The sequence below is a fragment of the Pseudomonas sp. Bc-h genome (assembly GCF_002080045.1).
Lineage (GTDB): Bacteria > Pseudomonadota > Gammaproteobacteria > Pseudomonadales > Pseudomonadaceae > Aquipseudomonas.
Window position 1 is genome coordinate 1 of record NZ_MUIN01000019.1, and the last position, 57671, is coordinate 57671.

42 protein-coding genes (1 of these 42 running past the window's edge) are annotated in these 57671 nt (G+C 60.5%); 20 read left to right on the forward strand and 22 right to left on the reverse strand.

The window, feature by feature from the left end:
* Nucleotides 1-686 precede the first annotated feature (686 nt).
* Nucleotides 687-1976 carry an MFS transporter gene (locus BWR59_RS30865; RefSeq protein ID WP_081569459.1) on the reverse strand — a complete coding sequence of 430 codons (1290 nt, stop codon included), beginning with the start codon at nucleotides 1974-1976 and terminating at the stop codon, nucleotides 687-689.
* Between the two features lie 293 nt (nucleotides 1977-2269).
* On the opposite strand from BWR59_RS30865, the gene BWR59_RS30870 reads away from it, so the two are divergent.
* Nucleotides 2270-6508, forward strand: coding sequence for a DUF6543 domain-containing protein (locus BWR59_RS30870; protein WP_143490994.1), 4239 nt, complete (start codon nucleotides 2270-2272; stop codon nucleotides 6506-6508).
* 30 nt (nucleotides 6509-6538) lie between these two features.
* On the opposite strand, the gene BWR59_RS30875 is transcribed toward BWR59_RS30870, so the two are convergent.
* Entirely contained in the window at nucleotides 6539-7105 is a 567-nt protein-coding gene (locus tag BWR59_RS30875) for a chalcone isomerase family protein (protein ID WP_081569498.1), read from the reverse strand.
* A 377-nt stretch (nucleotides 7106-7482) separates the two neighbouring features.
* Between BWR59_RS30875 and sthA the strand changes: the two genes are divergently transcribed.
* A complete protein-coding gene (gene sthA / locus BWR59_RS30880; protein ID WP_081569461.1) occupies nucleotides 7483-8877 on the forward strand; it encodes a Si-specific NAD(P)(+) transhydrogenase in 1395 nt (464 codons plus the stop codon).
* A gap of 42 nt (nucleotides 8878-8919) precedes the next feature.
* Here the strand turns inward: sthA and BWR59_RS30885 are convergent, their stop codons facing one another.
* Both BWR59_RS30885 and BWR59_RS30890 read right to left on the reverse strand, forming a co-directional pair.
* Nucleotides 8920-9642: a glycerophosphodiester phosphodiesterase gene (locus BWR59_RS30885; RefSeq protein WP_081569462.1), complete on the reverse strand. Its 723-nt coding sequence runs from the start codon at nucleotides 9640-9642 to the stop codon at nucleotides 8920-8922.
* Between the two features lie 39 nt (nucleotides 9643-9681).
* Entirely contained in the window at nucleotides 9682-10269 is a 588-nt protein-coding gene (locus tag BWR59_RS30890; protein WP_081569499.1) for a PilZ domain-containing protein, read from the reverse strand.
* Nucleotides 10270-10395: 126 nt separating this feature from the next.
* On the opposite strand from BWR59_RS30890, the gene BWR59_RS30895 reads away from it, so the two are divergent.
* From BWR59_RS30895 to BWR59_RS30905, 3 genes are all read left to right on the forward strand, one after another.
* Nucleotides 10396-11646, forward strand: coding sequence for a lipoprotein-releasing ABC transporter permease subunit (locus BWR59_RS30895; protein WP_081569463.1), 1251 nt, complete (start codon nucleotides 10396-10398; stop codon nucleotides 11644-11646).
* A gap of 7 nt (nucleotides 11647-11653) precedes the next feature.
* Nucleotides 11654-12337, forward strand: coding sequence for a lipoprotein-releasing ABC transporter ATP-binding protein LolD (gene lolD, locus BWR59_RS30900; RefSeq protein ID WP_167362020.1), 684 nt, complete (start codon nucleotides 11654-11656; stop codon nucleotides 12335-12337).
* A gap of 78 nt (nucleotides 12338-12415) precedes the next feature.
* Nucleotides 12416-13660 (forward strand): lipoprotein-releasing ABC transporter permease subunit, encoded by a 1245-nt coding sequence (locus tag BWR59_RS30905; protein WP_081569464.1) that lies wholly within the window; start codon nucleotides 12416-12418, stop codon nucleotides 13658-13660.
* A 110-nt stretch (nucleotides 13661-13770) separates the two neighbouring features.
* Here BWR59_RS30905 and BWR59_RS30910 read toward each other — a convergent pair whose 3' ends face one another.
* Nucleotides 13771-15129 (reverse strand): heavy metal sensor histidine kinase, encoded by a 1359-nt coding sequence (locus BWR59_RS30910; protein WP_081569465.1) that lies wholly within the window; start codon nucleotides 15127-15129, stop codon nucleotides 13771-13773.
* A complete protein-coding gene (locus BWR59_RS30915; protein WP_081569466.1) occupies nucleotides 15129-15809 on the reverse strand; it encodes a heavy metal response regulator transcription factor in 681 nt (226 codons plus the stop codon). Before BWR59_RS30915 ends, BWR59_RS30910 begins: the two co-directional genes overlap by 1 nt.
* A 159-nt stretch (nucleotides 15810-15968) precedes the next feature.
* Here BWR59_RS30915 and BWR59_RS30920 point away from each other — a divergent pair, with 159 nt between their 5' ends.
* Both BWR59_RS30920 and queF read left to right on the forward strand, forming a co-directional pair.
* Nucleotides 15969-16475, forward strand: a complete 507-nt coding sequence (locus BWR59_RS30920; RefSeq protein WP_081569467.1) for a cupredoxin family protein — start codon at nucleotides 15969-15971, stop codon at nucleotides 16473-16475.
* Nucleotides 16476-16566: 91 nt separating this feature from the next.
* Nucleotides 16567-17397, forward strand: coding sequence for an NADPH-dependent 7-cyano-7-deazaguanine reductase QueF (gene queF / locus BWR59_RS30925; protein WP_081569468.1), 831 nt, complete (start codon nucleotides 16567-16569; stop codon nucleotides 17395-17397).
* 119 nt (nucleotides 17398-17516) lie between these two features.
* Here queF and BWR59_RS30930 read toward each other — a convergent pair whose 3' ends face one another.
* A complete protein-coding gene (locus BWR59_RS30930; protein ID WP_081569469.1) occupies nucleotides 17517-17780 on the reverse strand; it encodes a DUF4404 family protein in 264 nt (87 codons plus the stop codon).
* Between the two features lie 107 nt (nucleotides 17781-17887).
* Nucleotides 17888-18523, reverse strand: a complete 636-nt coding sequence (locus BWR59_RS30935) for a phosphatase (RefSeq protein ID WP_081569470.1) — start codon at nucleotides 18521-18523, stop codon at nucleotides 17888-17890.
* A 204-nt stretch (nucleotides 18524-18727) separates the two neighbouring features.
* Here BWR59_RS30935 and BWR59_RS30940 point away from each other — a divergent pair, with 204 nt between their 5' ends.
* A complete protein-coding gene (locus BWR59_RS30940) occupies nucleotides 18728-19429 on the forward strand; it encodes a VacJ family lipoprotein (RefSeq protein ID WP_081569471.1) in 702 nt (233 codons plus the stop codon).
* Nucleotides 19430-19525: 96 nt separating this feature from the next.
* Here BWR59_RS30940 and BWR59_RS30945 read toward each other — a convergent pair whose 3' ends face one another.
* Nucleotides 19526-19825 carry a PilZ domain-containing protein gene (locus tag BWR59_RS30945; RefSeq protein ID WP_081569472.1) on the reverse strand — a complete coding sequence of 100 codons (300 nt, stop codon included), beginning with the start codon at nucleotides 19823-19825 and terminating at the stop codon, nucleotides 19526-19528.
* A gap of 267 nt (nucleotides 19826-20092) precedes the next feature.
* Here BWR59_RS30945 and rssB point away from each other — a divergent pair, with 267 nt between their 5' ends.
* Together rssB and rssC are read left to right on the forward strand one after the other, a co-directional pair.
* A complete protein-coding gene (gene rssB, locus BWR59_RS30950) occupies nucleotides 20093-21274 on the forward strand; it encodes a two-component system response regulator RssB (RefSeq protein ID WP_081569473.1) in 1182 nt (393 codons plus the stop codon).
* Entirely contained in the window at nucleotides 21274-21756 is a 483-nt protein-coding gene (gene rssC / locus BWR59_RS30955; RefSeq protein WP_081569474.1) for an anti-sigma factor antagonist RssC, read from the forward strand. Before rssB ends, rssC begins: the two co-directional genes overlap by 1 nt.
* A 1843-nt stretch (nucleotides 21757-23599) precedes the next feature.
* On the opposite strand, the gene tal is transcribed toward rssC, so the two are convergent.
* Nucleotides 23600-24526, reverse strand: a complete 927-nt coding sequence (gene tal / locus BWR59_RS30965) for a transaldolase (RefSeq protein ID WP_081569476.1) — start codon at nucleotides 24524-24526, stop codon at nucleotides 23600-23602.
* Nucleotides 24527-24828: 302 nt separating this feature from the next.
* Here tal and dhaL point away from each other — a divergent pair, with 302 nt between their 5' ends.
* Nucleotides 24829-26541, forward strand: coding sequence for a dihydroxyacetone kinase subunit DhaL (dhaL, locus tag BWR59_RS30970; RefSeq protein ID WP_081569477.1), 1713 nt, complete (start codon nucleotides 24829-24831; stop codon nucleotides 26539-26541).
* Between the two features lie 222 nt (nucleotides 26542-26763).
* On the opposite strand, the gene csgH is transcribed toward dhaL, so the two are convergent.
* The 6 genes from csgH to BWR59_RS31000 form a co-directional block, all read right to left on the reverse strand.
* Complete coding sequence (gene csgH / locus BWR59_RS30975; RefSeq protein WP_081569478.1) at nucleotides 26764-27072, reverse strand: curli-like amyloid fiber formation chaperone CsgH; 309 nt, start codon at nucleotides 27070-27072, stop codon at nucleotides 26764-26766.
* A gap of 5 nt (nucleotides 27073-27077) precedes the next feature.
* Entirely contained in the window at nucleotides 27078-27587 is a 510-nt protein-coding gene (locus tag BWR59_RS30980; protein ID WP_081569479.1) for a curlin-associated protein, read from the reverse strand.
* Entirely contained in the window at nucleotides 27571-28473 is a 903-nt protein-coding gene (locus BWR59_RS30985) for a CsgG/HfaB family protein (protein ID WP_081569480.1), read from the reverse strand. Before BWR59_RS30985 ends, BWR59_RS30980 begins: the two co-directional genes overlap by 17 nt.
* Nucleotides 28474-28527: 54 nt before the next feature.
* On the reverse strand, nucleotides 28528-29553 hold the full coding sequence (locus tag BWR59_RS30990; protein WP_081569481.1) for a hypothetical protein: 1026 nt from the start codon (nucleotides 29551-29553) through the stop codon (nucleotides 28528-28530).
* Between the two features lie 64 nt (nucleotides 29554-29617).
* The gene (locus BWR59_RS30995) at nucleotides 29618-30034 is read right to left on the reverse strand and encodes a curli assembly protein CsgF (RefSeq protein ID WP_230982125.1); all 417 of its coding nucleotides are present in this window, start codon (nucleotides 30032-30034) and stop codon (nucleotides 29618-29620) included.
* A gap of 20 nt (nucleotides 30035-30054) precedes the next feature.
* Nucleotides 30055-30423, reverse strand: a complete 369-nt coding sequence (locus BWR59_RS31000) for a CsgE family curli-type amyloid fiber assembly protein (protein ID WP_168184561.1) — start codon at nucleotides 30421-30423, stop codon at nucleotides 30055-30057.
* Nucleotides 30424-31294: 871 nt separating this feature from the next.
* Between BWR59_RS31000 and dusA the strand changes: the two genes are divergently transcribed.
* Nucleotides 31295-32296, forward strand: a complete 1002-nt coding sequence (gene dusA, locus BWR59_RS31005; protein WP_168184562.1) for a tRNA dihydrouridine(20/20a) synthase DusA — start codon at nucleotides 31295-31297, stop codon at nucleotides 32294-32296.
* Nucleotides 32297-32344: 48 nt separating this feature from the next.
* Here the strand turns inward: dusA and BWR59_RS31010 are convergent, their stop codons facing one another.
* The 5 genes from BWR59_RS31010 to xylA all read right to left on the reverse strand — a co-directional run bounded on the left by BWR59_RS31010 (nucleotide 32345) and on the right by xylA (nucleotide 38367).
* Nucleotides 32345-32935, reverse strand: a complete 591-nt coding sequence (locus tag BWR59_RS31010; RefSeq protein ID WP_081569485.1) for a DUF4157 domain-containing protein — start codon at nucleotides 32933-32935, stop codon at nucleotides 32345-32347.
* Between the two features lie 25 nt (nucleotides 32936-32960).
* Nucleotides 32961-34097, reverse strand: coding sequence for a sugar ABC transporter permease (locus tag BWR59_RS31015; protein ID WP_081569486.1), 1137 nt, complete (start codon nucleotides 34095-34097; stop codon nucleotides 32961-32963).
* The gene (gene xylG / locus BWR59_RS31020) at nucleotides 34098-35669 is read right to left on the reverse strand and encodes a D-xylose ABC transporter ATP-binding protein (protein ID WP_081569487.1); all 1572 of its coding nucleotides are present in this window, start codon (nucleotides 35667-35669) and stop codon (nucleotides 34098-34100) included.
* A 227-nt stretch (nucleotides 35670-35896) separates the two neighbouring features.
* Nucleotides 35897-36898 (reverse strand): D-xylose ABC transporter substrate-binding protein, encoded by a 1002-nt coding sequence (xylF, locus tag BWR59_RS31025; RefSeq protein ID WP_081569488.1) that lies wholly within the window; start codon nucleotides 36896-36898, stop codon nucleotides 35897-35899.
* 152 nt (nucleotides 36899-37050) lie between these two features.
* On the reverse strand, nucleotides 37051-38367 hold the full coding sequence (xylA, locus tag BWR59_RS31030; protein ID WP_081569489.1) for a xylose isomerase: 1317 nt from the start codon (nucleotides 38365-38367) through the stop codon (nucleotides 37051-37053).
* A gap of 171 nt (nucleotides 38368-38538) precedes the next feature.
* Between xylA and BWR59_RS31035 the strand changes: the two genes are divergently transcribed.
* Both BWR59_RS31035 and BWR59_RS31040 read left to right on the forward strand, forming a co-directional pair.
* Nucleotides 38539-39726, forward strand: a complete 1188-nt coding sequence (locus tag BWR59_RS31035; RefSeq protein WP_081569490.1) for a XylR family transcriptional regulator — start codon at nucleotides 38539-38541, stop codon at nucleotides 39724-39726.
* A gap of 70 nt (nucleotides 39727-39796) precedes the next feature.
* Nucleotides 39797-40723 (forward strand): Gfo/Idh/MocA family oxidoreductase, encoded by a 927-nt coding sequence (locus tag BWR59_RS31040; protein WP_081569491.1) that lies wholly within the window; start codon nucleotides 39797-39799, stop codon nucleotides 40721-40723.
* A gap of 390 nt (nucleotides 40724-41113) precedes the next feature.
* Here the strand turns inward: BWR59_RS31040 and BWR59_RS31045 are convergent, their stop codons facing one another.
* Nucleotides 41114-42859, reverse strand: coding sequence for an OPT family oligopeptide transporter (locus tag BWR59_RS31045; RefSeq protein ID WP_081569492.1), 1746 nt, complete (start codon nucleotides 42857-42859; stop codon nucleotides 41114-41116).
* 162 nt (nucleotides 42860-43021) lie between these two features.
* Between BWR59_RS31045 and BWR59_RS31050 the strand changes: the two genes are divergently transcribed.
* The 6 genes from BWR59_RS31050 to BWR59_RS33075 all read left to right on the forward strand — a co-directional run.
* Complete coding sequence (locus BWR59_RS31050; protein ID WP_081569493.1) at nucleotides 43022-43600, forward strand: NUDIX domain-containing protein; 579 nt, start codon at nucleotides 43022-43024, stop codon at nucleotides 43598-43600.
* Between the two features lie 365 nt (nucleotides 43601-43965).
* Nucleotides 43966-44517 (forward strand): sigma-70 family RNA polymerase sigma factor, encoded by a 552-nt coding sequence (locus BWR59_RS31055; protein WP_168184563.1) that lies wholly within the window; start codon nucleotides 43966-43968, stop codon nucleotides 44515-44517.
* 50 nt (nucleotides 44518-44567) lie between these two features.
* Entirely contained in the window at nucleotides 44568-46262 is a 1695-nt protein-coding gene (locus BWR59_RS31060; RefSeq protein ID WP_081569495.1) for a multidrug ABC transporter permease/ATP-binding protein, read from the forward strand.
* Nucleotides 46263-46425: 163 nt separating this feature from the next.
* Nucleotides 46426-47754: a lysine N(6)-hydroxylase/L-ornithine N(5)-oxygenase family protein gene (locus tag BWR59_RS31065; RefSeq protein WP_081569496.1), complete on the forward strand. Its 1329-nt coding sequence runs from the start codon at nucleotides 46426-46428 to the stop codon at nucleotides 47752-47754.
* 122 nt (nucleotides 47755-47876) lie between these two features.
* Entirely contained in the window at nucleotides 47877-57614 is a 9738-nt protein-coding gene (locus BWR59_RS31070; RefSeq protein ID WP_230982126.1) for a non-ribosomal peptide synthetase, read from the forward strand.
* Nucleotides 57614-57671, forward strand: partial view of a condensation domain-containing protein gene (locus tag BWR59_RS33075; protein ID WP_081569497.1) — the beginning only. Its footprint extends 1967 nt past the window's final position; only the first 58 of its 2025 coding nucleotides appear in the window; the start codon lies at nucleotides 57614-57616; the stop codon falls past the right edge of the window. Before BWR59_RS31070 ends, BWR59_RS33075 begins: the two co-directional genes overlap by 1 nt.

Genomic DNA, 57671 nt, shown 5'->3' on the forward strand with positions numbered 1-57671 from the left:
CAAGATCAAGATCAAGATCAACAGCGAACACAGCTGTCCGTCTTGACGCAATTCCTGTGGGAGACGCCGGAGGTCACGACGGCAGCGAAGCGGTGGGTCAGCTATGAAGTTGTCTACTGACCCACTGCTACCGCGGCTGTCGCACAGCTCCAGCAGCTCAAACAGGGGTCTGTGTACAGCTGGAAATCTGGATACGCCACGTAATCGCGGCGCGGCTGATAGGGCTCTGGCTAACGCCAGACCTGTTTCGCCTTCGGCGAGTTACTTGAATGGCGGGGGGCGGCTCTCGCGGCATCCATGCCGCTCGGCCCACTGCGCGACGCCTGCGTTCAGCCTGCACCCAAGTCGCGATTTGTGGTGTCTGAACTTGCTCGCACTTAAAAGCAGGAGCAGGAGCAGGAGCAGGAGCAGGAGCAGGAGCAGGAGCAGGAGCAGGAGCAGGAGCAGGGGCGGGGGCAGGGGCAGGATCGCGATTGGGGAATTGGGATTGGGATTGGGATCGGTTCGCAAGGGAGGATTGCGTTGGCTCTTGGTCTTGCTTCTAAGTGCACGGCGGTTAATGCGACACAAATCGCGACTGAGGTTAGCCAGAACTCAACTCAGCATCCGCAATAACGGATAAAAAAAAACGCCCCGAACAATGTCGGGGCGTTTCCTGTGTTTCTGAAGCGAGAAGCGTTGAACGATTAACCGGCTACAGCTGCCATCTGCGCCTGACCGCCTTTGCGGAACAGCACCAGCGTCGCGATCAGACCCAGAACCGCAGCGCCGCTCAGCCAGATGCCCGGTGCTGCCTTGTTATCCAGCACATGGATCAGATAAGTACAGGCCGCCGGAGTGAAACCACCGAAGGTCGCAGTCGCCAGGCTATACGCCAGGGAGAAACCGGTCGTACGAACCTCAACCGGCATGATCTCGGTCAACGACACCACCATCGCACCGTTGTACGAACCGTACAGGAACGACAGCCACAGCTCGACCATCAACAGGTTGGCGAAACTCGGATTGGACGTCAGCCAGGACAGGGCAGGGTAGGCAGTCACGATGGCAAGAATGGTTGCCGCCAACAGCAGCGGCTTGCGACCGATCTTGTCGGAAACCGCGCCCATCACCGGCAGCCAGATGAAGTTGGAAATACCTACGCACACCGTTACCAGCAGGCTGTCCAGGTCAGACAGATGCAGTTCGTTTTTGCCGAAAGTCGGCGTATACGCGGTGATCAGGTAGAACGACACAGTGGTCATGACCACCAGCGCCATACCTGCGATCACCAGGCCGAAGTTTGCCCCGATCGACTTCATGACTTCGCCCATGGTTGGACGGTGCTTGCGCGCGCGGGCTTCGAACTCAGGGGTTTCTTCCAGAGAGCGACGAATGACGAAGATCGCCGGCACGATCATGCAGCCGACCAGGAACGGCACGCGCCAGCCCCATTGGCCCATTTCTTCCGGGCTCAGCCAGTGGTTCAGGCCGACGCCCAGCAAACCGGCGAAGACCACGGCGGCCTGTTGACTGGCTGACTGCCAGCTGACGAAGAAACCTTTGCGGCCCGGGGTCGAAATCTCAGCCAGATAGACCGAAACGCCGCCCAGTTCAACGCCAGCCGAGAAGCCTTGCAACAGACGGCCGATCAGCACCAGCAGCGGTGCGGCGACACCCAAGGTCGCGTAACCCGGCACGCAGGCGATCAGGATCGTCCCCATGGCCATCATGGCGAGGGTGATGATCAGGCCCTTTTTCCGGCCGTGGTGGTCGATGTAGGCGCCGAGGAAGATTGCCCCCAGTGGGCGCATGAGGAAGCCGGCGCCGAAGGTCGCCAGCGAAAGCATCAGCGATGCGAATTCACTGTCGGCAGGGAAGAAGGTTTTAGCGATGGCCGTGGCGTAGAAGCCATAGACCATGAAGTCAAACATTTCAAGGAAGTTGCCGCTGACAACGCGAAAAATCGCCTTGCCTTTGCCTGTGTTCGAGGCCATTTGGAATTACTCACTTAGGCTGTCTAGCTGGGGGATCCGTTGTATTTATGCGTCCTCTCCTGCGCCGTTCGAGCTTGGCCCCGCTCAGCACAGATTTGTAACGATATGTGTAAAAGTGGCGGATAGCAATCAGAAGACCGGTGTCGAGTGTCGTCGTTCACCTGCTGGGCAGTTGTGATCGCAATATTTGTTTATGCCACCTAGCCATTCGATCTGCCTTTTACTCGCCAGCAATTGCCCGAAACCGGCACGTATCCGGATTGGGACCTCATCAATCGCGAGTTAAAACCACAATGAATGCGAAGTACGACGTTATCGACACATTTTCCCGCCGCCCGGTGTTGTCAGCGCTTGCTCTTGACGAGCTTCGGACGTCACTTGAAACGCTATTGCCAGGCGTACGGATAAATCCTGAAATTGCAGTCGTCACTGAGGCCGCCGATGCCGCTGATCCAGCGACCGAAACGCTCTTTGGCGCTCTGCGCGAGAACTTCGCCACTGGCAAAACATTACGCCCCAGCAAGGGGCGCAGCCTTCTGGTGGCCGATCCGTCTGCGTCGACGCTGGTAACGTTCGATGTCGATGCCGAACAACTGGCCATCTTGATTGACAGCGTTTCCCTTGGGCTCCCCGCCAGATTCATGCAAGCGATGGTGAAGTTTTGGGATAGCCCAGGCGTAGGCGGCGCAACAGCGTGGCAGGCGTTGGCGAAGGCCTTCGAGCTGCAGAACCCGGTTGCAGTGCAGGGGGAGGAAAGTGCTTCACCGGACGAGATCCGTGCGCAATCCGAGCGCAAAGCCTTGAACGCGCTGCAAGCCCAGTTACCGCTGATCCAAGACGCAGGTGCGATGGGGTTTGATGATTTCGACGACATCGAGCGCTATCTGGCGAAGGTCACTGACATCACCCCGCTTCTGGACAACCGGCTTGCGACAACCGGTGGCTTGCCGATCTCACGTCAGGACCAACTACCGGACTGGCTGACCTGCGCGCCTTCCAGCGACCGCCTCGATTACAGCCGTCGGATTGCCGCATTGGCCGTGACCGCTGCACGTGCTGCCGGACATTCCTGGGACGACGATCTGCCACCTATCGTCGAATATGCGAGAAGGGTGCTGCAGGAGGGATTGCGTGAAGATCATCCGCAAGCGACGCATCTGAGCCTGGATGACGTGACTGTACACGTTGCGAAAGTCGTGGCATCACCGGTGCCCTCCACCGGACAGATCATCGCCACGGGCAGCGTCGAGCACATCCAGATGACGGTTGCCAACTTTGCCCTGGGGAATCTTTCAAGTCTGCCGAACGGCACACGGACCCTTTCCCTGCGCGATGGAGGTCCTTTGCCGGCCTGGTTCACCCCGGATTATCTGCAGCAACTCGTGACTCGAGTGGATATCGGACGTACCTATCCTGCGCTGGTGCGGCGCTACCTGATTACCGATGCGGCGCAAGTGATGCGGCGTCGGGCTCTGTTTGCCGAACAGCTTAAGGTGCAGTTACCCCTAAAGGCACTGGAGCAAAAGATTCGCGGCCAGGGTGGGCTGACTCAAGCGGGGTATCGGATCGTCTGCTCGCTGCTGGAGAGCAGCCATTCTGAGGGCGTCGTGTTGCACCCATTGGCGTGGGCCGCGCGCCCCGGAGCAACCGCGGATGTGGTGCAGAACATGTTCGTGATCGGTAGCGCGGATTCAACGGCCGGCCTCCTTGTGTTGTACCGGCCGTTCGCACCGGTGCCTCTGACCGAATTTGCCAGTTGGTCAACGCTGCGCGATGCCATCGTTCGCCCAGGCGAAGTGCAGGATGACGTGCTGACGTGGATGACCGAGCGCGGGCGTGATCGTTACGCAAACGGCGGCTTCCAGCAGCCCCATATCAACCGTTTTGGTCTAGGGTCGGATTTCGCTGCAATCGAACGGCCCGCGCCTGCGCAACTGGTTAAAGCGACGGTTCAGGGCGATGTCATGACGGTGCTGTTCAATGCCAATGCCCGGGCCTTGGCGGACCTTGCAGACCAGGAGTCGGTCTCCAATGCCGAAAGCCGCTGGGCAATGTTTCAGCGTGGCGGCTGGTTGGCGCTGGATACCGTGATGCCGTTTCTTTCAGGGGGCGTAGGGGCTGCGCTGTGGCTGGTGCAGTTGATGGGGGCGGTGGATCGGGTACTCGTGGCTCAGAGCCGCAAGGCCGACCACGAGGGGCTCGAGGCGTGGAACGGGTTGTTGCTCACCATCTCGATGATTCTCCTGCATCAGGGATTTCCTGCTCGACCGACACCGGTGCGACCTTCGCAACGACTGCCATCTCCCTCTGTTGCTGATCCGGATCCGCTGTTGGCCGAACAGTCGGAGCCGCTCATCGCGCCGGGCAGTGCCGAAGCGTCTGCGCAGCTGGATTTTTCCTGGTCCAGTTCCAGTCATCGCCTGACCGAAGCGCAGCGGCAGGACCTTGAGCGTCTGAAAGTGCTGCCCGAGCCCTTGTTGAGTGAGCCTTCTGCAGAGCCCGGAAAGGAGGGGTTGCACCAGGTCGATCAGCATTGGTATGTGCAGTTGGACAGCGGAACCTACGAAGTCGGTTTCAGCGAGGGCGAGGTTCACATCGTTGATCCGCAGGATCAGCTTTCGAGTGGGCCTCGTCTGCTGCGAACCGATCAGGGGTGGGCGCTGGACCTCTCGCTTAAACTTCGCGGCGGCGGCCCCAAGCGCAATGTCCGGCAAATGGCGCTGGAAAACGCGGCGACGTTCAAGCGCGTCACAGAACGCGATGCGGTTCTCGATCGCCAGAAGAAAGCGGTCTATAAGCGATTTTCGACCTGGGATCAGGCGATCCGGGCGGCCTCCGCGCAGATACCTGCTGATCTCGTCGAGCTCGCGGAGACGGATTTGAACGAGTTGGTCGAAATTCTGAAAGAGAAGCAGCAGCTCCAGTCAGCGCTGCGTCCGGTTGATCGAGCGAGTGAGAAAACGCTAGCCACTGACCTACAGGATGTGAGCCAGCGTGTGGCGTTTCTTGAGGGTGTCTTGCTCTCGAAGGTGGTTCATCTGGCAAGCACACAAATGGCTCGCTTGAAGGTGGAGTCCGGGGATGTGGTCACGCCGCAGAACCTCGACGCCTATCTGAAACTGTTCGAGGATCTAGAAGGGCTGCAGAGCCGGGGTGTGCATTGGTCGAGCGTAAGAGGCGGTTACTGGCAGCAGCTTAGAAGTGTGCCCAAGTTTGGCAGGCAATTCTGGGTTCAGGAGGTGTTGGAGACGCAACGAGCCAATCTGTTCACCTTTCTGGACTGGCGCATTACACGCATGTGGTCGCTGCTGGAGCTGAGTTTTTCCAGGGATGAAATTCTGTCGGGGGCAAGTCTCAGAGAGCTCAAGTCATTACGCATCGACGAAGGGCTGCATGCCGCATTCAGTTCCCAGGCCGAGCTTGAAAAACCCAACGATTACACCTTGGCCGAGCAGATCGGGGTGCTCGAGAGTTCGCTGCGAGAATACGAAAGGGCCGAATTGATCGCGATATGCGCGCAGGAAAGCATGCCGCACATGCTCAATGCCGAACAATTCCAGCGCTTTTTTGATGAGTTCCGGTGGATATCCGGACATGCGCAAAAACGGTTGTCTGACTTGATTCGTGAGAGCGCCGCGCCAGAAGAGCAGCCTCACGAGTACGTGCCCAGAATCAGGCAACCCCGCAAGCGCGTGATCAAGACCCGTGGGCATCGCATGCTCGTGGGTCGCCTGCGCGAGGGTGAGGAGGACCTTCCCGGCGCAGTTGTCGAGGTCATGCAGGCAATGACTGAAAACGTAGTTGGTACCTATCACTCCCATGAAGACGGGGAGTACGTCGAGGTTGTGCGTTTCTCCCCGCCAGAAGGGCGCGCGAAGGTCGAGGCGCTGGCCGAGTTGAAGCGTCAGGCCACTGCCGCGCTGGAACGAGTGGAGCCGGACATCGATATTGCCCATCGGCAGTCCAGGCGGGCGAACGAGCCCGCTGATATGGAGGACATCCTGGTGCAAAAGGCAGAGAAGTTGACGGCCCTGGCCGAAAAGCTCGCAGTTCATACTGCCGGCCCCAGTCATCTGGTTGACACGGCGAGCGTCATTCAAACGCTGATTGATGACTTGCGAGCGTCCGCTTCGCGACTTGTCGATGAAGGCCGCACGCTTCGGGTTTTCATGATCAAGGCGCAACCTCCCACTGCGGCGCGGCTGAGCTACCTGGCGAGCGAGCACGAAGTGGACATCGCTCGTTTCGAGGGTCGAAAGAATTTGTCGGGACGCAAGCGCAATGATTTCCTCCAGGAGTACGTGATCCGCGACAAGCACCAGCGCGTGCTGTGGTGGGCGCATTTTCACTACGCCAGCGAAGCGGCAGCAGCCGACGCATTCACAGCGGCTCATCTGAAACTGCCCGAGCAACGCTTCATTGGCTACAAGGCGCAGTTGAAGGCTGCCAAAGATGACAAGGAAGTGGTCAGCATTTACCGCAGCTACATCGGCAAGGACGTCGCACAGCGGTTGTTTCTAAGCCTCGCTTGAAAGTAGGGGCCGCTCGGCCCGCGCTTTGATCTATTTCAGCAAGGCCTCGCGCAAGTCCCCGGACAAACCGTCCGGGGCCAGCCAGATCGCGAAGTACACTTTCGCCAGCTCCGGATCGGGGCTGGCGAAGATCACCTTGCTGTTGTGTGTCAGGTTCAGGCCATCGGTCCTGTCCCAGCTCAGGTCGTAGCGGTCGCCGGGCTGGATGTTCTGGAAGCTCTTGTGCAGGCGGTCCAGCTCGGAGCGCAGGCGAGCCAGTGTTTCTTTGGTCTGCTGGCGTTCCAGGGTGGCGTTCGCGGCCTTGATCACGTCTTCGCGATCGATTTCCCGGAAGTAATATAGCTCCAGCTTCTGGGGTGTCTGCGTGAACACGGCCTGTTTGGCGCTTACCGAGGGTTCGGCGTAGAAAGCTGCGGCGTAAACGTCGGTCCACAAATAGGTGAGGATCGCCTGATTCTTGCGTTCCAGCACCGGCGACTGCCCGTCGAGCCGGGGAGGGAAGTCGGCTTTTTTCAGCAGGTCGGCCTGGGATGCCAAGGCCAGCGGGCTGCACAACACACCCAGTAACAGCATCCAGTGAATGAAGCGGTGTCGCATGATCAAGCCCTTTTCTGAAAATCCCGCACAAGGGTAAGACACTTTGCGTCTGATGGGGTTCTGCGAACGAATGAGGCCATCGCGTGCCATAAAAGGCTGGCTTGGGGAAAAAACCACAAATTTCGCAGCTTTTTTATGATTCGTAACGCCAAGGGATTTATCATCCGCAGCAATTCGGCGTTCGGGCGGCTGTTTCTGGCCTGCCGAGCGCCCTGTGGCGCAGACAAAATTGGCCTACGACGCGACCAAGGGTTAATGTTCGCCGCGACGCGGGACGATTAGACTGCGCCGCGAGTTTCGAGTCTTCATGCCGCCGGCGCGGCGTGAGTTAGCCAGAGACGCCAGAGTGGCGCCTCGGCCTGTTCTAAGGAGTACGCATGGCTGTCTACAACTACGACGTAGTGGTACTGGGTTCCGGCCCAGCTGGAGAAGGCGCGGCGATGAACGCCGCCAAGGCTGGGCGCAAGGTAGCCATGGTCGACAGCCGTCGGCAGGTCGGCGGTAACTGCACTCACCTGGGCACGATCCCGTCCAAGGCGTTGCGTCACTCGGTCAAGCAGATCATCCAGTTCAACACCAACCCGATGTTCCGGGCCATTGGCGAGCCGCGCTGGTTTTCGTTCCCGGACGTGCTGAAAAACGCCGAGAAAGTCATCAACAAGCAAGTGGCTTCGCGCACCGGCTACTACGCACGCAATCGCGTCGACGTGTTCTTCGGCACTGGCAGTTTCGCCGACGAGCGCACCATCGATGTAGTGTGCAACAGCGGTGTCATGGAAAAACTGGTCGCCAACCAGATCATCATCGCGACCGGTTCGCGTCCTTATCGCCCAGCTGATATCGACTTTTCCCACAAGCGTATCTACGACAGCGACACCATCCTCAGTCTCAACCACACCCCGCGCAAACTGATCATCTACGGCGCTGGCGTGATCGGCTGCGAATACGCATCGATCTTCAGCGGTCTGGGTGTGGACATCGAGCTGATCGACAACCGCGATCAGTTGCTGAGCTTCCTCGACTCGGAAATCTCCCAGGGCTTGAGCTATCACTTCAGCAACAACAACGTGATGGTGCGCCACAACGAAGAATACGAGCGTGTCGAAGGCCTGGAAAACGGCGTCGTGCTGCACCTCAAGTCGGGCAAAAAGGTGAAAGCCGACGCGCTGCTGTGGTGTAACGGGCGTACAGGCAACACCGACAAATTGGGTCTGGAGAACGTCGGCATCAAGGCCAACGGTCGCGGTCAGATCGAAGTCGACGAGGCGTATCGCACCAGCAAGCCAAACATTTATGGCGCCGGTGACGTGATCGGCTGGCCGAGCTTGGCCAGTGCCGCCTACGACCAGGGCCGTTCGGCATCGGGCAGCGCGGTGGACAACGGCGCCTGGCGCTTCGTCAACGACGTGCCGACCGGCATCTACACCATTCCGGAAATCAGCTCGATCGGCCAGAACGAGCACGACCTGACGATAGCCAAAGTACCGTACGAAGTGGGCAAGGCGTTCTTCAAGAGCATGGCGCGCGCGCAGATCTCCAACGAGCCGGTGGGCATGCTGAAGATCCTGTTCCACCGCGAAACCCTGCAGATCCTCGGCGTGCATTGCTTCGGCGACCAGGCGTCGGAGATCGTGCACATCGGCCAGGCGATCATGAATCAGCCGGGCGAGGCAAACAGTCTCAAGTATTTCGTCAACACTACGTTCAACTACCCGACCATGGCCGAAGCCTATCGGGTAGCGGCATACGACGGCCTCAACCGGCTTTTTTGAGCGGCTCCGGCCGGTGGCCTGAGCCGGCCGGGGAGACCGATTTCAGTAACTCTCGAGCGTGGCAGTGGCCAAACCGGGAAAGTCTGTAATCAGGCTGTCAACGCCGAAGTCGGCGAGTCTGCGCATCAGCGCGGGCTCGTTGACTGTCCACACCGACACATGCAGCCCCAGTGCCTGGGCTTTCTTAAGGCGTTCCGGCGTGCACAGCGTCCAGTTCAGCGCCAGAATCTCGCAGCCATAACCCACCGCGACCTTCAGCGGGTCAAGCCAGGCGTATTCCGCCACCAGTCCTCGGGAAAGATCCGGGGTCAGCTCCAGCGCTGCGCGCAATACTTCCCGCGAACTCGAGGTAATGGTGACCTTGTCCAGCAGGCCATGACGCTGGGCCATTTCACGAATCGCCAGCACAGTCGTTGCCGCTCGGGTGCGTGACGCGCTTTTGACTTCCAGCTGCCAGTGATCGAAGGCACATTTTTCGAACAATTCTTCCAGGCGCGGAACCGGACACGGCTGAATCCAGCCCGGGCCGCCCTTGCGCGCGTCGTAGGTCACGAGGTCGGCGGCGTCGTGCTCGACCACCTTGCCTCGTCGGTCAGTGGTGCGCTTGAGGGTCGGGTCGTGGATGACTATCAGTTCGCCGTCGCGGGACAAATGCAGGTCCAGTTCGCAACGCTTGACCCCGTGTTTGAGGCATTCCTGAAAGCTGGTCAGGGTGTTTTCCGGTGCTTCGCCCTTGGCGCCGCGGTGGCCGTAAATTAAGGTCACAAATGCTCCTTGTGGATGCGCGTTAAGGCTGTAATCGGTTCATTTCGGATCGGGGTCGTTTTGCTCACGGGCCAGCCGGCGTTGCGCGGCTTGTCGTTGCAAGATGTGTCGGGCGAGCAGTTGGCGCTGGGCGTCGGTGAGGTCGATCCACTCGGTACCCACCTCGAAATCGCCGATGGTCCGCGAATGGCACTGGGTGACTTTGGCCTTCAGCATCATTCCGGAAGCCTGGGGCATCAGCACCATTTTCACTGACAACAGGCTGTCCACCGGGAACGGCTGATGGGATTCGAATTGCAGGCCTCCCTCGGACATGATCACCTTTTGCGGGGCCCCCAGCCTGCCGAGCACGGTCTGCGCCACCACCTGACCCAGCAGGTCGATGCGCTTGCTCATGGCTCGCAGAAAGCTGTTGGTGGTGCGGTCGCGATCGTCCAGCTGGCGCAGCAGATGCTGTGATTCGAACTCGGCGACATGCAGTTCGCTCAGCAGATCGAAGAGGGTCGAGCTGTCGTGATGGGCGTGATCGTCGACCGTGCCGGAGGCTGGAATGCGTTGAATTTCCAGTGCGACGCTGTCCTCGATACGGTAGTATTCGCGGCGTTCTTCTTCATCTAGTGTCGGCATGGCGAACCCATGGTAGCAGCGGTTGTCAGAGTGATTGCTCAGAGTCGTCAATCAGCGATTCGAGTGTAAAGCCGCAGATCAAGGCCCGCCACAAGGACGTTCCCATTCCTCCGAACAAGCCCCTACATGTTCAGACCTCTTTTTGTATTTATCGGCACGCGTTATACCCGTGCAAAGCGCCGTAATCATTTTGTCTCCTTCATTTCCCTGACGTCGATGATCGGTCTCGCCCTTGGCGTAGTGGTGATGATAGTCGTGTTATCGGTCATGAACGGCTTCGATCACGAGATGCGAACCCGCGTGCTCGGCATGGTCCCGCACGCGACCATCGAATCCGGTGAGCCGATCAACGACTGGCAAAACCTGGCCGCCAAGGTCAAACAGAACCCGCAGGTTGAGGCGGTCGCGCCGTTTACCCAGATGCAAGGTTTGCTGACCAACAACGGCAACGTGCAGAAGATTCTGCTCAATGCCATCGACCCGGTTCAGGAACGCAAAGTTTCGATTATTGACGGCTTCATGAAACAGGGCCGACTTGACGATCTGGTGTCAGGCGGCTTTGGCGTGGTCATCGGTGACAAGGCTGCGGCCAAGCTTGGGGTGGGGATCGGCGACAAGGTGACCTTCGTTTCGCCTGAAGTGACGGTCACGCCCGCCGGCATGTTCCCGCGCATGAAACGCTTCACCGTGGTTGGCATTTTCCATGTCGGCGCTGGCGAGCTGGATGGCTATCTTGGCGTGACCAACTTGCAGGATCTGGCCCGTCTGCACCGCTGGAAGCCTGACCAGGTGCAAGGCTTGCGCCTGAAGTTCACCGACCTGTTCAAGGCGCCGCGTACGGCCTACGAAATCGCCCAGAACCTGGGTGAGCACCAATACTATTCCCGCGACTGGACCCGTACCCACGGCAACCTGTATCAGGCCATCGGCATGGAGAAATCCATCATCGGCCTGCTGCTGTTGCTGATCGTGGCGGTGGCGGCGTTCAACATCATTTCCACGCTGGTGATGGTGGTCAACGACAAGCGCGGCGACATCGCGATCCTGCGCACTCTGGGTGCGACGCCTGGCCAGATCATGCGCATCTTCATGGTTCAGGGCACGGTGATCGGCGTGGTCGGCACGCTGGTCGGCGCGGGCGTCGGCATCCTCGCCGCGCTCAACGTCAGCTCGGCAATTTCGGCGCTGGAAGGCCTGATCGGCCACAAGTTTCTCAACGCGGATGTCTACTTCATCGACTATCTGCCTTCGCAATTGATGACCGAAGACGTGCTGCTGGTGTGCGGTGCGGCGCTGGTCCTGAGTTTCCTCGCCACCCTGTATCCCGCCTGGCGTGCCGCGCGCACCCAGCCGGCGGAGGCGCTACGTTATGAGTGAGTCGGGCATGAGTGATAAAGCTGTACTGAGTTGCCGCAACCTGGGCAAATCCTACGAGGAAGGCCCGGAATCGGTAGTGGTCCTGTCGGGCCTGCAACTGGAGTTGCACCCGGGTGAGCGCGTGGCGATCGTCGGCAGTTCGGGTTCGGGCAAAAGTACCTTGCTCAACCTGCTCGGCGGCCTGGATACCCCGACCGAGGGCAGCGTCTGGCTGGCCGGTGAAGAGCTGTCCGCGCTCAACGAAAAGGCTCGTGGTCTGCTGCGCAACCGGGCACTGGGCTTCGTTTACCAGTTTCACCACTTGCTGCCCGAGTTCACTGCGCTGGAAAACGTCTGCATGCCCTTGCTGATCGGCAAGACGCCGATCCCGGAAGCTCGTCAGCGCGCGACGGCGCTGCTGGAGCGCGTAGGGCTCAAGCACCGCCTGGCGCACAAACCTTCGGAGTTGTCCGGTGGCGAACGTCAGCGTGTGGCGATTGCCCGTGCGCTGGTCAACCAGCCGGGTCTGGTGATGCTCGACGAGCCCACCGGCAACCTCGATTCGCATACCGCGCAAGGCATTCAGGACCTGATGCTGGAACTCAGCACCTCGTCGCGCACCGCGTTTCTGGTGGTGACCCACGACATGGCCCTGGCCCGTCAGATGGATCGCGTGTGGCGTCTGGAAGAAGGCCGTCTGGTCGAGGCGTGATGCAATCGACCCGACACCCGTTCGCCGGGTTGTTGGGTTTTTTTACTTTTAGCTGTTTTTAGCTACGGTGCTCCACGAATGTTCAGACCGTTATCCATCTTTATCGGCACGCGATACACCCGGGCCAAGCGACGCAACCACTTCATCTCGTTCATTTCGATGACCTCGATGATCGGGCTGGCGCTGGGCGTCCTGGCGATGATCGTGGTGCTGTCCGTGATGAACGGCTTCCAGCAGGAAATGAGTTCGCGCATTCTCGGCATGGTCCCCCACGCGGTGATCGACGGGGTCAAGCCGCTGGACGACTGGAAACCGGCCGCCGACGCCGCCATGAAGAACCCGCAAGTCACCGCTGCCGTGCCGTTCACGCAAATGGACGGCATGCTGTCGTACAAGGGTTCGATGCAGCCGATCGAGATCAACGGTGTCGATCCGGCCCTGGAATCCAAAGTCTCCATCGTCACTCAGCACATCGTGCAGGGCCGTCTGCAGGACTTGAAGCCAGGCGAGTTCGGCGTGGTCATCGGTGAAATCACGGCGCGGCGCTTTCGTCTGAATGTCGGCGACAAGATCACCCTGATCGTCCCGGAAATCAGCAACGCCCCCGGCGGCATCACGCCGCGCCTGCAACGCCTGACCGTGGTCGGCGTGTTCAAGGTCGGCGCGGAGCTGGACGGCTCCATGGCGCTGGTCAACGTCGCCGATGCCGCAGTTATTCAGCGCTGGCAGCCGAATCAGGTGCAGGGTGTGCGTCTGGCCCTGACTGACCTGTACGCCGCGCCACAGGTGTCCACCGCCATCGCCGGTGGCCTGGGCGCGGACTACAAGGCCGACGACTGGACCCACACGCAGGGCAGCCTGTTCAGCGCGATGAAGATGGAAAAGACCATGATCGGGCTGTTGTTGCTGATGATCGTGGCGGTTGCTGCATTCAACATCATCGCCACGTTGATCATGGTGGTGAACGACAAGGGCGCCGACATCGCGATCCTGCGCACCATCGGCGCCACGCCTCGGCAGATCATGACCATCTTCATGGTGCAGGGCACGGTGATCGGGGTGGTTGGCACCATCATCGGCGGCGTGCTGGGTGTGATCGCGGCGATCAACGTCAGCCAGTTGGTGGGCTGGGTCGAGCGCGTCACCGGCCAGCACATCTTCACGTCAGATGTTTACTTCATCAGCAACCTGCCGTCGCACCTGGAAGGCAGTGACGTGGCGCTGATCTGCAGCGCCGGGTTCATTCTCAGTTTCCTGGCGACGATCTACCCGGCGTACCGCGCGGCACAGATCCAGCCGGCGCATGCGTTGCGGTACGAGTGATCGCTTTCATATCTGAAGTCCCGTAATCCCCGAGCAGTCCGGCTTGCCGGCGGTGGCGTTTTCAAGTTCGCCACCGCCGGCAGGCCGGACTGCTACAGGGGGTGCTTCCTTCACACCGGTAACTCGATCAAAAACTGCGTCACTCCTTTCCCCGACTCACACCGAATCGTCCCGCCATGGGCCTTGATGATCGACTGAGTAATCGCCAGCCCCAATCCCGCGTGTTCGCTGCTGCCTTCATGGCGCGCCGGGTCTGCTCGGTAGAAACGATCAAACAGTCGGGGCAGAACATTGGCCGGGATTGTCTGGCCGGTGTTTTCAATGCTGATCAGCGCGCGGCCGGCCGCCGATTTCAGTCGCACCCGCACCTGACCCTCGACCGGGGTAAAGCGCAGGGCATTGTCCAGAAGGTTCGACAGGGCGCGGCGCATCATATGTCGGTCGCCTGCCAGGGTCGCTTCTCCGTCACGACTCAACTGCACCCGAGCTTCCTCCGCCAAAGGCAGGAAAAACTCCAGCAGCGCGTCAGCTTCTTCCGCCAACTGCAGCCGTTCACGATTCGGGTTCAGCAGCCCATGCTCGGCCTTGGCCAGATACAACATGTCGTTGACCATCTGCGCCATCCATTGCAGTTCCTCCAGATTGCCCAGCAGTGCTTCGCGGTATTCCTCCAGAGCCCGGGGGCGGGTAAGGGTGACCTGGGTGTGGGTCAGCAGATTCGACAGCGGCGTGCGCAGTTCATGGGCGATGTCGGCGGAAAACGCGGACAGGCGCTGAAAGGCGTCGTCCAGTCGGCCGAGCATTGCGTTGAACGCCTGGCCCAGTTCGGCCAGTTCGGACGGCATCTCGGTTTGTGGCAGGCGAGTGGTCAGCGAACTGGCGGACACGCTGGCGGCAATTTCAGTCATCTGGCGCAGCGGACGTAAGCCGCTGCGCGCAGCCCAGGCGCCCAGCAGCGCGGTGGCCAACGCCGAAAGCCCGACCGTCAGCCAGATCAGATGCTGCATGCGCTCCAGAAAGTGCTGATGGTGAGTGATGTCCAGCAACAAAGTCAGCTGCGGCGAGTCTTGCTGTTCCGGTCGTAGGGCGACGGTGTAGGAGCGGTAGGACACGCCGTTGTCGGTCAGGGTATGCAGGCCGGCATGCACGCCGGTTTGAGCCACTGAAGGCGAAAGCGAGTCGAACCACAGGGCGCCATCGGTGCCGCGAACCTGCAAGGCCAGATCCGGGGAGTGAGCGAGCTCTTCCTGCAAAGCCCGCCTGCGTGGGGCCAGTTGATCGGCGCTCGACACATCCCGCAATACTTCTCGCAGAGTCGGCAATTTGCTGTCGAGCAACTGCTGATCCAGCTCCATGAAGTGGCCTTCGCTGGCGCGATTGAACAGCACCCCGGCGGTGAGCGAGACCACTGCGGTGCAGGCGGCGAACAGCAACGCCAGGCGGCTGCCCAGGGAAATACGTTTGAACATCAGAGGCTGCGCTCTTCGAGGACATAACCCATGCCGCGCACGGTGTGGATCAGCTTGTTGGGGTAGTCGTCATCGACTTTCAGGCGCAGGCGGCGAATGGCGACCTCGATCACATTGGTGTCGCTGTCGAAATTCATGTCCCACACCTGCGAGGCGATCAGCGATTTGGGCAGTACCTCGCCCTGGCGGTGCAGCATCAGTTCCAGCAGCGCGAACTCCTTGGCGGTCAGGTCGATGCGCTGGCCGCTGCGCTCTACCCGGCGGCGCAACAGGTCCAGGCGCAGGTCGGCCAATTGCAGATGGGTTTCCTGACTGGCGCTGCTGCCCCGACGCAACAGGCTGCGCACCCGGGCCAGCAGTTCGGAGAATGCGAAGGGCTTGACCAGATAATCGTCGGCGCCCAGCTCCAGGCCGCGCACGCGATCCTCCACGGCGTCGCGTGCGGTTAAAAACAACACCGGGGTGTCCAGCCCTGCGCCGCGAACCGCCTGGAGAATCTGCCAGCCATCGCGGCCGGGCAGCATGACGTCCAGAATCAACAGCGCGTAATCGCCGGTCAGCGCCAGATGCTGGCCGGTCGAGCCGTCCGCCACCAATTCGGTATTGAAGCCGGCTTCGTTCAGGCCCTGGCGCAGGTATTGGCCGGTTTTCGCTTGATCTTCGACGATCAGTAATTTCATGAAGGGCTCTTGGCTGGTAATGAAGCTTGGCAGGGCGCTTTATAGCGCGAGCGGGGCGGGCAGGGACCAAGCTTACAAAGTTGTAATCTTACGGTCAGCTGATTGCCAGTCGCCGGAGCCTACCTTAAGGTCATCAATTGTCGCTGACTGGAGCCTTACATGTTCGTTCGTTCAATCGCTGCTGCCCTGCTGCTGGCTGTGAGTCTGTCGTCTCAGGCGTCCCCTGGCGAACACTTCGATTTCGGGCACCCGGCCAAAGCCGATCAGGCGAGCCGAACGGTCGAGCTGACGCTGGGCGATATGTACTTTGAACCCAAGTCTCTGACCGTCAAGGAAGGCGAAACCGTGCATTTCGTACTGGTCAACAAAGGCCAGTTGCTGCATGAGTTCAACCTTGGTGACGCCGCCATGCACGCGGCGCATCAGCAGGAAATGCTGAAAATGGTCGCCAGCGGCATGCTCACGTCGACGGGCATGAAGCATGACATGGCCGGCATGGATCACGGCAGCATGAAGCACGACGACCCCAACAGTGTGCTGGTCGAGCCGGGCAAGACCGCGGAGTTGACCTGGACCTTTACGAAGGCCACGGATCTGGAATTCGCCTGCAATATTCCCGGCCACTATCAGGCGGGGATGGTCGGAAAAATCGCGATTGCCCAGTAATCGCTGAAAGCGCGGGACAAAACCTATAAACTCGGCGGTCAGGATTTTCACATCAGCCTTTCTACATCCGCTTTCAGGTTCAGGTCCCGCCATGCATCCCGCAGCCGAACACTCGCCGCTGGGCAAGTCCAGTGAATACATCTCCACCTACACGCCGTCCCTGCTGTTCCCGATTCCGCGCACTGCCAAGTGGGCTGAGCTGGGGCTGACGGCCGAGACGCTGCCGTATCGGGGTGTCGATTTCTGGAATTGCTACGAATTGTCCTGGCTGCTGCCATCGGGCAAGCCGGTGGTGGCCATCGGCGAGTTCTGCATTCCGGCGGATTCGCCGAACATTATCGAGTCAAAGTCGTTCAAGCTGTACCTCAACTCGCTGAACCAGACGCCATTCGCCTCTCAGGTCGAGGTGGTGGCGACGCTTGAGAAAGATCTGTCGGCCGCTGCCGGCAAACCGGTGGGCGTGCGTATTCGTTCGCTGAAAGACATCGAAGCCGAGGGCATCGTGCCGGTGCCGGGCGTATGCGTCGATGATCTGGACGTGACGGTCAACAGTTACGACCGCCCGCAGCCGGAACTGCTGCGTTGCGACGAGTCGCGCGTGGTGGAGGAGGCGCTGCACAGCCATTTGCTCAAATCCAACTGCCCGGTGACCAGCCAGCCCGACTGGGGCAGCGTCGCCGTAGCATATCGCGGTGCGGCGCTGGATCACGCGAGTTTCCTGGCGTACATCGTCAGCTTTCGCCAGCATTCGGACTTCCACGAGCAATGCGTGGAACGGATCTTCATGGACCTGCAGCGTCTGCTGAAACCGGAAAAACTGACGGTGTATGCGCGTTACGTGCGTCGCGGCGGGCTGGACATCAACCCGTACCGCAGTACCGAGAAGCTGACGCTTGAGAACGGGCGTCTCGCGCGGCAGTGAAGCGGCGAGAAGGTTGAAAGCCTGTAGCAGCCCCATCTTGATGTAAGCACCGCAATGGCTGCAGAAACGCAAAAGCCCGTCATGACGACGGGCTTTTCAGTTTTCGGCGCAGGGGTGTTTCAAATCCCGATATTGCCCAGGGTCTGAACGATATTGCGCAAGGTGCCCGCTATCGTCGGATGATCGACTTCGAAACGCTCGACGGCCAGGTTGACGCCATCGGCCAGGTTGTTGTCCGATGTCGCGGTTTCGACGGCGATCTCTGCTTCGATCTGTGCCATCAGAGTGTGCAGATCAGCGCGTTCTTGTTCAGTCAGCGGCGGGTTCTGCTCCAGTTGCTCGCGCAGGGTATCGAGTTGTTCTTGCAGTTCGCGGGCGGGCATAGGGTGCTCCCTTCATTGATAGTCTCAGCATGGACCGCGCTGGGTGAGCAAAGGTCCTTTGTCGCTAAGACTAATCCAGTCCGCGTTACCTTGCATGCAAACCGGTATCAGGGTTTTTCAGCCTTGAGTCGGCGTAGGCTGATGTCGGCAAGGCACGACTCCAACTCGCCCAGATGATCGATCACCGAGTGCGCACCGCAGGCGTACAACTCAAGGGTTGCGCGGCCGCGAAGGCGTTCACGCTCAAGGTCGCTCAGCGCCTCCCACTTCGCCGGCGACAAACCGCACAGCGGCCCGCAGGAGGCGAGGCCCACTGTCCACAATCCGGCATTGAGCCCCGCCATGAGCAAACGAGGATCGCCGCTGACCAACACGCAGCCGTCGAGCTGGGCGGCATTGAGCGTCATCAACGCTTGCCAGCATGCGTCCGGCGCTGGCCAGTGGTTGTTCGGGCTGGGTGTGGGCTGTATCAGGCCTTGCAGCGGAGCCGCCAGCTGTTCGGCGATGTGCGCGGGATGTTCTTCGATCCAGGCGCAAGGGATGCCTTGTTGCCTGAGGTTGTTCAGCGCGGCGAGCGCGCCGGGGGTTGGGATCGCGAAGGACTGGGCATCTTGAGACTGGAGAGCGTTGCCATCGCCGCTGCGTAACGTGCGGGCTTGCGCGCCGAAATCAACCAGACAACCGCTCAGACCGAAGAGCACGGCGGTAAACGACGGGGCGGGCACGGCAACGGGGGCGAGCATGAAATTCCCTCTCAAATGCCAATGACGCTAAGTGATTTGCATGACAGTGCGATGACCGAAGCGTGACATTGTCAGCGAATGTTTAAAGGGGTGAAGAATTCCTTCGGCATTCGAGACGTAAATCCTCGCGGAAGGCTTTATACTCCCAGCCTTTGGTTTGGGGGCGTAGCGCCCGCTTCATCACTTTGACTGGGAGTCTCAGCTATGCCCGTGACCGGTGCAGGCTTTATCAATCGTCTGGCTCGAACGTGTTTCTGGGCAGGTCTGGCCTTGGTGCCAATGGCTGCTCAAGCCGCTGACGAAGATCCATGGGAAGGCGTAAACCGCGCTATTTTTCGCTTCAACGACACCGTCGATACTTACGCGCTGAAGCCAATCGCTCAGGGCTATGAGTTCATCACACCGCAGTTTCTTGAAGACGGCATCCACAACATGTTCAAGAACATCGGGGAAGTCACCAACTTCGCCAACGATGTTCTGCAGGCCAAGCCTGAGGCCGCTGGCGTCGACACCGCTCGCCTGATCCTCAACACTACCTTCGGTCTTTTCGGTTTCTTCGACGTCGGCACCAAAATGGGCCTGCAACGCAACGACGAAGATTTCGGCCAGACCCTCGGCCACTGGGGCGTGGCAAGCGGTCCGTTCGTGATGATCCCGCTGCTGGGTCCGAGCACGGTGCGTGACGCGTTCGCCAAGTACCCTGACACCTACACCCAACCGTACCGCTACATCGACCACGTACCGACCCGTAACACGGCGTTTGGCGTTAGCGTGGTAGATACCCGCGCAAGCCTGCTGTCGGCCGAGAAGCTGATCAATGGCGACAAGTACATCTTCATTCGTAACGCTTACCTTCAGAACCGGGAGTTCAAGGTCAAGGATGGCAAGGTCGTCGACGATTTCTGATCGCACCGACACGTTGAAGATGCAAAAAAGGCGACTTTCGGGTCGCCTTTTTCTTTTCGCGAATTTTTGAAATTGTGAACTGCTTCCGAAGTGCCATCACTTCATGGTGAGAATAGTGAGCCCCAGCTTCTGTTCACTGCCGTCGATGTCAGCGATCCACACCACTTCGGTGTCGGCTTCCAGGCCCTTGAGCGCAGCATGTTCCGATTCGATTCGCACGCTGATCCTGTCCCCGACCTTGAAGGAGCGCGGGGCCTGTATCTGCATGCCTGAGCTGGATAAATCCACGCAGACCGCAGGGATGATCTGACCCGCGTAGATCAGGCTGACGTCCGCATCGACACGCATGCGGATGTAATCTCGTTTCTCTGCATAGTCGCGATCAATCTGGCCCATGGGCGCGTCCTTCGTTTTCGTTGCTGATTTCAGGGTTCTTATAACTCCCGGCGATTTGCGATGTAAAGACGTTAGCCGACCGCTGGAGCGAGCTTGAAACGCCCGGCGGATGGGAGTACCGTCTGCGCCTTGAAGGGCACCTCTGAAAAGTGCAGCGTTTGACCAAAAGTCCGCTCGCGGGATCCAGAGAGGCTAGAAGCGAATCCAGTAGGCGGTCCGACAGAATCCGACCGCGTACGCCAACCTAATCTGGCGCCGTTTGCCCACATGCAAAAAACCAGTGCCACGCTGCTGATTATCGATGACGACGAAGTAGTGCGCGCGAGTCTCGCGGCCTACTTGGAAGACAGTGGGTTCAGCGTCCTGCAAGCCAGCAACGGTTTGCAGGGTCTACAGACCTTCGAGCAAAAAAAGCCCGATCTTGTGATCTGCGACTTGCGCATGCCACAGGTGGGCGGCCTTGAGCTGATTCGTCAGGTGACCACTCTCGCCCCGGAAACCCCGGTGATCGTGGTGTCCGGCGCAGGCGTCATGAGCGATGCCGTCGAGGCGTTGCGCCTGGGGGCGGCGGATTACCTGATCAAGCCCCTGGAAGACCTTGCAGTGCTTGAGCACTCGGTGCGACGGGCGCTGGATCGGGCGCGCCTGCTTCAGGAAAACAAGCTGTACCGTCAGAAACTCGAGACCGCCAACCGCGAACTCGAGGCCAGCCTGCATCTGCTGCAGGAGGACCAGGACGCCGGTCGTCAGGTGCAGATGAACATGCTGCCGACCAGCCCCTGGGCCATCGACGCGTTCGAATTCGAACACGAGATCATCCCGTCGCTGTATCTGTCTGGCGACTTCGTGGATTATTTTCGGGTCGATGAACGGCGTGTCGCGTTCTACTTGGCCGATGTGTCGGGGCATGGCGCCTCGTCGGCATTCATCACCGTGCTGTTGAAGTTCATGACCACGCGTTTGCTGTTCGAGTCCAAACGCGGCGGTAACTTGCCGAAATTCAAGCCGTCGGATGTCCTCGGCCACATCAACCGGGGTCTGATCAGCTGCAAGCTGGGCAAACACGTGACGATGGTGGGCGGGGTGATCGACGAGGAAACAGGGCAATTGACCTACAGCGTCGGCGGCCATTTGCCGTTGCCAGTGCTGTATACGCCGACCGAAACCCGTTATCTCGAAGGGCGCGGTCTGCCGGTAGGATTGTTCAACGAGGCGACGTATACGGACCACGTGCTGGATCTGCCGGAGTCCTTTAGTCTGACTCTGCTGTCTGATGGCATTCTGGACCTTTTGCCAGGTGATACACTCAAAGAGAAAGAAGCCAACTTGCCTGAATTGGTGAAGTCGGCTGGCGGCAGCCTGGATGGTCTGCGTCGTAAGTTTGGATTGGCCACACTCGGGGAGATGCCGGATGATATCGCCTTGTTAGTGTTGAGCAGGAACCTTTAATGAGTACCGGTAGAATCCAGTTTGCCGAGCAAGATGGCACCTTCGTCCTGAAGTTCGTGGGTGAAGTGCGCCTGACTCTTTGCTCGGCGTTGGATGCGACGATTGAGCGGATCTTCACCTCGATGAATTTTTCGACCGTGGTGATCGATCTGACCGAGACCCGCAGCATTGACAGCACAACGCTTGGTCTTCTGGCCAAGTTGTCCATTTTGTCGCGGCAGAAAGCGGGCTTGCTGCCCACTGTCGTGACCACCCACGAAGACATCACGCGCCTGTTGCAGTCGATGGGCTTCGATCAGGTGTTCAACATTGTGGGTCGTCCGATCCCGCGGCCTGAGTCGCTGTGCGATCTGCCTTCGCAGGATCAGTGCGAGGATGTGGTCAAGGCCAAGGTCCTGGAAGCGCACAAGATTCTGATGGGGTTGAACGATTCCAATCGCGAGGCGTTTCGCGATCTGGTGAATGCGCTCGAGCATCAATAAATGTAGCTTGCTGGGGACTGGCTAACACCAGACCTGTTTCGCCTTCGGCGAGTTACTTGAAAATCGGAATGCCGCACCACCACCAAGTCACCAAGTGTCCTTGCTCCTGGTTTGGCGCTTCCTTCGTCAGCGTACCTTCACTCCGGCGACGCTCCGTGTGCCCGCGCTGAACGGACATCCATGTCCTGGCAGCGCTCTCGCGGCATCCATGCCGCTCGGCCCACTACACGCCACCTGCGTTCAGCCTGCACCCAAGTCGCGATGGGCGTCGTCTGGACTATTGCGTACGAAGATCTAGATCAACGGCAACAGCAACAGCAACGGCGAACATCGAACCTGTAGCGCTCCGCCTTGCCGGCGGTAGCGATCTTTCGTACGCGACCGCCGGCAAGCCGGAGTGCTACAGGCGCGTGTGTCGAGCCGAGATTTTAGAGCTGAACACCAATCCCTGTGGGAGACGCCGGAGGTCACGACGGTACGGGCAGCGAAGCGGTGGATCAGTTAGCAGATGAGCCACCAGACCCACCGCCATCGTCCGAATCGCGGCCCGTACCGTCGTGACCTCCGGCGTCTCCCACAGGAATTGCGTCAAGACGGACAGCTGTGTTTGGTGTTGATCTTGATCTTGCTTCTAAGTGCGCGATGTCCCAGACGACACCAATCGCGACTTGGGTGCAGGCCGAACGTAGGTGACGTGGAGTGGGCCGAGCGGCATGGATGCCGCGAGAGCCGCCCCCCGCCATGGATGGCGGATGGCGGCGGGCCCACGGAGCGTCGCCGGAGTGAGGGTATTCCGACGAAGGAGGAACCAAACCAGGAGCCAGGACCCTTGGTTACTTGGGGTCTTATCAAGTAACTCGCCGAAGGCGAAACAGGTCTGGCGTTAGCCAGAGCCGTATCAGCCGCGCCGCTATTACGTGGCGTATCCAGATTTCCAGCTGCACACGGAGCCCTGTGGAAGTTGTGCGACAGCCCGGGCCGCGCTCGGACGGTTGGGGTAGGTCAGGCGGCTCATCTGCAACTGACCCACCGCCTCGTCCGAATCGCGGCCTGTACCGTCGTGACCTCCGGCGTCTCCCACAGGAATTGCGTCAAGACGGACAGCCGTGTTCGCTGTTGATCTTGATCTTGCTTCTAAGTGCGCGATGTCCCAGACGACACCAATCGCGACTTGGGTGCAGGCCGAACGTAGGTGACGTGGAGTGGGCCGAGCGGCATGCCCGAGGAACGAGGGCCCAACCAGGAGCAAGCACCCTTGGTTACTTGGGGTGCTTTTCCAAGTAACTCGCCGGAGGCGAAACAGGTCTGGCGTTAGCCAGAGCCCTATCAGCCGCGCCGCTATTACTTGGCGTATCCAGATTTCCAGCTGTACACGGAACCCGATGGGAGACGCTGAAGTTGTGCGACAGCCGCGGTAGCGGTGGGTCAGTAGACAACTTCATAACTGATCCACCGCCTCGCTGCCGTCGTGACCTCCGGCGTCTCCCACAAAAATTGCGTCAAGACGGACAGCCGTGTTCGCTGTTGATCTTGCTTCTAAGCGCGCGTCAGTTCAGACGCCACCAATCGCGACTTGGGTGCAGGCTGAACGCAGGCGGCGGGCCCACGGAGCGTCGCCGAAGTGAGGGAACCCGAGGAACGAGGGCCCAACCAGGAGCCAGGACACTTGGTTACTTGGGGTCTTATCAAGTAACTCGCCGGAGGCGAAACGTTTCTGCCGTTAGGCAGAATCTTGGCTGACCACACCCTCACAGACACATAAAGCCCTAGCCGTGCCCCGCCACACAGACAAAAAAAAGCAGCACCCATCAAGGATGCCGCCCTTTTCGTATAGCCCGAAGTCTTAAGCCTTGGCGCGCAGCAACGCCTCAAGCTTCTCCTGATCGCGAGCAAACTGACGAATACCTTCAGCCAGCTTCTCGGTCGCCATCGCATCCTCGTTGGACGCCCAGCGGAACTCGCTTTCGTTCAACGTTTGACGCGGCTCACCGCCAGTGCCCGGCTTGAGCTTCTGCACCAGCGTGCCGGTGTCCTCGGACAGCTTGTGCAGCAGATCAGGGCTGATGGTCAGGCGGTCGCAGCCGGCCAACTCTTCGATCTGGCTCAAGTTACGGAAGCTTGCGCCCATGACCACGGTTTTGTAGTCATTGGCCTTGTAGTAATTGTAGATGCGAGTGACCGACTTCACGCCAGGATCTTCGGCACCGACGAAATCTTTGCCTTCAGCCTTCTTGTACCAGTCGTAGATGCGGCCCACGAACGGCGAAATCAGGAACACGCCAGCGTCGGCACAGGCCTGCGCCTGAGCGAAGGAGAACAGCAGGGTCAGGTTGCACTGAATGCCTTTCTTTTCCAGCTGCTCGGCGGCGCGGATGCCTTCCCAGGTCGAGGCCAGCTTGATCAGGATGCGATCGCGGCCAATGCCGGCCTTCTCGTACAGCTCGACCAGGCGCTCTGCACGTGTGATGCAGGCGTTGGTGTCGAAAGAAATGCGGGCGTCCACTTCAGTGGAAACGCGGCCCGGCACCACTTTCAGAATTTCCTGACCGATGGCCACGGCGAAACGGTCGCTCGCCAGTCCGATGTCGTTGTTCGCGCCGCTGAACGCTTCTTTCAGACGGTCTGCGTTGCTGTCGCTCGACGCGGCCTTGAGCAACAGGGAAGGGTTGGTCGTGGCATCAACCGGCTTGAGCTTTTCAATGGCAGCGAAATCGCCGGTATCGGCAACGACGGTGGTGATCTTTTTGAGTTGTTCCAGCTTGGAAGTCATGAGCGTGCTCTGTCCTGTGGGTTTGATGACATTACCCGAGCGCCGCCGGTCACTCAAGGGCGTAAACCGCTGCGCATGCACTGATTTAGAGGGCCTGCGTTTGCGCAAACAGCTGACCTGTGCGTCAGCCATGACCCGGCACGACATGACCTTTTTTGCAGGTCAGTCCGGGCTCATGGTTGTCGGTTCCCGAGGAGGGCGGATACTCGATCCAGACTGGTTGGAGCGTGGATGCGACAGGTTGTTCCCGGCGCCTTCGTCTATTGTGCTGAGGACCGATTCAGGCGAGAGGGACCATCACCATGAAGAAACTGATCAATGACCCGCTGCGCGTCGTCGACGACATGCTGCAGGGGGTAGTGCTGGCCGATCAGCGGCTGGCGTTGCTGGAAGGGGAAAACATCGTCGTTCGCCGGGATTTTCATACGCTCAAGGCCGACTGCAAGGTCAGTCTCATCTCTGGCGGCGGTGCCGGTCACGAACCTGCACATGGCGGTTATGTCGGCAGCGGCATGCTCACCGCCGCAGTGGCCGGGCCTGTATTTACCTCGCCCAGTGTCGACGCAGTGCTCAGCGCGATCATGACCGTCGCCGGTCCCGGGAGCGTGCTGCTGATCGTCAAGAACTATACCGGTGATCGTCTCAACTTCGGGTTGGCCGCCGAGATCGCACGGGCCGCCGGTGTCGACGTAGACATGCTGGTGGTCGGCGACGATGTGGCACTGGATGATGATGGCGGCCGGGTAGGCCGTCGCGGGATTGCCGGGACCGTGTTCATTCATAAGGTGGCCGGCGCGGCGGCTGAAGCGGGATTGTCTCTCAAGCAGGTCAAGGCCGAAGCCCAGAGAGCGGCGGCGGGGCTGTTCAGCATGGGGCTGGCCCTCGGCGCTTGCACCGTGCCCGCTGCCGGAAAGCCGGGTTTCACTCTTGCCGACGATGAAGTGGAATACGGCTTGGGCATCCATGGCGAAAGCGGTGTGCGTCGTGGCCATGTCCAGCGGGCGGGCGAAATGGTCAGGGTGTTGCTGGAGCGGATCGTCGAACAGGGCGACTTGAAGGCCGGTGAGCGGATCGCACTAATGGTCAATAACCTGGGCGGCACCGCGGTTCAGGAGCTGGACATCGTCGCGGGTGAGGCGCTATCAGGCTTCGCCAGCCGTGGTTTGAACGTTGAAGCTGTGATGGTCGGCACTTTTCTCACCGCTCTGGAGATGCCGGGATGCTCGCTGTCGGTCATGCGCATCGACGATTCGATGCTCGCGCGGCTCCACGCGCCGACCGATGCCGGTGCCTGGCCCGGCATGAGCACTCCCGCCCTGGACGTTGCCAGAGTACCTGCGGTCGCCACCGCCGAGAATCACTCCACTCAGGGCACCGAGTGGGCGCAACCCAATGCGCAGGTACTCAGGCGCGTCCTTCAGGCGATCAGCCGAGCCTTGCAGGATAACGAAGAGGTGTTGACCGAGCTGGATTCGGTGGTGGGCGACGGCGATATCGGCATCAGCCTCGCCCGTGGCGCGCGGGCCATCGACGAAGCGCTCGATACGCTGGCCCTTGACCGACCGGGTGTTGCGCTGCAGCAGCTGTCGGCGGTATTGCGTCGCGTGCTGGGCGGCACTTCGGGGCCGCTGTACGCAGTGTTCGTGCTGCGCGCGGGTGTCAGGCTTTCGGCTCACGCAGAGCCTGATTCGATTGCGGCCTGGGCCGAGGCGTTTCAGGCGGGGTGCGATGGCATGGCCCGGCTTGGCGGCGCCAGTGCGGGGGACAGGACCATGCTCGATGCATTGATTCCGGCAGCGGCTGACCTTGCCAGGCAGACCTCTGACGCCAGCGCGCTGGAGGCAGCCACGCAGGTCGCCATCGCCGCAGAATTCGGGGCCGAATCCACACGCAATATGCTTGCGAGCAAAGGGCGTTCGTCCTACCTCGGTAATCGTGCGTTGGGGCACATCGATCCGGGGGCGTTTGCAGTCACGGTATGGGCGCGGGCTGTCGCGTCGGCGTTTGAAAGCTGATGTGCGATATAGCCAAAGGCTTACAGCGCGTCAGGCGAAGTCGCTCTATGAACTGAAACATTGGCGGGTTAACTTGGATCCATCAACTGAAGCAACGGAACCGCTTCAGCGATCAAGGATGATCAGCCATGGCGCGGAGCGCTGCCGACAGGAAGTTGGAATGGTGTTGAACTGAAAAACGACCCGCTTCGGCGGGTTTTTTTATGGCTGCAGATTTATCCGTCACTCGCCGCTTGCACCGCTGCAATCGCTGTCTATCTCCTTCACCAGAGCGTTCTGCTGGAACAACTGCAGATGCACCTGGCATTTCGCACCGGACGGCAAGCTGATGCTCACGCTGTTGGCCGGCACTCCACTCTGAACGTCGCCCTGCTGATTGATGCTCGAAGTCCCGTGCACACTGCTCTGGCTGACCGTCATGCGGTACTGCAGCGTCAGCGGCTCCGGGTTCTCGATGTGCGGACGGATCATCACCATCGCGCCATTGCGCTGGCTGTCGATCGATACCGCCAGTTGCGAAAAATCCATCATCGGTTTTACCTCTGGGTCGCGCTGGCTTTCATGTTATCGCCGTACTGAGTGACCGAGACGGTGCCGCCGAACCCCGCCTGATTGACGCTCGCCTGGTTGGACTGCCCGTACTGCCCCACGAATGCCTGATTGTAGGCGCCGTTCTGCACCACGTTGGCCGAGTTGTCGGTGCCGTGCTGGGCGACGCCGGTCTGGTTGTTGTTGCCTGACTGATTGACCTGGGCGCTGTTGTCCGAGCCGCTCTGCTGCGCGGTGATGGCGTTATTCGCACCGCTTTGATTGATCACGGCCTGGTTGCGATTGCCGGACTGGCTCTGGTTGATGCGTTGTGTCGCGCCGCTCTGATCGACCCGGGTCCGGTTGTTCGAACCGATCTGCGAAATCGTCGACACGCTGTTGCCGACGGTGATGTCGGAGTAGCGTTCCTCGCGCACCAGATCGGCTGCCTGGCACAGGGTGCTGCCGAGCAACAAAGCTGCGGCGACCCATGGATATCCGTTATTTCTGCGTGACATTCTTGTCTCCAGTCGGCAGCAGCTCTCTATCGGCTTCGGCCATTGGCAGGGTGGTCATTTGCTCGTCGTAGCTCTTCAGATAGCTCTGCAACAACGGCTTGTTCAGATCGTCAGGGTTCTTCAGGTTCCAGCTACCCTCGCGGGCACCTTGGGCAATCATGTGGATCAACGCGGTTTCGATGGCTTCGCGCACGCATTGCTGCACCGGCTCGTTACGCGACAAGCCCGTTTCCACTTCCAGCAGATGCTTGAGCGAAACGAACTTGAAGATGCCGAAGTCCACCTGAATCGAGAACACGGTCTTGGTGGTGGTAATGCTCTGGATGATGTCGCCGGTGCGGATGTCGATGGCGCGCAGGTTCACGGTCACCTGGTCCTGGCGGTACAGCTCCGAAGGTCCAATGCCCAGGTAGCGCACACCGATGCCGCCGGTTCTGACGTTGCTTTCATAGGCGACGATGGCGCCTTCGATGATCATGTTGGCAGGACGCAGGGCGGGCAGTTGGACCTGAGCCTGGTCTTGCGGTTGCTCCAGGGCGCGGATGATCTTGCGCTCGGTGAGCAGGTCTTGCAGGTTTTCGCGTTCCACCGGTTTAAACCAGCGCGAATCACGCAGTGCGGTGATCAGCAGCGACGCGGCGCCCTGTGTCACCGACGTTGAAAACGAGCTGTCCGGCGACGGTTTGTATTGACCGGTCTGGTCTCGCAGCCCGTACACCGCAACGCTTATGGGGCCTGCCGGAGCGGGCAGGTGGGTCAGGTCACGCAGGCTCTGTGTAGGTGGCGAGAGCGTGGCCTTGGAAATGGTCGCAGCAGGACGCGAAGTGGCACAGCCGGCAATTAGCATTACGGCAGAGACAATCAATGTTAACGAACGGACGCGCATTCTTTTTCTTCCTACAAAGAAAACCCCGCCGGTGGCCCGGCGGGGTAAGACATCTTAGTGTTGGTAGACAGTTGCGACGTTGCCGCCACCGCCAGACTGGCTGACGTTGGCGACCATGTTGTTGCCCGATTGAGTTACGCCGACCACGTTGGCAGCGCTGAGAAAGCCCGAGCTTGAGCCAGTCTGGCTGACGGTCGCGCGGTTGCTGTTGCCGGTCTGCAACAGGGTTTCTTCGTTGTAGTTGCCAGTCTGGGTGCTGGACGCATAGTTGTTGTCGCCACGTTGCTGAACGTTGGCGTAATGCGAGTCACCGCTCTGGTACAGACCGGCGGTGTTGTAGTCCCCGCGCTGGGCTGCGGTGGCAGAGCTGTTGGTGGCGCTGGTCTGCTGAACGTTGCCCAGGTTGTTGTTGCCGTTCTGGGTCAGGTTGGCAGACGTGTAGATGCGGCTGTTCTGCTGCGAAACGTTACCGGTGTTGGAGTTGCCGGTCTGGCTCAGGCCAGCGGTCACGTTGCCCTGGTTGCCCTGTTGCGAGATACCGCCCAGGTTGTAGTTGCCCGACTGGGTGAGGGTCGCGCCGACGATGGTGTTGTTGCCCGATTGCGAGGTGGTCGCGGTGTTGTTGTTACCGTTGCCCTGAGTGATGCTGGCGCTGGTACGGGTGTTGGTGTCCTGGCCGATGGTCGCGGTGTTGTACGCCGACGATTGATCCAGAGTTGCCGACTGGCCGAGGGTGTAGCTGCCGCCGGTCTGGTTGATCGCGCCGCTGTTGTTGTTGCCGGACTGCTTGGCAGCGGCGTTGTTGTAGTAGCCGCCCTGATTGATGTTCAGGGTGCTGGAAGTCGCGGTCTGGCTGATCGGGGTACCGGCGAAACGACCGGAAGCCTGGGTGCCGGCGTTGTTCTGGCCGCCTTTCTGGTTGACGTTGACGATCGAACCGGTCGCGCCTTGCTGGTCGACGTTCAAGCTGTTGCTGGAGCCGTCCTGAGTGGTATTGACGGTACTGTTGTCAGCCATTGCAGCGCCAGACAGTGCAACCAGAACAGCGATAGACAGAAGGGATTTACGTGCGTGCATCATGAGCTTCCTTTTTCAGTTTTTATGCTTCGGGTTTGGGGTGTCGCGAACTTTTCTACGGCAGGTCTTACGGTTGATTCACTTGAAACTGGGTGGTCTGCCCGGTGTTCTTGTCGGTGGTGACAATCTGCAGCAGGCCGCCCTGAAGGTTGGTGATCGAGATGCGGAAGTCGGTGGTTTCCACGATCCCCGGTACCAACTGGCCATTGGGGCCGACGATGCTTGAGGTCACCGCCGAAGACACCCGGCTGAGAATCGCGCTCTGCAACATGCTGTTGAACTGGGTCAGCGCGGTCTGGCCAGAGGCCGAGGACGACGATTTTTCGGTGAAGTGGTTCTGCGCCTGGGCCTGGTTCAACAGCACGGGACCGTTGAGTGGGTTGCCACCGAACGAGGGGTTGTTGGGCACGTAGGCCAGTTCGCTGGCTTGGGCGCTGACAAATGCGCCGGACACCAGTGCCAGGCTGACTACGACCAGAGACATCCGCTGCATATCCATACCTTTCATAGTTCGTCGCGCCCCAGGTCCGGGTCGCCGAAAAATTGTGCGAGTTGGTAATCGAGAATCGCCTGGTAGACCTGCGCGGCGGCATCTGCACCGATCGCAGGGATCAAGGTGCGGTTGGGCGGCAGGAACATCGAAAACAGACGGCGATTGCCGTAGTCGACGAACACCTGGCTGCCAAGACGTGCGGTCGGACGTTCGCTGATGGCGACGGTGAACGTGCCGTCCTCGTCCTTGTCGCGCCAGGCGCTGGCAAAACTGTCGTAAAACGTACGGCCGGCCATGGTCATGGTCTGGCCGATGACAATGCCGCCGACATCACGGCGGTTGAGCGTGCGCTGTTGGTCAACCGTGGCGGAAGTGTTCACGCTCGGTTGTGCAAACAGCGGGGCTGTCACGCACAGTTGCAAGAACAAGACACACAAAGCTCGTGAATACGTCATGTTTGTAAGGTCGGTGACACAAAGTTGGTACTTGTTATATATGAATAATTCCTCTTTGCCACTACTTAACTAAAAATAAATTAATTATTTTTATTGGCGTCAAATTCCGTTCGGTTTTTTAGTTGGTTCAATAGAGCCTCAATGAAGGCTGGGGCAAAACCATGGCGTCAATTTAATATGTCCGTGATTAGGCCTAAGCCCCTGTAATCGTTGGTGTGTGGCGGGGCGGGGGTGTGCTATCCGTTTGGGTGGTGCTCAATTTTATATATGGGGTGTTTAAGTTTTAATGTTGTCGGGATTTTTTTTAAAGCTTTGGTGGCCAGTTGTTTAAATGCTGGTGTCAACAATGCTTCCTATTTAGATATTTTCTAACTCGAGGCTCTTGCTAATACGGTCAGGCGCAAAGTATGTGTTTGTCACAGGAGGTTTGGAACTTTATCGTGCCGTCTAAGTTGTTTTCCTCTCGTCATCTTAAAAGCCTGACTTTCGGAATACCCGTCTGGGACGCGGGTTGGATCCATGGAGCAATTTATAACGGGGCAGGTTGAATACGTGTCCGATGTTCGCGCTGTAGCAAATGCGCACAAGAAAATCAGAATTTTTCTCATTCCAGAAACAGTACGAGCAGCATTGAAAAATGATGCCTCTACGCCACTATTTAATCGGACCGTTGGCGTATCACCGCTTCGCGACAGTGACATTGCGTTACATGACCGGGCGCCTACAGCTTGATCGCCTGAACTGATAAACTGCGCGCCCATTACGCCTGACCCGCCTGACCGCCCAGATGCTGCCAATGACCGCTCCACGTACCGCCAGCCAGCCGACCGAACCTTCCCGCCGCTTTTCCGTGGCGCCGATGATGGACTGGACTGACCGCCACTGCCGATTCTTCCTGCGCCTGCTGTCGAAGAGCGCGCTGCTGTACACCGAGATGGTCACCACCGGCGCATTGCTCCACGGCGACAGCGAACGCTTCCTGCGGCACGATCAAAGCGAGCACCCGCTGGCCCTGCAACTGGGCGGCAGCAACCCGGCGGACCTCGCAGCCAGTGCGCGTCTGGCACAGGCCGCAGGTTACGACGAGGTCAACCTCAATGTCGGCTGCCCGAGCGACCGGGTGCAGAACAACATGATCGGTGCGGTGCTCATGGGCCACCCGCAACTGGTCGCCGACTGCGTGAAGGCCATGCGTGATGCCGTTTCGATCCCGGTGACTGTCAAACACCGCATCGGCATCAATGGCCGCGACAGCTACGAGCAACTCTGTGAATTCGTCGGCACGGTTCGCGACGCGGGCTGCACCAGTTTCACCGTCCATGCCCGTATCGCCATCCTCGAAGGCCTGTCACCCAAGGAAAACCGCGATATCCCGCCACTTCGCTACGAAGTCGCCGCGCAGCTCAAGCAGGATTTCCCCGATCTGGAGTTCATCCTCAATGGCGGCATCAAGACCCTTGAGCAATGCCAGGAGCACCTGAAAACCTTCGACGGCGTGATGCTCGGTCGCGAGGCGTACCACAACCCCTACCTGCTGGCGGAAGTCGACCGAGAACTGTTCGGCGGCAGCGAACCACAGATCACCCGCGCCCAGGCGCTGGCGCAGCTACGTCCCTATGTCGAAGCCCACCTGCGCGACGGCGGCTCCATGCACCACATCACCCGCCACGTGCTCGGCCTGGGCACCGGCTTCCCCGGCGCACGCAAATTCCGTCAATTGCTGTCGGTGGACATCCACAAGACCGACGACCCGTTGGGTCTGCTGGATAAGGCGGGGGAGTTGTTGGAGGGGCGATGAGGGGGCAATGTCGATCGGTCCAGTCCATCATTGGGCTGATCGAATGCCTCAAGGATCTAGCCCCCGCAACACGCGTCCAACCTCCGTCTGTACCTGATAAGCCGGCGCCTCCACCGCATTGAAATCCTGGGTATAGCGCTGGGCGAAGCCATTCACGCCCCATTCCTGATACTGCTGCACATGCTTGAGTTCGTGGGCCCAGAGGGCGACGTTGGTTTCTGCTGCTTCAGCGGTGCGGAAGACGATGATGTCGACCAGCGTCACGGCGCCGATATCGGGGTTTTGCATCATGGCGCTCGCGGCGCTGAGTTCGCCGTTGTCACCGACCTTATAAAGAGCTGCGTCGAGCACGCTGGGTGGATACCAGCGCAGCAGTTGCTCGCGGATGGCGTCGGGGATCGGCTGGGTGCCACTGATGGCCGCTTCGGCGCGGGACTGGCTGAGCCAGAGCGCCAGCGCCGGGCCCGCAACCTGTGTGATTTCGGTGGGCATGCCGCTGCCGAGGATCTGTCCGACGTCGGGAAGGCAGATGCAGCCGTTGAGGCAGATGAGTTTTTCGCCTGCCGGGCAGGAGGCGGGTTCGGCTATGGCGCTGCTGTTCAGGCAGAACAGCAGCAGGGCAAGGAAGATAACGCGCATCGGGATTCGGCAGTGTGCCCCTCTGTTATCGCCGTCCGGTGCGCGTACTCACATCCACCCACACCGCCAGCACCAGAATGCTGCCTTTGACGATCATCTGCCAGTAGCTGTCGACGTCGAGCATGGACATGCCGTTGTCCAGGCTGGTGATGACCAGCGCGCCGAGCAGTGCACCATAAACGGTACCCGAACCGCCGCGCATCGAAGTGCCGCCGATGAAGCAGGCGGCGATGGCGTCGAGTTCGCCCATGTTGCCGGCCGAAGGTGATCCCGCTGCAAGACGCGCGGTGTTGACCAGACCCGCCAAGGCGCACATCACGCCCATGATGCCGAAGATCCATAATTTGACTGCCTGCACGTTAATGCCCGACAGCCGCGTGGCTTCCATGTTGCTGCCCACCGAATAGATGCGGCGGCCGAACACGGTCTGGCTGGTGATGTAGCTGAACACGCCGAGCAACACCAACAGCAGCAGGACCGGCACCGGAATGCCGTCGTAGCTGTTGAGGGTGTAGACGAACCCGGCCAGCACCGCGCCGATGGCGACCACGCGCAACACATCCCGCACCAGCGAGTGCGCGGCCAGGCCATGCAACGCGCGATTGTGGCGCTGACGCCAGGTGAGGAACAGGGTCAGGGCGAACAGCAGAACGCCAAGCGTTACGCCTGCCAACGGTGGCAGATAACCCTGACCGACATAGACCAGTTGCGGGGAGACCGGCGCGATGGTGGTGCCGCCGGTGATGCCCAGCAAGATCCCGCGAAACGCCAGCATCCCGCCAAGGCCGACAATAAAGGAGGGAATGCGCAAGTAAGCGGTCATGCAGCCGTTGGCGAGACCGATCAACAGCCCGCACAGCGCCACGACCGCCAGGTTCACTGGCAGCGGCACGTGGTACACCACGTCGAGAATCGCCGCGACCCCGCCGAGCAAGCCGAGCAACGAACCCACGGACAGATCGATCTCGCCGCTGATGATCACCAGCACCATGCCGCAGGCAAGAATTCCGGTGATCGACATCTGCCGCAGCAGGTTCGACAGGTTGCGCGGGGTGAGGAAGCCACCCTCGGTCTGCCAACTGAAGAACAGCCAGATGAACGCGATGGCGATGACCAGCGCGAGCATCTTGTAGCGGGTGAAGAGTTGTTTGACCTGATTCATTTACGCGCTTCTCCCCACGACTTCTGGCCGATCATTATTGTTATGTCCTTGGTTTTGGCTGAGCGCAGCGGCGAGCACCTGCTCCTGGGTCAGATCCTGATTGACGAAGTCGCCGCGCAACTGACCTTCGCCGATCACCAGCACACGATCGGAAACGCCGAGCACTTCGGCCAGTTCCGACGAGACCATGATGATCGACACGCCATTTGCCGCCAGTGCGCCCATCAGCTTGTAGATCTCGTATTTGGCGCCGACATCCACGCCTCGTGTGGGCTCATCGAGGATCAGTACACGGGGTTGAGTCAGGAGCATTTTCGCCAGCACGGCTTTTTGCTGATTGCCCCCGGAAAGACTGGTGATCGGCAGAAACGGGCTTGCGGTCTTCAGGTGCATGCGCGCGATTTCCTTGTCGATGCTGCCCAGTTCCTTCTCGGCGTCGATGCGGGTCAGGTTCGAGAAACTGTCGAGCACCGCCAGGGTGATGTTCTGGCCGACACCAAGGTCGGGAATGATGCCTTGACGCTTGCGGTCTTCGGGGACCATGCACAGCCCGGCTCGAATGGATTTCAGCGGCGTGCGCGTATCGATCTGCTTGCCCTCCAGCCAGACTTCACCTTCGTAGCGACCGGGATAGGAACCGAACAGTGCCGAGACCAGCTCCGTGCGACCGGCGCCAACCAGCCCGGCAATGCCGAGAATCTCGCCGCGCTTGAGGGTGAAGGAAATATCGTCGACGCGTTTGCGTTTGGGGTTGTCGACATCGAAACAGGTGAAGCGCCGGGCCTCGAAGATCACCTCGCCGACGTCGTGGGGCTCGGTGGGGTAGAGGTTGCTCATTTCGCGCCCGACCATCTGGGTGATGATCTTCGGGATGTCCATGTCGGCCATGGCCGTGGTCGCGATGTGTTTGCCGTCGCGGATCACCGAAATGGTGTCGCAGACCGCCGCCACTTCATCCAGTTTGTGGGAGATGTAGACGCAGGCGACGCCCTTGGCCTTTAGGTCGCGGATGATGTCCAGCAGCACGTCGATTTCCGAGCGGGTCAATGCCGAGGAGGGCTCGTCGAGGATCAACAGTCGCGCCTGCTTGTTCAGGGCCTTGGCGATTTCCACCAGTTGCTGATAGCCGCCGCCGTACTGGGAAACAGGGAGCGAAACGTTCATGTCCGGCACTTTCAATTCGCGCATCAGCGCTTCGGCGCGATGGATCATTGCCGGGTAATTCATGCGCCCGCCGGGCAGGGTCAGCTCGTGGCCCATGAAGATGTTTTCTGCCACCGACAGGTCGGGGACGAGGGTCAGTTCCTGATGGATGATGACGATCCCGGCGGCTTCGGTTTCGCTGATGGACTGCGCCTTGAGCGGCTGGCCGTCCCAGAGGATTTCGCCATCCCAAGTGCCGTACGGATAGACCGCCGACAGCACTTTCATCAGGGTCGATTTGCCGGCCCCGTTCTCGCCGCACAGCCCGACGCATTCCCCGGGCCGGACCTTGATATCGATGCCGTTCAGGGCTTTGACACCGCCAAAGGATTTGACGATGCCGTTCATTTGCAGCAGGTAATCAGACATTTGCGAGTTACTCGACACAAGGATTCAAGACCACTCCGCACGCACGGCAACCCTGGGTTGATCGCTGGCCTATTCAGACGGCGATCAACCTGTGGGAAAGAGCTTGCTCGCGAACCGGCCGGTACACCCACCACCTCTTCAGCGGTTGAAGTACAGCATTCGCGAGCAAGCTCCCTCCCACAGGGCCGGGTTGGCCGCGCCACGGCGCGGTGTCAGGACGAAAGCCGTTACTTTCCGGCGATCTGATCCTTGGTGTAGAACCCATCCTTTTCCAGCAGGTCGATGTTGTCTTTGGTCAGCGGGGTTGGGGTCAGGAGGATGGTGTCGACTTTCTTGGTGCCATTGTCGTACTGCGAGCTGAACGCCGGTTTCTCGTTACGTGCCAGTTGCACCGAGAGCTTGGCGGCTTCCGAGGCGATCAGTTTCAGCGGCTTGTAGACAGTCATGGTCTGCGTGCCGTCGATCACGCGCTTGACCGCCGCAAGGTCGGCGTCCTGCCCGGAGATCGGCACCTTGCCAGCCAGTTTCTGTGCGGCCAGGGCCTGAATAGCACCACCGGCGGTGGCGTCGTTGGAGGCAACGATGCCGTCGATCTTGTTGCTGTTCTTGGTCAGGGCGTTCTCGACGATGCTCAGCGCCTCGGTCGGGTTCCATTCCTTGACCCACTGCTGGCCGACAATCTTGATGTCGCCCTTGTCGATGGCCGGCTGTAGCACTTTCATCTGGCCTTCGCGCAGCACCTTGGCGTTGTTGTCGGTTGGCGCACCGCCCAGCAGGAAGTAATTGCCCTTGGGCTGCGCCTTCAATACGCCCGATGCCTGCATCTCGCCGACCTTCTCGTTATCGAAGGAGATGTAGGCGTCGATGTCGGCGTTGAGGATCAACCGGTCATAGGAGACCACTTTGATCCCGGCCTTCTTGGCTTCGGCCACGGCGTTGGTCAGCACGGTGGCGTTGAACGGCACGATGACGATCACGTCGACGCCACGGGAAATCAGGTTTTCGATCTGGGAAATCTGCTTCTGTTCGTTGGCATCCGCCGACTGGACGAAGACCTTGGCGTCCATTTTTTCGGCCGCAGCGACGAAGTAGTCGCGGTCGCGGGACCAGCGTTCCAGGCGCAGGTCATCGATGGAGAAACCGATTTTAGGATGGGCCGAATCCGCCATGACAGGGAGGCTGAGGAGCGCCAGGGCACTGGCGAGCAAGGTGCGTTTCAGGTTTTTCATTGTGGTGCGTCCTTTTATTTTTGTTTGGGGGCACTTCCTGAGCGTGTACGTGTTGCCGGTAGAACTGTAGTGAGTCGCCGGGCGCCGCGAGCAACGAATTGTCGCGAGAATGTAACCGCCATATTTCGCAGGATCGCGGCGCCGGTTTCGGGTCATCGATAGATGAATCTGTTCACCACGCCTTCGAGCATCTCCTGACGCCCGCTGACCGCCTGCGGGTTGAGTTCATGGTTCATCGCGTGCTGCGCCAGAGATTCCAGGGTGAAATCACCGGACAGCACGGAGCGTCCGAACGGCTTGTCCCACCCTGCGTAGCGTTGATCCTTGAACTGCTGAAGCTGGTCGTTTTCGATCATCGCTGCCGCACGTTCGAGGGCGAGCGCCAGGACATCCATGGCCGCGACATGGCCGTAGAACAGGTCGATTTCATCGAGGCTTTGACGACGGACCTTGGAGTCGAAGTTGAAACCGCCGCTCTTGAAGCCGCCAGCCTTGAGAATTTCATAGGTGGCCAGGGTCATCTCTTCGACGCTGTTGGGAAACTGGTCGGTGTCCCAGCCGTTCTGCGGATCGCCACGGTTGGCGTCGATGCTGCCGAAGATGCCGAGGGACGCCGCCGTGGCGATCTCGTGATGGAAACTGTGCCCGGCGAGGGTCGCGTGGTTGGCCTCGATATTGACCTTGATCTCCTTCTCCAGACCGAACTGGTGGAGGAAGCCGAACACCGTGGCGCTGTCGTAATCGTACTGGTGCTTGGTCGGCTCCTGAGGCTTGGGCTCGATCAGCAGATCGCCCGCGAATCCAATCCTGTGTTTGTGCTCGACGACCATGCGCATGAAGCGCCCGAGCTGTTCGCGCTCACGTTTGAGGTCGGTATTGAGCAGCGTCTCGTAACCTTCGCGACCGCCCCACAGCACGTAGTTGGCGCCGTTCAAGCGTTTGGTGGCGTTCATGGCGCTGAACACCTGAGTCGCCGCATAGGCGAAGACTTCCGGGTCCGGGTTGCTCGCCGCGCCTGCGGCAAAGCGCGGATTGCTGAAACAGTTGGCGGTGCCCCAGAGCAACTGGATGCCGCTCTGTTCCTGATGGCGTTCGAGCTCATCGACCATTTGCGCGAAGTTGTGGCTGTACTCTTTCAGGCTCGCCCCTTCAGGCGCCACGTCGGTGTCGTGAAAGCTGTAGTAGTCGATGCCCAGCTTGGAGAAGAACTCGAACGCGGCATCGGCTTTGAAGCGCGCCAGTTCCATGGCATCGCCCGGCTTGATCCACGGGCGCTTGAAGGTGCCGACGCCAAACATGTCGGCGCCCGGCCAGACGAACGTGTGCCAGTAACAGGCGGCCATGCGCAGGTGCTCGCGCATCGGCTTGCCGAGGATGATTTTGTTGGCGTCGTAATGGCGAAAGGCGAGGGGGGAATCGCTGTTCGGGCCCTCGTAGCGAATCCTGTCGATCTCGGGGAAGCAGGGCATCGGTGTTTTCCTTGTTGTTCTGGGGGGAGCTGAATCTGTTCCGATACTAGCAACGGCCCACCCCAAGAAAATTATGAAAATCACCAACTCGGTGTTCGATTTTGAGTATTGAGATTCCTCTCGCGCAGGCCTAGTCTGTGCCGACCGGTTTCACCGGTTCGGGAGAAAACAATGAAAACCGTCCCGCCCGTGCATCGAATTGCGCTGCTGTTCAATGGCGGCAAGATCTACGATCGCGGCATCATCACTGGCATTGGCAATTACCTCAGTAGCACGCGCGCATCCTGGGATCTGTTCCTTGAGGAGGATTTTTTGTGCCGGCTCAAAGGTATCGAGCGCTGGCAGGGCGACGGCATCATTGCCGATTTCGACGACCCGCTGATTGGCGAAGCGCTGGCCGCAAGCAAGTTGCCGGTGGTGGCGGTGGGCGGCTCCTATGAGGATGAACGCGACTACCCGAAGAACATCCCCTATGTCGCAACCGACAACTTTGCCCTGATAAAGCTGGCCTACGAGCACCTGATCGAGGCCGGGCTCACGCGTTTTGCCTGCTTCAGTTTGCCGGAAGCGCAGAGCAATCGCTGGGCGCAGGAACGTGAAACGGCCTTTCGCCGTTTGTTGCAGCGCGACGGCCTGCAGGGTGAGATCTATCGCGGGCTGAGCACCAGCGCACCACTCTGGGACAGCGCCGTGGAGCAGCAGATCGCCTGGCTGCAAAGCCTGCCCAAACCCATCGGCATCATTGCCGTCAGCGACGCGCGCGCCCGGCAGCTGTTGCAGGCCTGCCTCACGGCCGGGATCGCGGTGCCGGAGCAAGTGGCGCTGATCGGCATCGACAACGACCCGCTGACCCGAACCCTGACCCGCGTGCCTTTGAGTTCGGTGATTCAGGGCACGCAAAGCATGGGGCGCACCGCCGCAGCCTTATTGCATCAGATGCTGCACGGCATGCCCTCGACGACCCAGCAGATACTGGTGCCCCCCGAGGCGATCAACGTACAGGCCTCCAGTCTGCATCAGCCGCTGGGCAATCCTTACGTGATGCAGGCGCTGCACTTCATTCGTCAGTACGCGTGCCAGGGCATCAAGACTGCGCAAGTCGCGGGGTATGTCGGGGTTTCGCGCTCGTCTCTGGAGTCGCACTTCCGCAAGGAGCGCGGCTGCAGCGTGCATGACGAAATCCTGCGCTTCAAACTGGCGGCCGCAGCATCACGGCTGGAAAAGACTGATTCGGCCATCGCCGACATCGCACAGAATTGCGGCTTCAAATCCGCTCAATACCTGCACACCGTGTTTCGCCGAGAATTCGGCTGCACGCCCCGCGAGTACCAGCAGGAGGTCGCGGCGCCGCTTCATTGATTCGCCTTCAAGGCACCGCCCGTGACGGCCGTGCCTGTACATAACAACGACAACATCACAGGAGTCATCGATGCATCCGATTCGTTTAGGGCTGGTGGGTTACGGCAAGATCGCGCAGGACCAGCATGTGCCGGCGATCCGCGCCAACCCGCAGTTCGAGCTGGTGTCTGTCGCCACCCTTGGCCAGCCATGCCCCGGCGTCGACAACTTCAGCTCGCTGGCCGAGTTGCTCGCCCATGGCCCGCAGGTCGACGCGATTGCCTTCTGCACCCCGCCGCAAGGGCGTTTCGCCTTGGTTCAGCAGGCCCTGGAAGCTGGCAAGCACGTGCTGGTAGAGAAGCCACCGTGCTCGACCCTTGGCGAGGCAATGTCGCTGATCGATGAAGTGCAGAAGGCCGGGATCAGCGGGCTGTTCGCCTGGCATTCGCGTTTCGCACCCGGCGTGACCAATGCCAAAGCGTGGCTCCAAGGCAAGGCGCTGAAGCAGGTGCGTGTCGAGTGGAAAGAACAGGTGCGCAAATGGCACCCGGGGCAGGCGTGGATCTGGCAGGCGGGCGGGTTGGGCGTGTTCGATCCGGGGATCAATGCGTTGTCCATTGTCACCGATCTGCTGCCAGGCAAGTTGTTCGTTCAGTCTGCCGAATTGAGCGTGCCGAGCAACTGTCAGTCGCCGATTGCCGCATCCATGCAAATGCGTTCGGGTGAACAGGTGCAGGTCGTTGCCGAGCTGGATTTCGACCACAGCGACAACGAGCTCTGGCGCATCGAATTGCACACCGACGAAGGCATGATGCGGCTGGATTCGGGCGGCGCCCAGGTCAGTATCGATGGGGTGACGCAAGGGGTGTCAGAAGAGGGCGAATACCCGGCGATGTACAAACATTTCGCGCAGTTGATCGCTGACAAACAGAGCGATCTCGATCTGCAGCCGCTGCGCATTGTGGCTGACAGTTTCTTTGTGGGGAGCAAAGAGACCGTGGCTGAGTTTCACGAGTGATTGTGTCGCAGCGGGTGCCGATCTGATGGCCGCTGAATGACTTTGTGGGAGGGAGTTTGCTCGCCAAAGCCGGGTGTCAGATGCCTCTTCGTCACCTGACCAACCGCCTTCGCGAGCAAGCTCCCTCCCACAGGAAATCATGTCTGACGCGGGCCTAGAACTGCCCGACACCCGCCAGCGCAATGGAAAACGAGACGATCAGCATCAGCAGAATGGACATGTTGATGGACATTGGAAATCCTTGTTCGGGTAGTCAATGTCGCCATGATCGCGGTCTGCACGGTCAAAATGAACGGCGTTGTTGAGTATGTTGGCTATCGACACAATCGATAGTCCAAGCCTTTGATATGCCTGCGATGTTTGTGTTAGGGGCGATACATGGGCTCGAATCTAGAAATTCTTCAACATCTCCCAGAACGACGCACCCACGCCGGTGATGCTCTCACCGGCAATCAATCCGGCCGCTGCGGTGATCGCGAACCGTTCGGTAACGCTGGGCCAGCGGCGGCTGACGATCCAGGTCAGTACCGCGCCCAGTCCCATCATCATCGAGGTCGAAGCGGGGAGCACGAATGCCAGGCCAAGGGCTGCGGTGCTCGGCAGCCAGCGCGCCATCCGCTGCGGCAGCAGGCTGTCCAGCGCTCCCAGCACCAACCCGACGAAACCTCCAATGAAAATTGCCCAGCGAATCTGCGGTGACAGCGACTCCAGGCCGTGGGTCAGCGTCTGGGCGACGGCCTTCCAGGTAGCGACGGCGGGGGCCGGCCATTGTTCGGTGAGCAGCATGTGCTGCGGGTCTGGGATCAGCGCCAGATAAACCAGCACACCAACTACGCTACCGATGGAAATCCCGATGCATTGAGCGATGACTTGTTTTTTCGGGGTCGCGCCAATTGCCAGGCCGACCTTGAAGTCATTCATTAGGTCGGTGGATTGCCCGGCGGCTCCACCTGCGGTATTGGCGCTCATCAGATTGATTGGCACCTGGCCCGGCGCGATAAGGCCGAAAGTCAGTTGCGACAGCTTGCCGATGGCGCCAATCGGCGCGATGCCGGTCGCACCGACCACCCGCGCGGCCACCACTGCCAGGCAGATCGCTAACGGAATGCTCAATAACGCCATCCATACGTCGATGCCGAACAATGCGGCTTGCAGGCCGACCACCAGTGCGATGGACAGCAGAAGCCCCAGTGCGGGCCCGAGGGAGAACGGCGCACGGGCGCGGGGCGTCTTCGGTTTCGATGCGTGCTTGGGGGATTTGAAGAGGCGGATGCCTAGCGCGCTCAGGGTGGAGCACACCATCAGGCTCACCCCCGGCCATAGCAGCCATTCCACCAGCTTGGCGAATTGCGGGCCGTTGGCGTCTGGCGCCAGCACCACCCAGCCTTCGCTGATCAGCCACGGCGCCAGAGCGCCCCAGGCCAGTAGCGCACCGAGGATCAGCGTCAGCCCGACCCGGATGCCGATGATGCCGCCAAAGCCGATCAGCAACAGTGACGGGTCCAGGGTGAAGGTCAGGCGTTCCAGCGTGGCCGTCGGCGCCCAGCGCGCAATCGCCCAGACGAAACCGTCGACCCATTTCACCAACCCTGAAAGCAGCGCGGCACTGAACAAGACTTTGATTCTGACCACTGCCTCTTGGCCGTGATGGTAAATGTGTTGCAGGGTTTCCAGTGTCGCCATGCCTTCGGGAAATTTCAGGCCATGATCGTTGAGCAATGTAGGTCGCAGATACCAGGCGATCCAGATGCCCAGAAAACTCACGGAAAAAACCCAGGCCATCATCGGTATGGGGTCCAGCTGTTGGCCGGTCAGCAAGGTGTAGGCGGGGATCGGCGCGACCAGCCCTCCCGAAATGATCGACGCGGCCGCCGATGCCACCGTCTGGTTGATGTTGCTTTCGTGCAGGGTCCACGCCGGCTGACGGCTGTTGCGTCGTGCCAGGCTCTGCCAAATGCCGAAACCCACCAGCAGCGCGATGATCGACATGTTGAACGACCAGCCGATCTTGAGGCCCGCGTAGACATTGGATGGGGTCAGCAGGATGCCCAGCACGGCGCCGGTCAGCACTGCACGCAGGCTCAATTCGCGCTCGATGCGGATGGCGGATGTGGTCGTGGCTGCGTAGCCGCCCATTGGCAGATCCTGTTCAAGACGTCGGAAAGGGGCCTGAACAACTGAGCCTTGAGCGCCCGGAAGGTTCAGATCGAGGGTTCGATTCAGGCTCGCCGTGCTTGTACTGTCCTGCTAGGGTATTGGCGTTTCTGCCAACCGATGACCCTGCGCTCAGGACCCTTCATGCCCCCGACACCGATCCGCATCACCGCCGAACAGACCCTCTCCGATAACTGGTACGTGCTGAAGAAATACAGCTTCGAGCTGCAGCGTCGCGATGGCAGCTGGCAGTCGCAAGACCGCGAGGTATATGACCGGGGCAACGGCGCAACCATCCTGCTATACAACCTTGAACGGCGCACCGTGGTGCTGACCCGCCAGTTCCGCATGCCGGCATTCGTCAACGGCCATAGCGGCTACCTGATCGAGGCCGCCGCAGGTCTGCTCGACAATGCCAGCCCTGAAGAACGCATTCGCCTGGAGGCCGAGGAAGAGACCGGTTATGTGGTGCGCTCGGTGAAGAAAATTTTCGATGCATTCATGAGCCCCGGCTCGGTGACCGAGCGCATTCACTTCTTCATCGGGGAATATCAGTCCCACGACCGTGTTAGTGGCGGCGGTGGTCTGGAAGAGGAGGGCGAGGACATCGAGGTCCTGGAATTGAGTTTCGAAACAGCCATTGCGATGGTCGAAAACGGCGAGATTGCCGATGGTAAAACCATCATGTTGCTGCAGTATCTGGAGCTGAGATTGATGAGGTAGGAAGTGTCTGTTTCTCACTCCGACAGGTCCGGCGAGTTCGACTGATAATGCGACGCAGGTCTCAGGACAGCGTTGATTTATATCGGCTCAGACACGTTCTTTTGGCAAGGGACAATTCTTTCCCACCCTGAATTTCAAAATCAGTATTCAAGTCGTCAAGCTAATTAAAATCTTATAAATCAGAGGCTTGTAGCGGTTATGCCACTACTTAGCCGCCATCCGTCGGCTTACGAAACGACCTCACCCATATAACGAAAGTTTCACCAATCGGTAAAATTTCTTACATTGCAATGAGAATCGTTTGCGTTATTCTTCGCGTTCCTTTGTTACCAGGGATGTCGAACAAGATGGATTTTCGTCCTGCAATGAGCCAGCCCACACGGCTTCGCTCCACCTGTGTCAGCGGGGTTTGCGCATCGGTCGATCCACGTCTTGACGCACTGATGGGCACCTACAACACCCATCGGGAAGGGTTGCTGCGCCTGGCTGCGAAATTCCTCGGCTGCCGTGCCCGCGCCGAAGATGTGGTGCAGGACGCTTTCGTGAAAATGCTCGAAAGCGACCTGGCCTCCATCGAGCCCGGGCGCTACATGTTTCGTGTGGTGCGCAACCTGGCCATCGACCGTCTGCGTCGTCAGCGCCTGGAGCGCAACCATGGCGCCGAAGCCGAGCTGGAAGAGCAGCCGCGTTTCGATGTTTCGCCCGAGCGTGTCCTGGCCGGGCGCGAGTCGCTCGATCAGCTGGTCGGTGCCCTCAACGAGCTGCCCAAGCGCATGCGCATCGTGTTCAACCTCAGCCAGATCCAGGGCTATACCCAGCGCGATGTCGCCAAGGTCATTGGCACCTCGCCGACGATGGTCAACTTCCTGCTGCGCGACACCCTCTCTCACTGCCGCCAGCGGTTGGGCGAGATCTAGACGTCGTCGTTTACCCCTTTGTTTTTAGCTTTCACTGCCCGGAGTCATCCATGAAATTAGTTCGTCTGGTCTTCCAGCAATACCGCTGGCCGCTCGCGATGGTCCTGCTGCTGAGCATCAGCAGCGGCCTGTTGAGCGTGGGCGTGATTGCCTTCGTCAACCAGCGCATGATCAGCACCCACGACGGTCTGGGCACCGCGTTGTGGCAGTTCGGCCTGATGCTGGTGTTGCTGCTGGCGCTGGCCTCCGGGGCCTCGCTTTCGCTGACCGCTCTGGGCCATCGGTTCGTTTACGGCCTGCGCCGGGTGATGGTCAAGCGCCTGCTGGATACCAATATCGAGCGCATCGAATCCATTGGCGGGGCGAAGATCTTCGCCAGCCTGTCCAGCGACATTCGTGCCGTGACCATGGCTTTCGTGCAGCTGCCGGACCTGATCTACGGCACCGTGCTCAGCGTGGCTGCGTTCAGTTATCTGGCCTGGTTGTCGCCGTCGCTGTTCGTCACCACCCTGTGCTGGATGACCTTCACCCTTGGCGTCGGCTGGTTGCTGGTGGGCAAACTCAACGCGCACATCCGCGCCCTGCGTGAATCCGAGGACAAGCTGTACCAGAGCTATCAGGGTGTGATCGACGGTCGCAAGGAACTGACCCTCAACCGCGACCGCGCCCGTCGTCTGTACGAAGAAACCTTCGACACGGCCGCGCTGCGTTATCGCGAGCATTTCACCCTGGCTGACCGCTACCACGGGCTGGCGAGCAACTGGGCCAACATCATGGTCCTGGGTACCATCGGCCTGGCTTTTTATCTGGCCAACGGCCTGGGTTGGGCGCCCACCGAAGTGGCAGCGACCTACGCGCTGACCGTGCTGTTCATGCGCACGCCACTGGTGCTGGCGGTGGCCGCGATCCCTGCGCAGATCTCCGGGCGAGTCGCGCTGGATAAAGTCGAATCGCTGGCGCTGGCCGAGCATCACGACAGCTTCGAGGTCGCGCCAAGCCACATCGTCGGTCATTGGCAGACGCTCGAACTGCGCGACGTCGAGTATCACTACCCGCCGCAGGGGGATGAACCGGGCTTCGATGTCGGCCCTGTCAGCCTGACCCTGCGGCGTGGAGAAACCGTATTTCTCATGGGTGGCAACGGCAGCGGCAAGTCCAGCCTGGCGCGGCTGTTGAGTGGCCTGTATCGCCCCTCGGCAGGTGCGATCCTGATCGATGGTCAGGTGATCGGCTCTGACGACTGGCTCGCCTATCGTCACCTGTTCGCCAGCGTGTTCACCGACTTCCATCTGTTTTCGCAACTGCTGGGTGAAAACGGTGACAACGCTGATACGGCGCACATCGATCACTGGCTCGACCAGTTGCACATGAAGCACAAGGTGCAGATCGGCGACGGTCATCTGCTCGATACACGTTTCTCACAGGGTCAGCGCAAGCGTCTGGCGCTGCTGCTGGCGTTGCTGGAGAAGCGCGACATCCTGCTGCTCGATGAGTGGGCGGCCGATCAGGACCCATTGTTCCGTCGGTTCTTCTACCGCGAGCTGTTGCCGATGTTCAAGAAGGCAGGCGTCACCGTATTCGCCATCAGCCACGACGACCAGTATTTCGATCTGGCCGATCGTCTGGTGAAGATGGAATCCGGACAGCTCAGCGAGCTGCAGGGCGATCGTCGCGACAACGCCAGCCGCGACGCGGTGGAGGAGATCGGCGGCGCATATCAGCTGAAAAACGTAAAGGCTTTGTAAGTTTTTCATCGCACAAGACTAAACAGCCGGAAGGCTCAGGCGTCTTTGTAATGATAATCAGTCTTACTCATTTTCGATGCGCGTGAACTGCCCCCAAGCGCCTGTGACACTGGTCACAACCCCGCTGGAACTGATCGCGCATCGCTCCTAACGAGAGGGAAGCATGGAACTCGTCTACGACTACATCGGCATCGGTTTCGGCCCGTCGAACCTGGCACTGGCCATCGCCACCCAGGAGCATGCATTGCGCAACGGTCTGGCGCCTCAAGTGTGTTTCCTCGAGAAGAAGCCAGCGTTCAACTGGCACGAAGGCATGCTGATCGACGGTTCCACCATGCAGATTTCCTTCCTCAAGGATCTGGTGACCCAGCGCAATCCGGCGAGCCGTTTCACCTTCGTCAACTACCTCAAGGAGCGCGGGCGTCTGCAGGACTTCATCAACCTCAAGACGTTCTTCCCCACCCGCGAGGAGTACACCGATTACCTGACCTGGGCCGCCTCGCACTTCAATGAGCAAGCCCATTACGGGGAGGAAGTAATCTCGGTCGAGCCGCATTTCCAGGACGGTCGCTTCGTCGCCGTCGACGTGCTGTCCCGTGGTCCAGGTGGTGGTATTTCCCGTCGTCGCGCGCGCAATCTGGTGTTCGGGATCGGCGGTATTCCTCAGGCGCCGGAGGCGTTCGACGGCTTGAGCGATCCGCGCATCCTGCATTCGGCGGGCTACCGCGGCGGCATCGAAAAGCTGCTGACCAACCGTCCCGGCCCGGTGCGTGTGGCGGTGGTCGGCGGCGGGCAGAGCGCGGCGGAAATCTTCGAGGACCTGGCCAGCCGTTTCGACAACGTCGAAGCCAGCCTGGTGATTCGTGGCAGTGCATTGAAGCCATCCGATGACAGCCCCTTTGTCAATCAGATCTTCAACCCGGCGTTCACCGACACCATCTTCAACCACAGCGAAGAACGTCGCGATGCGCTGTTCGCCGAGTTCCGCAACACCAACTACTCGGTAGTCGATGCTGACCTGATCGAAACCATTTTCCAGCGCATGTACCAGCAGAAGGTGCGTGGCGAGCAGCGTCACCGGTTGCTGACCAACCGTGAAGTGGCCCACGCAGAAGTCAGCGCGGGCAGCGTCGAGCTGTTCCTGCGCGACGCACCGCATGACCAGATGCACAGCGAGTCCTTCGACGTCGTGGTTCTGGCGACCGGTTACCGCCGCGACTATCACCTGGAACTGCTGGCCGGGCTTGAAGAATACATCCAGGGTTCGAACGTTGACCGCAACTATCGCCTGCCACTGCGCATGGGCAGCGAAGCGGGGATCTTCCTCCAGGGTTGCTGCGAAGACAGCCATGGCCTGAGCGACACGCTGCTTTCGGTGCTGGCCGTGCGATCCCAGGAAGTGGTGGAATCGATCTTCGCCGAGTACGAAAAGCCCTGTTCGAGTCGACCGGCGCAAAGCCTCGAACGCGTGGCGTTGAAACTGGCCCGCTGATTCACGCCAGCCCCGCCGGACAAGTGGCCGTTCGCGGCCACCCAACCTTTCTCACAACGTTGCGGATGAGACCTTTTCGGTCGTCCGTGGGTTGAGCCTTGCCGAAACAAACAGGTGAAAGAATGAAATCCATACGAGATCAGGCCGCGCATTTTCCCGAGCTGGTGGGCTTTTATGCGCAGAGCCAGCCGGACCGGATTGCCCTTCGACACATCCAGCACGAAGATCAGGAACCGCTGCTGACCAGCTACGCACAGCTGGATCAGCAGGCGCGTTCGATAGCAGGTCTGCTGCAGCATCATCTGGGACGAGAGGGCGGCGAGCGCTGCGTGCTGATTCTGCCGACTGGCGCAGATTATGCCGCTGCGTTTCTCGGCTGCCTGTACGCCAAGATCATCGCAGTGCCAGCGTTCGCCCCTGAATACAACCGCCAGACCCATCTGGACCGGCTGACCGGCATTATTCAGGACGCAGCGCCGGGCATGGTGCTGGGCCGTCGCGAGGATCTCGATAAATTCCAACACCTGTTGCAACCCTTCCTGCCAGCGGGCGGGCGTTTCGTTGCCATCGAAGACGTACACGGCTGGCAGGGATCTTTCCAGCCTTCGCTGATCGACACTTCGTCGCTGGCGTTTCTGCAATACACCTCGGGTTCCACCAGCGCGCCGAAGGGTGTGATGGTCTCGCACGACAACCTGATGGCCAACGAAGTGGCGATGGCCCGGCATTTCGTCACCGACGCTTCGACCGAAAGCTGGGTCAGCTGGCTGCCGCTGTACCACGACATGGGCCTGATGTGCGGCCTGCTGCTGCCGCTGTACTACGGCGGCACCTTGAACCTGATGTCGCCCAACTACTTCCTCGGTCGCCCGGCACGCTGGCTCGAAGTGATGAGCCAATACAACGGCACCTTCTCCGGCGGCCCTGACTTCGCTTACCGGCTGTGTGTGGAGCGGATCAAGCCCAGCGCCGTGAAGCACCTCCAACTGAACAACTGGAGCCTGGCATTCTCCGGCTCCGAGCCGATCCGCATCGCGACCCTGGATGCCTTCAGCGAGCATTTTGCGCCTGCCGGTTTTGATCGTCGCGCACTGACGCCAAGCTACGGATTGGCCGAAGCCACGCTGTTCGTCACTGCTGCCACTCGCGAAGTGCCGTTCGGCGTCAAACGCTTTGACGGCAGCCAGTTGGCCGCCGGTGAAGCTGATGAAGCACTCTTCGCCAACCAGCATTCCACCAGCCGACTGCCAGGGTGTGGCTGGTGCCGGGATGACCACGATCTGCGCATCGTCGATCCGGCCAGTCAGCAAGTCTTGCAGTCGGGCCAGGTCGGGGAGATCTGGATCGCGGGGCCTAGCGTGGCGCAGGGCTATTGGCAAAACACCAAGGCCACTGCCCAGACCTTCGTGCAGGAAGACGGCAAGCGCTGGTTGCGCAGCGGTGACCTTGGTATTGCCAGCGGTGGTGAACTGTTCATCACGGGTCGCCTGAAAGATCTGATCATTCTCAACGGTCAGAACCTCTACCCCCAGGACATCGAGCAGGCACTGGAGAAAAGCGTCCAGCTGCTGCGTCGCGGCCGCATCGCAGCGTTCCCGGTGACCGACGAGCAAGGCGCCGAAGGCGTTGGCCTGGCCCTGGAAATCAGTCGTAACGTGCGTCGCCTGATGAAGCCGCAGATGATCTGCGAAGCCGTGCGCGATGCCGTTTCCGAGCTGTTCCTCGTCGCGCCGAAAGTCATCGTGTTGCTGGAACCGGGCAGCTTGCCGCGCACCACCAGCGGCAAGCTGCAGCGTTCCGCGTGCCGTGCCGGTTGGCAGAGCCGCAGCCTCGACAGCTTCGCGATCTGGCAAGACGGTCGTTTGCTGGACACGCATGCGCATGAGGACGTAGCCGATGCTGCGTCGCTGTTGCCGGAAGTCGTCGCGGCCTGGGCAGAAGTGCTGGGTAAGCAAGACCTCGTAGCCCAAGATCATTTCTTCTCCCGAGGCGGCGACTCGGTCAGCGTGGTGCAGGTGCTGTCCCGTCTGAACAACGAACTGGGCCTCAAGCTTGAGCCGGCGCACCTGTTCGAGCACCCGACTCTCGGCGCCTTCAATGCCCACGTCGCCAGCCAGACCCGCAGCGGCAAGGCCCCGCAAGCGGTCGCCCGCATTTCCCGTGAGACGCCGCCGGAGCAGTCTTTCGCTCAACAGCGTTTGTGGTTCCTCGCGCAACTGGAACCGGACAGCAGTGCCTATCACCTGTGCGGCCAGTTGAGCCTGAGCGGGGCCATCGATGACGTGGCGCTACAGCGCAGTTTCGATGATCTGGTCGCGGGCCACGAAAGCCTGCGCACCACGTTCGCTATCGACGCCAATGAGGTGCTGGTGCAACGGATCCACGCCGCGCAGCCGGTGCGCATCGAGCACCATGATCTGAGCCTGCACGCGCAACCGCTGGAAGCCCTTGGCGAGCTGGCCAGGGCTGCTGTCGAACAGCCGATGGACCTGCAGACCGGCCCGCTGTGGCGGGTGCTCAATGTGCGCCTGGCGCCGAATCAGCAGCAGCTTGTATTGGTATTGCATCACATCATTTCGGATGGCTGGTCGGTGCAGGTCATCCTCAGGGATTTCGTCGCGCTGTACCGCGCTCATGCCCAGGGGCTGATTCCGGCGCTGGAACCATTGCCGATCCAGTACGCCGACTTCGCCGCCTGGCAGCGCCAACGCCTGACCGCTGGTGAAGGCTCGCGTCAGCTCAAGTACTGGCGCGAACGTCTGGGTGAAGCCCACCCGGTTTTGACCCTGCCGGCGGATCGTCCTCGGCCCGATCAGCAGAGCCATCGCGGCGCCCGGTACGCCATCGCCTTCGACAGCGCACTGAGTCAGGGGCTGCGCGATCTCGCCTCAAGCCACGGCGCCACCTTGTTCATGGTCATGCTTGCGGCCTACAAGACGCTCTTGCAGCGTTATAGCAGTCAGACCGATTTGCGGGTCGGCGTGCCGGTGGCGGGGCGCACCTGCACCGAAGCCGAAGGCTTGATAGGGCTGTTCGTCAATACGCTGGTACTGCGTACCGAGGTGTCGCCCCAGCAGTCGTTCAGTGCGCTGATCGAAGCGGTGAAGCACACGGCGTTGGGCGCGCAGAACCATCAGGAGCTGCCGTTCGAACAACTGGTGGAAGCCTTGGGCGTGTCGCGCAACCTCAGCCACAACCCGCTGTGCCAGGTGAAATTCACTCAGCAGTTCCCGCTCCCACAGAACGTGGAAATGGCCGGCGTGCGCATGGACGTCAACCAGTTGGATGACTACTCCGCGCACTTCGATCTGGGGCTGGACATCACCGACAGCGCTGACGGTATCCAGGCGGTGTTCACTTATGCCTGCGATCTGTACGACGAGCCGCGTATCGCAGGCTTCGCCGCAGACCTGCTGCGCATCTGCGCGCAAGTAGTCGCCCAGCCGCAACGTCGTCTGAGCGAACTTCGAATTTCCGCCGTACCGTCGCAGCTGCACGCCGAGGTTGTGGCATTCCCGGCCACTGACGTGCTGAGCCTGTGGGGCACCAGCGTCCATGCGCAGCCAGGTCGTGTGGCATTGCAGAGCGAGCAACAGCAGGCCGATTTTGCCTTGGTCGACGCCGATGCCAATCGCCTTGCGCTGTATCTGCGCCAGGCTGGAGTCGGGGTTGAAAGCCGCGTCGGCGTGGTGCTTGAGCGTTCCGTAGAGTTCATCTTCAGCCTGCTGGCGATTCTCAAGACCGGTGCCGCCTATGTGCCGTTGGACCCGAAATGGCCCGCCGAGCGTCAGGCGTTCGTACTCGCCGACAGCGGCGCCCGCTGGCTGATCAGTCATGCCGCAGCGCCTGCTGATTTCAAGGGCGAAGTCATCGGCGTGGAAGCCGATGCTGCATGGCGTTCACAGCCTGCTACTGCGCTGAGCATACGTCTGCATCCCGAGCAAGCGGCCTATCTGATTTACACCTCGGGCACCAGTGGCACCCCCAAGGGCGTGGTCATCAGTCACGGCGCGCTGGCCGATTACGTTCAAGGCCTGCTCAAGCGTCTGGAACTCGCAGCTGATGCAAGCATGGCGATGGTTTCGACCGTAGGCGCCGATCTGGGCCATACCGTGCTGTTCGGCGCGCTGTGCTCGGCGCGCACGCTGCACCTGATCAGCCCGGAACGGACCAACGACGCCGACCGCTTCGCCGCCTACATGGCCGAACACAAGGTCGGCGTTCTGAAGATCGTGCCAACGCATTTGAGCGGCCTGTTGCAAGCCTCCAACGCCGCAGACGTGCTGCCTCAACAGGCGCTGATTCTGGGGGGCGACGCGCTGCCTTGGGAACTGGTTTCGCAGGTCAAGGCCCTCAAACCAGCGTGTCGGGTGATCAACCACTACGGCCCGACTGAGACCACGGTCGGGGTCTTGAGCAACGAGCTGATCGATGCCGTACCGACCGGCCAGAGTGCACCGATTGGGCGTCCGCTGCCGAACGCCGTCGCGCTGATTCTCAATGCGCAGCTGGAACCGGTGGTGCAGGGCGATATCGGTGAGCTGTACATCGGCGGACCCGGTCTGGCCCGTGGTTATCACGACCGACCCGCCATGAGCGCAGCGGTCTTCATCCCTGATCCAAGAGGCAATGGCCGTCGCCTGTACCGCAGCGGCGACCGTGCGCGGTTGCTGGCCAACGGGGAGATTCAATTCCTCGGTCGCGCCGACGATCAGGTCAAGGTGCGTGGCTATCGCGTGGCTCTGGGTGAAATCGCTCAGCGCCTGCGACAGCTCGATGGCCTGCGCGATGCCCATGTTCGGGTCGATGACCGTGGTCAGTTGATCGCCTATGTCTTGATCACCAAGGGCACGCAGATCGACAGCGAAGCGCTGCGCGCTCAACTGGCCGAGAGCCTGCCGGACTACATGGTGCCGAGCCATGTGCTGACCCTTGACGCCTTCCCGCTGACCGCCAACGGCAAGCTCGATCACACTGCGCTGCCGACGCCGCAAGTGGTTTCCAACACGTTTGAAGCGCCCCATGACGGCGTCGAAGCGACCCTGGCCGCGCTGTGGGAAAAAGCTCTCAACGTTGCAGCGGTGGGCCGTCACGACAACTTCTTTACCCTCGGCGGCGACTCGATTCTCAGTCTGCAGATCATCGCCCGGGCCCGTCGTCAGGGGATTCGCCTGACGCCCAAACAGCTCTTCGAAAAACAGACCATCGCCGAGCTGGCGCAAGTCGCCGTGTTGTCCGAAGCCAAGCCGGCAGCGCCTGTCGTGGCGGCCGTGGTGCCCCGCGACTTTGCGTTGACGCCGATTCAGGCGCGTTTCTTCGCCTTGCCTCTCGCTCAGCGCCAGCACTGGAACCAGTCGCTGCTGCTGAACCTGCCGCAAGCGCTGGACGTTGCAGTACTTCAACGGTCGATCGCGGTCTTGCTGGTCCAGCATGACAGCTTGCGCCTGAGTTTCCATCAGGGCGACGACGGCCAGTGGCACCAGCGCTATCGCGACAGTGAACAGGCCGAGCGTGTGCTGTGGACCTGCGAACTGAGCCGCGACGAAGACCTTGCGTCTTTGAGCGACGAAGCTCAGCGCAGCCTGAACATCGAGAGCGGTCCGCTGTTGCGCGTAGTCCACGCCCGTCTGCCATCGGGTGAAGGGCGTCTGCTTTTGGCGATACATCATCTGGCGGTCGATGGCGTGTCATGGCGTGTGCTGCTGGAAGATTTGCAACATGCCTATAGCCGTCTGGCGAAAGGGCAAAGCGTCACGCTGGCGGAGAAGACCGCGAGCTTTCAGAGCTGGTCGCAATCGCTGCACGCATTGGCGCGCAGTCCCGAGCTGGAGGCGCAATTGCCATATTGGCAAGCGCTGCAAGCGGCCGACGCCTGTCTTCCAGGCGACACCTCGATTCAAAGCCGGGTCGGCGACAGCGAAACCATCGGCATGACCCTCGATACCAACGAAACCCGTCGACTACTCAGTCAGGCCCCAGCCGCGTATCGCACGCGCATCGATGACTTACTGCTGGCGGCGCTGTCCCAGGCGCTGGAGCAATGGACAGGGCGTCGCCGCCATGTCATCAGCCTTGAAGGCCATGGCCGCGAAGACACCAGCGGCGCACTGGACCTGAGCCGCAGCGTCGGTTGGTTCACCAGCCTGTATCCGTTGGCGCTGGAAGCCGGTGAGGATGCGGTCGCCACGCTGAAAGCAGTGAAGGAAGCCGTGCGTGCCGTGCCGGAAAAAGGCTTGGGTTATGGGGTGCTCAAGTACTTGTCGAAAGCTGACTTGCCAGAGCTGGTGGGGCAGGGCGTGACTTTCAACTACTTGGGGCGTTTCGATGACCGTTTTGATGATTCCGGGGACCCGCTGTTCTCGCTGTCGAGCCAGACCCTGAGCAATCTGCGTGACCCGCAGGGCCCGCTGGCCAATGCTCTGGCAGTGGACGGTCAGGTGCGCGACGGCCAGCTGCATCTGGACTGGACCTTCAGCCGCGAGCGCTTCAGCCGCGACAGCATCGAGCAGCTCGTGGCCCTGTATCGCGAGCAACTGCTGCAGTTGATCGCTCATTGCAGCGACGAAAACAATGCCGGTCTGACGCCGTCCGACTTCCCGCTGGCCGGGCTCAATCAGGCGCAGCTGGACGCCTTGGCGATCCCTGCACGGGAGATCGAAGACATCCTGCCGCTGGCGCCGATGCAACAGGGGATTCTGCTGCACAGCTTGCTGGAGCAGGGCAACGGCATCTACCTGATGCAGGATCAGTACGAAGTCGGCAGCGAGGTGGATTTCGACGCCTTCAAGTTCGCCTGGCAGCAAGTGGTGCAGCGTCATCCGGCCCTGCGCACGGCGTTCCACGGGCTGGAAAGCGGCGTGCAGCGGCAGGTGGTCATGCGCCGGGTGCCGTCCCCGGCGCAACTGATTGACCTCAGTCATCTGTCTCGCGAGGCTGCCGAAGCGGAGCTGGATGACTTGCTCAGGGTCGAGCGCGAGCAGGGCTTCGACTTCGCCCGTGCGCCGTTGCTGCGCCTGCGTCTGGTCAAGTTTGGTAAAGCCGATTTCCGCATCGTGCAAAGTCACCATCACGCGCTGATCGATGCCTGGTGCCGTGGCCTGATGCTCACCGAGTTCTTCGCTCATTACCGAGCATTCATCGACGGGCGTCACGTCAGCCTGCCTGCGGCGCGGCCGTATCGCGACTTTCTCGCCTGGCTGGCCGAGCAGGACGAAGCCGTCAGCCGCGATTACTGGCGCAACGCGCTGGCCGGTTTCACCGATGTCACGCCGCTGCCGTATCGCCACAGCCCTCAGCGCAACCTGCAGCACGAGCCGCAGATGCGCGACGTCACGCTGGCCCTCGGCGTCGAGCAGACCGCAAAACTCGCCGATCAGGCCCGTCAGCATCGCCTGACCGCCAACACTTTCGTGCAGGCCGCCTGGGCGCTGTCGCTGATGCGGCATGCCGACCGCGATGAAGTGCTGTTTGGTGTCACCGTAGCGGGCCGCCCGACCGAGCTGGAAGGCATCGAAGGCGCGCTTGGTTTGTTCATCAACACCTTGCCGCTGCGTCTCAAGCGTCCAGGTGTCGGCGCTCCGGTGCTGGAGCTGCTCAACGCGTTGCAGGCGCAAAATGCCGAGATGCGTCAGCACGAACACCTGTCCCTGGCCGACATCCAGCTGCTGGCCGACACGCCGCGCGGTCAGCCGCTGTTCGACAGCCTGTTTGTCTTTGAAAACGTTCCGTTGGGCGCCGAGGTTCAGCAGGCCGTGAGCGAATACCGCATCAATCCGCTGGCAAACCGTACCCACACCAACTACCCGTTGACCGTGGTGCTGCTGCCGGGCGAATCGCTGCAATTGCAGCTGACCTATGACACCCGCCACTTCAACGACGTCGACATGACTTCGCTGGTCGGGCATTTCCGTCGCTTGCTGACGCAACTGATCGACAACCCGCAACAGACCCTGAGCCAGTTGCAGGTGCTGGAGCAGGCAGAGCGCGAGCAACTGCTGGAGCAAGGTCAAGGCCCGGTGCAGAAGCACTGGTATGACATCAGCTACCTGGAGCGTTTCGAGTCCCGCGTGCAGGCGCACCCGAATCTGGAAGTCGCACGCTGCCAGGGCGAAAGCCTGAGCTACAACGAGCTTAATATTGCGGCCAATCACATTGGTCATGACCTGATCGATGCCGGCGTGCAGGGCGATGATGTGGTGGCTTTGTTTGCACCGCGTGGCTTGCCGCTGCTCAGCATGATCGTTGGCGCGTTCAAGGCTGGCGCTGCGTACCTGGCCCTGGACGACCGTCACCCGGCCGGGCGCAGTGCGAGGATGCTGGGCAGCAGTGCAGCGCCGGTATTGCTGACACCCCGCGATTGCCTGGGGCAGGTCGAGGCAATTCTCGAGCTGACCGAAGTGAAGCCGCGTCTGTTGATTCTGGAGGACGTGCTTGCCGGTGGCGCAGAGAGCAATCCCGGCCGTTACGCCAGCGCCGAGCAACTGGCCTACGTGATCTACACCTCGGGCTCCACCGGCGAGCCTAAAGGGGTGATGGTCAACCAGCGTGGCATGCTCAACAACCAGATGTCCAAGCTGCCGTACCTGCGTTTGGGCGAGGGCGATGTGATCGCCCAGACCGCCGCCACCGGTTTCGATATTTCCGTGTGGCAATTCCTGACTGCGCCGCTGTTCGGCGGGCGCGTGGAGATTCTGCCGGACTCGGTGGTTCACGATCCGCAGCGTCTGCTGGAGGAGGTCGTGGCCAATCAGGTCAGCGTGTTGGAGTGCGTACCCGCAGTGATCGACGGCATGCTCGCGGTATCTGCGCACAAACTCGACGCCTTGCGCTGGTTGCTGCCAACCGGGGAGGCGCTGACCGTGGACTTGGCGACGCGCTGGTTCGCTCGTTACCCGAACGTGCCGCTGGTCAACGCCTACGGCCCGGCCGAATGCGCCGACGACGTGGCGTTGCACACCCTGACCGCAGCCCCTGCGGCCAGGGCCAGCATGCCGATTGGTCGTGCCACCGACAACAACCGCCTGTACGTGCTGGATTCCAGCTTGCAACTGGCGGCGCCGGGTGTGGTGGGCGAGCTGTACATCGGTGGCGTCGGCGTGGGTCGTGGCTATGCCGCACGGCCTGCGCTGACGGCCGAACGCTTCCTGCCGGACCCGTTCGGTGAAGCCGGCGCGCGGTTATATCGCAGTGGCGACCTGGCGCGCTGGAACGCCGACGGCGCACTTGAATACGTCGGTCGTGCGGACTTCCAGGTGAAGATCCGCGGCCAGCGCATCGAACTGGGCGAAATCGAGAACCTGTTGCTGGCCCAGCCTGCGGTTCACGACGCCGTGGTCAGCGCGCAACTGACGCCGCACGGTCCGCAACTGGTGGCGTACGTGGTAGCTGAAGCACAGCAGGCGCTGTTTGCCGATGTGCTCAAGGCAGCGCTGGCCCAAGCGCTGCCCGCGTTCATGGTGCCGGCCCACGTGATGCTGCTCGAACGCCTGCCGCGCAACGCCAACGGCAAGCTCGACCGCAAGGCGCTGCCAGCGCTCAGTTGGCAAGAGCGAACCTTTGAAGCACCACAGGGCGAACGCGAAGAAGTCCTCGCCGAACTCTGGCAGGAGCTGCTGAAAATCGAGCGGGTAGGGCGCGATGACAACTTCTTTGAACTGGGTGGGCACTCGCTGCTGGCGACGCGTCTGTTGTCGCGCATTCGCGAGCGCTTGGGGGTGAGCATTCCGCTGGCGCAGGCCTTCGAGGCCACCACCGTTGCCGCACAGGCAGCCCTGATCGACACCTTGCAGAGGCAGACCCTGACGCTCGAGGGGCTCGATGCCCTGGACGAGTTAATGAATGAGCTGGAGGAAAGCAACTGATGTCGCAACCGAGCATGACTTCGCAAGGCAAGCTGCTGGCCCTGGCGACCCGTTTCC

Bases quoted from the DNA above. Each gene is read 5' to 3' on its own strand.
- BWR59_RS30865 (WP_081569459.1), bottom strand. From the start codon at position 1,976: ATGGCCTCGAACACAGGCAAAGGCAAGGCGATTTTTCGCGTTGTCAGC.
- BWR59_RS30870 (WP_143490994.1), top strand. From the start codon at position 2,270: ATGAATGCGAAGTACGACGTTATCGACACATTTTCCCGCCGCCCGGTG.
- BWR59_RS30875 (WP_081569498.1), bottom strand. From the start codon at position 7,105: ATGCGACACCGCTTCATTCACTGGATGCTGTTACTGGGTGTGTTGTGC.
- sthA (WP_081569461.1), top strand. From the start codon at position 7,483: ATGGCTGTCTACAACTACGACGTAGTGGTACTGGGTTCCGGCCCAGCT.
- BWR59_RS30890 (WP_081569499.1), bottom strand. From the start codon at position 10,269: ATGCCGACACTAGATGAAGAAGAACGCCGCGAATACTACCGTATCGAG.
- BWR59_RS30895 (WP_081569463.1), top strand. From the start codon at position 10,396: ATGTTCAGACCTCTTTTTGTATTTATCGGCACGCGTTATACCCGTGCA.
- lolD (WP_167362020.1), top strand. From the start codon at position 11,654: ATGAGTGATAAAGCTGTACTGAGTTGCCGCAACCTGGGCAAATCCTAC.
- BWR59_RS30905 (WP_081569464.1), top strand. From the start codon at position 12,416: ATGTTCAGACCGTTATCCATCTTTATCGGCACGCGATACACCCGGGCC.
- BWR59_RS30910 (WP_081569465.1), bottom strand. From the start codon at position 15,129: ATGTTCAAACGTATTTCCCTGGGCAGCCGCCTGGCGTTGCTGTTCGCC.
- BWR59_RS30915 (WP_081569466.1), bottom strand. From the start codon at position 15,809: ATGAAATTACTGATCGTCGAAGATCAAGCGAAAACCGGCCAATACCTG.
- BWR59_RS30920 (WP_081569467.1), top strand. From the start codon at position 15,969: ATGTTCGTTCGTTCAATCGCTGCTGCCCTGCTGCTGGCTGTGAGTCTG.
- queF (WP_081569468.1), top strand. From the start codon at position 16,567: ATGCATCCCGCAGCCGAACACTCGCCGCTGGGCAAGTCCAGTGAATAC.
- BWR59_RS30930 (WP_081569469.1), bottom strand. From the start codon at position 17,780: ATGCCCGCCCGCGAACTGCAAGAACAACTCGATACCCTGCGCGAGCAA.
- BWR59_RS30935 (WP_081569470.1), bottom strand. From the start codon at position 18,523: ATGCTCGCCCCCGTTGCCGTGCCCGCCCCGTCGTTTACCGCCGTGCTC.
- BWR59_RS30940 (WP_081569471.1), top strand. From the start codon at position 18,728: ATGCCCGTGACCGGTGCAGGCTTTATCAATCGTCTGGCTCGAACGTGT.
- BWR59_RS30945 (WP_081569472.1), bottom strand. From the start codon at position 19,825: ATGGGCCAGATTGATCGCGACTATGCAGAGAAACGAGATTACATCCGC.
- rssB (WP_081569473.1), top strand. From the start codon at position 20,093: ATGCAAAAAACCAGTGCCACGCTGCTGATTATCGATGACGACGAAGTA.
- rssC (WP_081569474.1), top strand. From the start codon at position 21,274: ATGAGTACCGGTAGAATCCAGTTTGCCGAGCAAGATGGCACCTTCGTC.
- tal (WP_081569476.1), bottom strand. From the start codon at position 24,526: ATGACTTCCAAGCTGGAACAACTCAAAAAGATCACCACCGTCGTTGCC.
- dhaL (WP_081569477.1), top strand. From the start codon at position 24,829: ATGAAGAAACTGATCAATGACCCGCTGCGCGTCGTCGACGACATGCTG.
- csgH (WP_081569478.1), bottom strand. From the start codon at position 27,072: ATGATGGATTTTTCGCAACTGGCGGTATCGATCGACAGCCAGCGCAAT.
- BWR59_RS30980 (WP_081569479.1), bottom strand. From the start codon at position 27,587: ATGTCACGCAGAAATAACGGATATCCATGGGTCGCCGCAGCTTTGTTG.
- BWR59_RS30985 (WP_081569480.1), bottom strand. From the start codon at position 28,473: ATGCGCGTCCGTTCGTTAACATTGATTGTCTCTGCCGTAATGCTAATT.
- BWR59_RS30990 (WP_081569481.1), bottom strand. From the start codon at position 29,553: ATGATGCACGCACGTAAATCCCTTCTGTCTATCGCTGTTCTGGTTGCA.
- BWR59_RS30995 (WP_230982125.1), bottom strand. From the start codon at position 30,034: ATGTCTCTGGTCGTAGTCAGCCTGGCACTGGTGTCCGGCGCATTTGTC.
- dusA (WP_168184562.1), top strand. From the start codon at position 31,295: ATGACCGCTCCACGTACCGCCAGCCAGCCGACCGAACCTTCCCGCCGC.
- BWR59_RS31010 (WP_081569485.1), bottom strand. From the start codon at position 32,935: ATGCGCGTTATCTTCCTTGCCCTGCTGCTGTTCTGCCTGAACAGCAGC.
- BWR59_RS31015 (WP_081569486.1), bottom strand. From the start codon at position 34,097: ATGAATCAGGTCAAACAACTCTTCACCCGCTACAAGATGCTCGCGCTG.
- xylG (WP_081569487.1), bottom strand. From the start codon at position 35,669: ATGTCTGATTACCTGCTGCAAATGAACGGCATCGTCAAATCCTTTGGC.
- xylF (WP_081569488.1), bottom strand. From the start codon at position 36,898: ATGAAAAACCTGAAACGCACCTTGCTCGCCAGTGCCCTGGCGCTCCTC.
- xylA (WP_081569489.1), bottom strand. From the start codon at position 38,367: ATGCCCTGCTTCCCCGAGATCGACAGGATTCGCTACGAGGGCCCGAAC.
- BWR59_RS31035 (WP_081569490.1), top strand. From the start codon at position 38,539: ATGAAAACCGTCCCGCCCGTGCATCGAATTGCGCTGCTGTTCAATGGC.
- BWR59_RS31040 (WP_081569491.1), top strand. From the start codon at position 39,797: ATGCATCCGATTCGTTTAGGGCTGGTGGGTTACGGCAAGATCGCGCAG.
- BWR59_RS31045 (WP_081569492.1), bottom strand. From the start codon at position 42,859: ATGGGCGGCTACGCAGCCACGACCACATCCGCCATCCGCATCGAGCGC.
- BWR59_RS31050 (WP_081569493.1), top strand. From the start codon at position 43,022: ATGCCCCCGACACCGATCCGCATCACCGCCGAACAGACCCTCTCCGAT.
- BWR59_RS31055 (WP_168184563.1), top strand. From the start codon at position 43,966: ATGAGCCAGCCCACACGGCTTCGCTCCACCTGTGTCAGCGGGGTTTGC.
- BWR59_RS31060 (WP_081569495.1), top strand. From the start codon at position 44,568: ATGAAATTAGTTCGTCTGGTCTTCCAGCAATACCGCTGGCCGCTCGCG.
- BWR59_RS31065 (WP_081569496.1), top strand. From the start codon at position 46,426: ATGGAACTCGTCTACGACTACATCGGCATCGGTTTCGGCCCGTCGAAC.
- BWR59_RS31070 (WP_230982126.1), top strand. From the start codon at position 47,877: ATGAAATCCATACGAGATCAGGCCGCGCATTTTCCCGAGCTGGTGGGC.